This window comes from Planococcus sp. 11815, from assembly GCF_051096385.1.
GTDB classification, from domain to species: domain Bacteria; phylum Bacillota; class Bacilli; order Bacillales_A; family Planococcaceae; genus Planococcus; species Planococcus citreus.
In genome coordinates, this window is record NZ_CP096991.1 from 371477 (window position 1) to 428970 (window position 57494).

Here is a 57494-nt window from a genome sequence, read left to right on the forward strand (position 1 = left end):
AGCAAGCGGAAGCCCAGCACAGCACGCAAGAAAAACGTTCTGCGCATGAATCGGCACAAGCGGTTCTGGAAAGTAAGCTGACATCGATTCCCGAAGCGCTACGTGATCTTGGGTCGCTTCGAACAGAGACCGCAAAAGCGCAGGAAACGAAAGACCGCTTGGAAGCGGCTTGGCAAAAAGCGCAGGATGCCCTCCAAAAAGCCGAACGGCAAGTGTCGGAAGCGGCTGTATCGCTTCGGCATAGCAAGCAGTCCGTGCAAGAACTGCAAGAAAAGCTTGAACATGCCGAAAGCCGTTTTGAGGAAGCGCTCGTGAAATCCGCGTTCGCTACGAAGGAAGCTTATCAACAGGCCAAACTGGAAGCATCCCGCTACGAAGAATTGAAAACGCAAATTGAGCGGTACAAACAAGACCGCCACACGACAGAGCGGCAAACGGCGGAACTTGAGAGCACGCTCGATGGCCGCGCCCGTATTGACGTGTCGGATGCGGAGCAAGCACTTGCCGAATTGAAATCGGATTACGAGCGGGCGCTTGCCGAGTTGAATACATCCAACGATTATAAGAAAAAAGCGCAAGCGTTCTTTGATGAAGTCTCCGATGCGTCTGCCAAAGAAGCGGCGGCCGAAGCGGAGTTCGCGCGCATCGTCGACCTCTACGATACGATCCGCGGCCAGAACGATGTGAAGCTATCCTTCGAACGGTATTTACAGATTGAGTATTTGGAACAGATTTTGGAAGCGGCAAATGAACGCCTGAAACATTTGTCGAATGGGCAATTTCATTTGACGAGAAGCGACCGGCAGGAAGCGCGCGGGAAACAAAGCGGCCTCGGCTTAGACGTTTACGACGCCTATACCGGCCAGACGCGCGACGTCAAAACGATGTCCGGCGGTGAGAAATTCAATGCCTCCTTGTGCCTGGCGCTCGGAATGGCCGATGTCATCCAAAGCTTCGAAGGCAATGTATCGATTGAAACGATGTTCATCGATGAAGGCTTCGGCTCGCTTGATGAAGAATCTTTGAACAAAGCGATCGAGACTTTGGTGGACTTGCAGAAATCGGGACGGATGATCGGCGTCATTTCCCATGTCCAGGAATTGAAAGCGGCGATTCCCGCGATTTTGGAAGTGGAAAAGACGAAAGAAGGCATCAGCCAGACACGTTTTCAATTGAAATGACGAGCAACGTTTACAATGATAGAAGAACGTGAATGATAATAGCAAAGCTTGCTTTCGGAACATGCCTTTTTAAAAAGGCAAGCGGAGCAGATCGGCAAAGGGGTTGTGACGATGAAGAATTTCAGTTTCAATGCCAGACTGATTTATTTCGGGGCGATTGTCCTTTTCAGCCTTGGCTTCTTTCTCCTGCAGCTTTCATCAGTCATGGACGGCGGCACAGGCATCGGCTCGATCATCTTGCTTATTTTATGGGGTGTGATGGCCGCATTTGGCATTGGCGGCATCATCGCGAGCTTCGCCGTAAAAAAGCGCAACAATAAATAGGGCGAGAGCCGCCGCAGAACCCACGATGGTTTTGCGGCGGCTCTTTTGACTGAAAAGGCAGAATAGCGATGAAAGTTTGGCAACTCAATCAAGCGCAAATTCTATGATAAAGTGGAAACAATATGAGAAATCAGGAGTGAATGCAGATGTCCAAACAACTTAGCCCGCAGCAAGTGGTCGATTTGATCGAATCGCAAGCAGATATTATCGTGCCGATCGCGAACGGGGAGCCGATCCAGCTGCTCGATATTCTGGAACAACATGCCCAGGAACTGGACGGGGTCAAGATTCACCAAATGCTCGCCTTGCGCGACCGTTCCTATATCCGCGGGGAACTCGAGCAGCTTCGCCATGTGTCTTATTTCCTGAGCGGCGCGACCCGCAAAGTGTACCAGCAAGCGAAGATGGACCTGGTGCCGAATAATTTCCACGAGATGCCGCGCCTATTGCAAAAAGCGACGAAGATGTCGATGATCGTGACAGTCGCTTCGCCGATGGACGAACACGGTTATTTCACATTCGGCACACAAGCCGACTACGTCGCTGAGTTCGTCGGCAAAGTGCCGTTCATTTTGGAAGTGAATGAACACATGCCGCGCACTTTCGGACGCAACCAAATCCACATCAGCCAAATCGCAGGCTATGTAGAGCATCACGCGCCGCTTGCAGAAGAACAAGTCGGTGAAATCAGCGATATGGATATGAAGATTGCCTCGTCGATCATTGGCGATATCGAAAATGGCGATACGCTCCAGATTGGCATCGGTTCTGTGCCGAATGCGGTCATTAGCATGCTGAAAGACCATCGCCACTTGGGAATCCATACGGAAATGCTTCCGGACGGTGTGGCGGACCTGGTCAATTCGGGGGCGATCGACGGTACGCGCAAATTTACGAATCCTGGCAAGATCGTCGCGACATTCGCCTACGGATCGAAGAAATTATATGATTTCATTGATGGAAACCCGGCAGTGGAGATGCTTCCGGTAAGTGTCGTCAACGATCCACGAGAAATCGCCAAAGAGAAGAATATCGTTTCGATCAATGCAACGACAGAAGTCGATTTATATGGCCAATGCGCTTCTGAAACGGTCGGCGGAAAATATTATTCGTCAAGCGGCGGCCAAGTCGATTTCGCGCGGGGCGTTCGCTTCGCTGAAAACGGCAAAGGCTATATCTGCATGCCGTCCACTGCAAAAGGCGGGAGCTTATCGCGCATCAAGCTGAACTTGGCGCCTCAATCGGTCGTGACGACAGGCAAAAACGATGTCGACAACATCGTTACGGAATACGGCATGGCGCGCTTACACGGCGTATCCCTTGCGGAGCGGGCGAAGCGCCTCATCAATATCGCCCATCCGAAGTTCCGCGAAGAGCTGATGTACGATGCGAAAAAGAACGGCTTCTTGCTGTAAATGAACATGGTGTTTTAGTTGAATATCAAAATCCCCAGCTGCAAAAGCAGCCGGGGATTTTTTAATGGACGGTCAGTTCGACACTGCCAATGCCTTCATATTTCGCTTCGTAACGCCCTTTTTGGAGCGGCTTCGGCAAGATGAACGTGCCGGATGAGACAGTCAGGCCGCGCTTTAGCTTCAAGCCATGCGCTTCAAGTTCTGCTGCCAGCCATTTGATGGCGTTTACCGGATGCCCCAACACTTCAGACGAGCTTCCAGAAGCAATCGGTTCGCCGTCGAGGAATAATTCGCCGTGGACTTGATCGAGTTGATCGTAGGAATGGCTCTTTGCAGGTTCGCCGACCACAATGCGGCCAGCCACTGCGCTGTCTGCGATGACTTGCCCGAGTGTGATGTTCGGGAACCACTCGGTGAATCGCGAGTCGGGAACTTCGATGCCTGGGGCCACCAAGGTTTTTTCAAGAATCGCCGCTGTTGAATCGGCGGCATCGATGTCTTCCTGGATGAGGAAGATCAATTCGATTTCGATCAATGGCGAAAGCAAGGTTGAGAGCTCAATGGTGTTGCCGGAAATCGCGGGAGCGGTCAATGCGCCGTACAGCGGTTTTTCGGAGCTGAACAATTGCTGCGTTTCAGGGCTCGTCAAGCTGATTTTATAACCTGCGAGCGGTTCGCCGTTCTGTGCTTTTTTGTCTGTCACCGCCTGCTGCACCTCATAGGCTAGGCGGGGGTTAATCGATTCAGGAAGCTGGTCTTTCCCGAAAGCTTGCCGGTTTTCATATGCGCTGTAAAGGCGTTCTGCGTATTCCTGTTTCTCTAAGTCTAATGGTCCCATTATTCAGTCTCCTTTCCTTGGCTTCATCTTATCACTTTAAACCTGAGGCTTGCATCCGGAGAAGGTTAATTTGCTTTTCGATTGGCTTATCTTATAAGATGATAGGGACAAGTTAGAAAAAGGAGCGGCATACATTATGGGAGAAATTAGCAGAGAGCTACATGATTTTATTCTAAAAAATAAAAACTCCATGGTTGAAGAATGGCTTGCCACACGCGGCAATCATTCAAATACGGTATACTCCGCAACTGCGTCTGATGATACGGTAGAGAAACTGAGAAAGGAATCGCTTGGCTTTATCGAGGCGGTTACGGCAATCTTTATCCACGACAAGGAAGAATCGCTTGCCTACGTTGAAGATTGGTCATCGACAATTGCAAAAGAACGCGCCCAACAATCCGTGCCTCTTTATGAAGTCATGGAGCATCTGGGGCAATTGCGTAAAATCTATTGGACGTGTGTCCGCCATTTCTTTGAAGAAGTCGATAGAGCGAATAGCCAGGATGCGTTGCGCTGGAGCGAAATGCTGAATGATATTTTCGACTTTATCATCGAAAGCTTTGCGCGCCATCATCATGAAGCCCACCAGCGATTGCTGGCGAGCCAGCAAGAAGTGATCGACGAGTTAAGCAGCCCGGTCATTCCGATCCGTAAAGGTGTCGGTATCTTGCCGTTGGTCGGCGGAATCGATACATATCGCGCCAAAGTGATTTTGGAGACGGCTCTTGAAGAAAGTGCAAAGCAGCAATTGACGACGCTCTACATCGACCTGTCGGCGGTGCCGATCGTCGATACGATGGTAGCGCATCAATTATTCCAGTTGATGGATTCTCTGAGAATTATCGGCGTGGAATCTGTCCTCTCCGGCATTCGCCCTGAAATCGCACAGACCGCCGTGACACTCGGCATTGATTTCAAAAATATCAAGGTCTACGCCAACTTGATGCAGGCGCTGGATGCACTCGAACATTAAGAAAGAGCCGTTCTCTTTGAGAGCGGCTCTTTTTGCGTTATAACACGTATAAATAGACGGCCAGGAAGTGGCATGTGCTTCCGAGCAAGATGAAAATATGGAAAATCTCGTGGAATCCGAGGTAACGAGAAGATAGGAAGTCTGGCTTGAGCCAGTAGATGACACCGCCGACTGTGTACAGAAGACCACCGGCAACGAGCAGCCATAACCCGGCAGCGGGCAGGCTGGAGGCGAGCGGGCCCACTGCAAAAATAATGATCCAGCCCATCAAGATATAGATGGCGGTCGATAGCCAACGAGGGGAGTGGAACCAAATCATCTTGAAAAGGATGCCGCTGATGCCAAGTGCGGCCACAACAGCGAAAATCGACCAGCCGAGCGTGCCTTCAAGCGCGATCAAGCAAAACGGCGCATAGGAACCGGCAATCAGCAAGAAAATCATGGAATGGTCCAGTTTGCGGAAAAAGACGATGACTCCTGGGCGCGCTTTGACGGAATGATAAACCGTTGAAGCCGTATACAGCAGGATCAAACTGATGCCGAAAATGACAACCGCTGTAACGTGTGACGCAGGCGCTTGCGTGTAGGCAGCTTTGATGGCCATGGCAAGCAAGGCAGTAAAGGACAAAAGTGCTCCGGCCAAATGGGACAAAGCATTGAAAGGCTCTCGGATAAATGCAGTCATGGATCTGTACCTCCTGATACGTAGTTATTGAAACTACATATAATAATATACGCATTGATTTCCTCGGTCAAGTTTGTCGACTTTTCCATCATAGGGTAAAATGGGGGAATAGAAGTTGAGGTGAAGCGAATGGAAAGCATCGATCGGCTCATTGGCCAATTGGCTCTCGACAGCCAAATCCGCACAAGCGATATTCCGAAAATCGATTTATACGTAGATCAGGTCATTCAATTATTCGAAACGGCCTTCCGCGATACGAAAAGGCAGCCAGACGATAAAATATTGACGAAAACGATGATCAATAATTATGCCAAAGGAAAATTATTCTACCCGGTGCAGCATAAAAAATATACGCCTGACCATATTATGCTCATCAGCTTGATTTACCAAATGAAAAGTACGCTATCGATCAACGACGTTAAAAAGGTGCTGGAGAAAGTGAACGAAAAAGCGCAGGAGCGGGAACTGGATCTATCCGAATTCTATGAAACCTACCTAGCGCTTCAACAGGACAATCACGCTGCGTTCAAAGAAGAGCTTGAGCGGCAGGCAGAGGCTGTCGCCAATACGCAAAGCGAACAGGAGGGGGAACTTGCTAAGGTGCTGTTCATTGCATCGCTGGTCCATAAAAGTAATTTGTACAGAAGGGCCGCTGAAAAACTGGCCGATGAATTGGTAAGGGAGGAAGCCGATGGCAAAAATTCTTATTGACGCAGATGGCTGTCCCGTGGTCGATTTGACGATTGGGCTGGCCAAGCGGTTCAATTGGCCGGTGCTGCTCATTTGCGATACGTCCCATGAAATGTATCGCGAAGGAGCGGAGACGCTGACGGTATCGAAAGGGGCGGACGCCGTCGATTTTGTGTTGGTAAACCGTGTGCAACCTGGCGATATCGTCGTTACGCAGGACTATGGGCTCGCAGCGATGGTGCTAGCGAAACGCGGCGTGCCGATCGACCAAAACGGGCGCGTTTATAATGAAGGCAATATCGAACAATTACTCTACGGCCGCCACGTCGCGAAAAAAATCCGCCAAAGTGGCGGGCGCATGAAAGGGCCGAAAAAACGCCAGCAAGCCGACAATGACAAGTTTCGCGACAGCTTGACGCGTATATTGGAAGCCTGAAAGGTCCGCCGTAGTGCGGGCCTTTTTCTGTAGGCAAGCACATCCTCCGCTCCGTGGCGCGAGTAATTTTCAGGCGATAGGGAATAGAGAGGGATATGAATGGATGGGGAGGAATATGCCATGAAGAAAATAGCGGTTATCGTGACGAACCATAAAGATTTAGGGCATCGCGGCAAAAAGACCGGCTTGTGGCTGCGTGAACTGACGGATTTCTACCACGAAGTGAAAGATGACTTCAGAATCGATATCATCAGCCCGAAAGCCGAAAAAGTGCCGATCGATCCAAGAAGCCTTCCGGCGGCCGTAATTAATGGCCGGACGCGGCATTATTATTTGGACAAAAACATCCAGAAGCAATTGGACCGGCCGCTGACGCCAGGCGAAGCGAAAGCCAACGAATATGCCGGCATTTACTTTACCGGCGGGCATGGGACCATGTGGGATTTCCCGGACAATAAGGAATTACAGCGGATGACAGCAAGCATTTACGAAAAAGGCGGCATCGTGGCAGCCGTCTGCCACGGGCCAAGCGGGTTATTGAATGTCCGCCTGTCTGATGGCAGCCCGTTATTATCAGGACATCTCGCTACCGGCTTTTCGGATTTGGAAGAAAAGTTGCTCGGCCTTTATAAAGACATTCCATTTTCCTTGCAGCATGAACTGAAAGAGAGTGGCGCACTTGTTCAAATCGCCCAACTGCCGCTCGAAGCATGCGTCATTGAGTCAGGACGCCTAATCACTGGGCAAAATCCAGCCTCTGCTTCAGGCGTCGGGGAAAAGATGCGCGAGCAATTGAAAGACATGGAGCGCTATTCGTAACGAGCGAGCGTCAAGGGGCCAAGGCGATCTTGACTGAAAAACTCGGGGTGGCTTAAAAATCGAGATTCAGGGTATACAGAAGAGAAGTGATAGAAAGACGCAATATTTTGGAGGGATTCTGATGAAGAGATCAACCATGAATACAGTAGTAGGCAGCGCGCTTGCAGCAGCTGCAGGGGTTTTCGTCTACAAAGCCTATCAAGAAAAAAATACAGTCCGTGTACACGAAGACATCGACATGCATAACAGCAAAGAGATCGATGAGCGCGAAAGTGTCTACGCCATCGAAGATTCAAGTGAACAGGGACTCTCGCAATTGGATTCAGCTTACCGTGAAGAATGGCAAGCGAACGCTTTCCCGCAAACTCAGAAAGAATTGCGTGAACTGGAAGAAGACAAATAAATTATACGAGCGAGCGAAGGCAGAAAAACATCTGTCTTCGCTTTTTCTTCGTGTATGATTTGAATGTGGAACTAAATTTGAAAGGAGTGTCAGCAAGTGTGGATCCGAAAGCCATTTTTCGAATACACAGCGGGAATATTATTACTCGCCCTTACATTATACGTACTCAGCAAGTTGGACTATATTTGGGAACCGATCCGCATCATCATCACGACGCTATTTGCGCCGATCGTCATCGCCGGGATTCTATACTATCTGCTCCGGCCATTGGTCCGCATGCTCGCACGCCGCATGCCGAAGATCGCCGGCATCGGAATTGTTTTCACGGTAATTGCGCTGGCGTTTGCGAGCCTCGTCTATTTCTTCGGACCGACTTTGATCGAACAGGGGGAAAGCCTGCTGGATTTGGCGCCCGAGAAAATGGAAGAAATGAGTTCGGAATCTAACAATCTCTTGAAAGGATTTGAATTCGGGGGAATTTCCGGACAGGAAATCAGCGACCGCATCTACGGCTATGCCGAAAGCCTCTCGAGTAATTTGTTTGAAAATGTCATTAGCATCCTCAGCATGTTGGTCAACGCAGCGATTGTTTTGATCGTGGTGCCGTTCATCCTGTTCTTCCTGTTGAAAGACGATGATAAATTCATTCCATATTCTGTGAAGCGGCTCCCGGAAAACCACAAGCCGGAAGGGAAGAAACTTCTGAAAGATCTAGATGAAACTTTATCCACTTTCGTGATCGGCCAGGCAACAGTCGCGGCGGTGATCGGTGTCTTGATGTACATCGGCTATTTGATCATCGGCCTTGAATACGCTTTGACGCTTGCCGTGTTCGCGATGTTCTTGGTAATCGTTCCGTTTCTCGGGCCGATCATCGGGATCATCCCTGCGATTTTCGTTGCCCTTTTGAACGATGGATTGTTCATGGCATTCAAAGTCGTTCTTGTGCTATTGGTGGTCCAGCAGCTCGAAGGCAATCTCGTCACACCGAATGTCATGGGCAACCGGCTTCATGTCCATCCCTTAACGATCATTTTATTGTTGATGGTGGCAGGTTCCTTATACGGGTTTATCGGGATTTTGATTGCGATTCCGACCTATGCCGTCTTGAAGACGCTGACGCATAATTTCCGTTTGTTTTACCGGCTTCATAAAAAACGTGCCGTCAGCCATTAAGGCTAGTCATTTAGGCGCAAGCATCCATCCTACTTCCTAGTAAATTTCATTCGAAAGGTTCTGAATTTGCAAATATTGTGATATATTAGTCAGTAGAATGACCAATACAGAACAGAGGGGGATGTTTATTAATGAAGAAATGGACCTTATTAGCATTATTGCTAGCAGTTCTTACAGTGCTTGCCGCATGCGGCGGTTCGGAAGAAGAATCCGGCGGCGGTGAATCTGGCGGAGGCGAAGGGGAAGCATATCGCGTCGGCATCGATACCACTTATCCACCGTTTGAGTTTGAAGAAGACGGCGAATACACAGGAATCGATATCGATTTGATTAATGCGATTGCAGAGAACCAAGGCTTTGAAATCGAATTCAACCCGATGGATTTCGGGGGCATCATCCCGGCTCTTCAGGCTGGGCAATTGGATGTAGCGATTGCGGGCATGAGTATTACGGATGAGCGCAAGGAAATCGTGGATTTCTCGGATCCGTACTTTGATGCCGGCCTTTCATTGGTTGTAGCAGAAGATAATAACGACATCACATCACTCGAAGATTTAGAAGGCAAAACGGTTGCGGTGAAGAGCGGAACGACTGGCGCTCAATTCGCGCGCGACAACGAAGCTGAATACGGCTATGAAATTTCCCAGTTCGAAGACAGCCCATCGATGTTCCAGGAAGTATCAAACGGCAATGCCGATGTACTTCTTGAAGATTACCCTGTCATCGCTTATGCCATCGCAGAAAGCGAATTGGCTTTGAAAACTGTCGGCGAACGCTTGACGGGCGACCAATACGGCATCGCTGTGTTGAAAGGCGAGAATGCGGAATTGCTTGAACAAATCAATGCAGGCCTGCAGGAATTGCGCGACAGCGGCGAATATGACGAAATCTTAAACAAATACATCGCAGAATAAAATCATGTAGCGCGCATTCGCGCGCTGCATTTTTTTATGCAAGGGGGAACTAAGGGTGCAGACAATTATCAATGCTTTTCCATACTTAATGGAAGGCTTGCAAGTTACGTTATATATTTTCGGCATTGCCATCGTCCTCGGCTTCTTGATTGGGCTGGTTGTCGCTTTAATGCGCTTGGCACCGTTCAAAATCTTGAACTGGATCGCCAAAATCTTCGTCGATGCAATCCGGGGGACGCCGTTCATCGTCCAGCTGTTCTTCATTTACTTCGGCTTGAACTCGCTCGGGTTCTTTTCGCTCGATAATACGACAGCCGGGATCGTGACCGTTGCGATCAACGCCGGTGCTTACTTCTCGGAAATCATCCGGGCAGGGATCCAGTCGATCGATAAAGGGCAAACAGAAGCGGCGCGTTCACTTGGACTCAACTCGACACAGACCATGCGCCACATCATTTTGCCTCAGGCATTCCGCCGCATGCTCCCGACGATTACCAACCAGGCGATCATTTCCTTGAAGGATACTTCGCTCCTTTCGGTTATCGGCGTAGCGGATTTGACACAGGAAGGGCGCATACAGGCCAGTGCCACGTTCGATGCGTTTAACGTGTACTTAATCCTCGGCATCATTTACTTTATCGTCATTTACTTGCTCTCGATGCTCGCGAGCTTTGTGGAAAGGAAGTTTGTATTGCGATGAGTATGATCAGAGTAGAAAACCTCAAAAAATCATTCGGAGATTTGGAAGTCATCAAAGACATGAGCACGGTTGTCGAAGAGAAGGAAGTCATTTGTGTCATCGGTCCTTCCGGTTCCGGTAAAAGTACGTTTCTTCGTTGCTTGAATCGCCTGGAAGACATCAGCGGAGGCCATGTTTATATTGAAGGGACGGACATCACCGACCCGAAAGTCGACATCAACAAAGTGCGTCAAAATGTCGGAATGGTCTTCCAGCAATTTAACTTGTTTCCGCATAAAACAGTGCTCCAGAACGTGACGCTGGCGCCGATCAAATTGAAAAAAGGCGACCAGAAAGCCGCCGAGAAGAAAGCTTACGAATTGCTGGATAAGGTCGGCTTGCGCGAAAAGGCGAAAGCCTATCCGGGCGAATTGTCGGGCGGGCAGAAACAGCGTGTCGCGATTGCGCGGGCGCTTGCGATGGACCCGAAAATCATGCTGTTCGATGAGCCGACTTCAGCGCTCGACCCGGAGATGGTCGGGGACGTGCTGGACGTTATGAAGCAACTCGCAAGGGAAGGGATGACCATGGTCGTCGTGACCCACGAGATGGGCTTCGCGGCGGAAATGGGCGACCGCGTGCTGTTTATCGACGGCGGCTATATCGTCGAGGAAAACGTGCCGAAGGAATTGTTCGGCAATCCGCAACACGAACGGACGAAAGCATTCTTGAGTAAAGTGTTGTAAAGATGAGTGGAAAGCGTGCCTATTGGGCGCGCTTTTTTGTTTGACCGAGAGCGGGAATTAAATAGCGAAAGTCTATATGTGGAAATGTTCTTGGGGTTGGCTGGAGCTTCATATTGCCAATCGCCGCCGTGCTTTGGGTTGGCCTCCTGCAATAAGCCAGAAAGAGCATCTGTCTTATTGCATCGGCTCACCCTTGACACTCAGCGGCTTGGGGATTTCATTGTTTCCTGCTTGATCAAATCGATCTGCTTCTATATATAGTTGCCGGCTAGTGGGGGAATCGCTTCCCGGATTGAGTGTAGATGAAGAAAGCGAGGGTTTGCTTGCGGAAGTGTTTCGGCTTTCTAGTTGAGCTTCATATTGGCAATCGCCGCCGTGCTTTGGGTTGGCCTCCTGCAATAAGCCAGAAAGAGCATCTGTCTTATTGCATCGGCTCACCCTTAGCGCTTGGCGGCTTGGAGATTTCATTGTATATACACTGTTTAAATCGCTCTACTTCTATAGTTAGTTCCCGGCTAGTGGGGGAATCGCTTCCCTGTATGCGACATCCGACTAGTAAATATTTGAACCGAATATCTTGATAGAGAAAGAGGACTGAAAATCGCATTCTCTTTGATCCAAATGATACGAGCTACAAAATACGACGCATTTTGACATTTTCTATCAAGTGGAAAGAAGAAGTTTTTTCCCTTCTAAAACTAGAGGCGGAGTGGAGGGGGCCGACTCCGGGAGGATTAGCGAGACAATTGAGACCCTGCAAGCGAATCTGCGAAAGGTATTGAGCATATTCGTTTGCGAAGCTCGAACATCGTGAGAGTTGAGCAGGCGGGTTTTTGCGTAGCGACGAAGCGGCTCAATGCGAGCCCTCCGGAAAGCGTGCCCCTGAAACGCAGTCGAAAAGTGGAAGCTTTTCTAATCTCTTAATTATTAATTTTTACAGTCAACTCCCTAAATTCCAGCAAAACAAAAAAACGTGCCGCAGGGGCACGTTTTTTATAATGGATTATTCAGCGTCAAAGACGTGGACTTTCTCCATTTTGTCGCCGTTTTTCATGGCTTTTGCAGTTTCAAGGCCTTTTGTTACCTGGCCGAAGACTGTGTGTACGCCGTCAAGATGCGGTTGTGAATCATGGACGATAAAGAACTGGCTAGATCCAGTGTCTTTGCCGGCATGTGCCATAGAGAGGCTGCCTGGCTGGTGTTTATGCGGGTTGCCTTCTGTTTCACATTTGATCGTTTTGCCGCTGCCGCCCATGCCAGTTCCGGTTGGGTCGCCGCCTTGGGAAACGAAACCTGGGATAACGCGGTGGAAAACAACGCCGTTATAGAATCCAGAGTTTGCAAGTTCCTCAAAGTTTGCTACTGTGTTCGGTGCTTCGTTCGGGAAAAGGTCGAATTCGATTACTTCGCCGTTTTCCATGTGCATGTGGCCTTTTTTCGCCATAACTAACATCTCCTTTTCAATTGGTTCATCCCTTAGTATATCGGCTTTTGGTTCGACTGCCTACTGATAAGGGGCTTACAGCGCTTTCAGGAATCCGCCGTCGACGACGATGGATTGCCCAGTAACATACGAATTGGCAGCAGAAGCTAAAAAGACGACTGTGCGGGCGAATTCAGCGGGTTCGCCCAGGCGACCGCTTGGAATCTGCGCTTCTGTATTCTTCAATACTTCGTCTGCTGTAATGCCCTGTCTTTTGGCTGCGGCTTCGTTGAGTTCTGTGATGCGGCCAGTGGAAATCTTGCCGGGTCCGACAGTGTTGACCATGATATTATCGCCAGCCACTTCCCGGGCCAGTGTCTTCGCGAAGCCGACCATGCCCGCGCGCATCGTATTGGACAAGATCAATCCATCGATCACTTCTTTTGTCGAAGACGAAGAGATATTGATGATGCGGCCGAATTGCTGTTCTTTCATATAAGGAAGCACTTCTCGGCATGTACGGATATAGCTCAATAAGTTTTGGTCGAATGCCGCGTACCAATCGTCATCGTTCATATTATCGAATCCGCCTGCTTTCGGGCCTCCTGTGTTGTTGACGAGCACATCGATACGCCCAAATTGTTCGTTGACTTTGTGGAATAATTGCTTGATGTCTTCAGCTTTTGACATATCGCACGCAAATGCGTGGACGTGTTCGTTTCCGCTTTCGCTGCGCAGTTCTTCCGCAGCTGCGTCGACCGATTCCTGGCGTCGGCTCGAGATGACGACGATCGCTCCTTCTTTGGCGAATTCTAAGGCGGATGCTTTGCCGAGCCCTTTACTGGAAGCCATGACGACAACTACTTTTTCTTTTAATCCAAGATCCACATTTATCATCCTTTCCATTTGGTTCCTTGTTTCAGTTTACGATAGAATAGAGGGGATGGAAATGCTTGTTTCGGATTTCCGCCATAAGTCCAATGGCGGAGACCCTATATAGATGTGGTAGGATGGATATATTGATCAGATTAGGAGTGTTGGAAATGGAAGAACGTGAAATCTTCGATATTACAATCATCGGCGGCGGCCCGACCGGCTTGTTCGCTTCGTTTTACGGCGGCATGCGCAAAATGAAAGTTAAAGTGCTGGACAGCCTTCCGCAGCTCGGCGGGCAATTGATGGAATTGTATCCGGATAAATTCATTTATGATATCGGCGGCTTCCCGAAAGTGCTGGCAAAAGACTTGGTGGATAATTTGGTCGAGCAGGCCAAATACGGCGATCCGGAGATTTGCCTGGAAGAGACCGTGGCATCTGTCGAACGTGAAGACGAGCATTTTGTTATCACGACAGACAAAGGCACGCATTACTCGAAAGCGATTCTTTTAACGGCTGGCGTCGGGGCTTTCCACCCGCGCAAACTGGCAGTCGATGGCGCTGAACAATTCGAAGGCAAGACTTTGCATTACGGCGTGAAAGATTTGACTTTGTTCAGCGATAAAAAAGTCGTAGTCCTCGGTGGAGGCGACTCTGCGGTTGACTGGGCGATGATGCTTGAGAACGTGGCTTCGCAAGTGACTTTGAGCCATCGCCGCGAGAAAATGACGGCGCATGAAGCGAATATCGATACGATGATGCAGTCGACAGTGGAAGTGAAGAAGCCTTTCAACGTCAAGGAACTTGTCGGCGAGAACGGCGAAATCCGTGAACTTGTGCTGGAAGACAAAGAAGGCAACGAAGAGCGCCTGGAAGTCGACCACGTCGTCGTCAACTATGGCAATATTACATCACTCGGCCCGATCAAGGAATGGGGCCTCGAGATGGAGAAGAACTCGGTCATCGTCAACTCCAAAATGGAAACGAACGTACCGGGCATCTATGCAGCTGGCGACATTGCCACCTACGAAGGAAAAGTGAAATTGATCGCTGTCGGCTTCGGTGAAGCACCGACCGCCATCAATAATGCGAAATCTTACTTGGATCCGAAATCCAGAGTACAGCCTTTGCATAGCACGAGTGTATTTAAATAACCAACGAAAAATGCCCGGCAAGCTGATTCAGCTTGCCGGGCATTTTTGTGTTCCATCACAAGGGATGTTTTTTCTGCTTCACTGCTACGGGGTCTTGGCTGGCCGCTTTCAGGAACGCGGCCCCCATCAGCAGGACGACGACCGAGAACGGCAAGGCAGCGATGATCAATGAATTCTGTAAGCCTTGTGTTCCGCCGCTGTAGACGACGATGGCAGCAACAGCTGACTGAATCAATCCCCAAGAGATTTTCACCAAGTTGGGCGGATTCAATAAGCCGCCGGTTGTCTGCATGCCGAGCACGAATGTCGCGGAGTCGGCAGAAGTGATGAAGAAGATAGCGACCACGAACAAAGTCAGAATCGACATGACAGTACCGAGCGGGTAATGTTGCAGGACGCCGAATGTGGCGGTTTCCAAACTGTATTCGGAAATCTTGTCAACGCCTTTTTGTTCCAAGTCCAAAGCAGAAGCCCCGAACACTGAGAAGAAAATAAAGCAAACGAGTGACGGAACGACAAGGACGCCAAGCATGAATTCCCGGACCGTACGTCCTCTTGAGATACGGGCGATGAAAATGCCGACAAATGGTGCCCAGGACACCCACCATGCCCAGTAAAAGACTGTCCAGCCATCCACCCAGGCGCGGCGGTCTGTGTTCAACGGCTCCAAATTAAAGCTCATCGACAGGAAATTGGCAAAATAGCCGCCGAGTGCATCCGTAAACATGTTCAAGATATAGAGCGTCGGGCCGACGATCAGCAGCATGCCGAGCAGGATGAATGCCAGCACCATATTGATGTTACTCAAATACTTGATACCCCGCCCGATGCCGGACCATGCGGAAATGATGAACAATATGGTGGCGACGGCAAGGATCAATAATTGAAAGGCAAAGGTATTCGGTGTGCCGAACAAAAATGACAACCCTTCGTTTATTTGCGCGGAGCCGAAGCCAAGCGTAGAAGCGACGCCGATGACCGTCGCGAAGACGGCGAGCGTATCGATCAGTTTGCCTAACCAGCCGCTCATGCGCTTTTTGCCGAACAGCGGAATGAGTGTCGCGCTGATCAGGCCGGGTGAACCGTTATGGAATTTGGCGTAAGCGAGCGATAAAGCCACAAGCCCATAAATTGCCCAAGCGTGAATGCCCCAATGGAAAAACGAAAACTGCATCGCTTCCTTGACGGCTTCATCAGAACCCAGGTCAGAACGCGGTGCGCTGATAAAGGCATGTGAAATGGGCTCGGCAGTCGTCCAAAAAACGAGCCCCATGCCCATTCCGGCAGAAAACAACATCGCAAACCAGGAAATCAGGCTGAATTCCGGCTCGTCGCCGGCTTTTCCGAGCTTGATATTGGAAAATCTCGAAAAAATCAAATAAAGACAAAAGATGAGGATAACAAAAACGGAAGCTAGATAATACCAGCCGAAAGTGGATGAAATCCAGGAAGTGAGCGCACCTGTCTGCGCTTGGAAGTTTTCAGGCACGAAAAATCCCCAGGCGACCATGGCCAGGCAGATGGCGATCGAAATCCAAAAGACGATCGTGACATTTTTCAAATGAGTTCCTCCTAAACTGAAAGCTATGCTTCCCCAGATGAATAAAGCTGTAATTAGTTATTCCCCAACAAAGGGAGGCTAATCCATCCTATCGTTATTAATAGAAGAAAAAAAGAGGAGAGGGGCAAAAAAGGCCTTATATCAACTTAAAAGAAAGAATGTTCTGATTTATTACAGCCTGTCATAATTATAAGGATGCCGTAATGTAATTGTTAAGTTGGAACTGTCGTCCTGTCATGTTCTTGAAATGCGCACGTGTTAAGCTGTGTCTTGTGTTAGTGAAAAGGAGGAATTTCAATTATGAAAAAGCAAATCGTTACACTAACGGCCATCGCAGCATTAAGTGTAGGCGCAGCAACTACAGCAAGCGCTAATTCATCGTATACAGTCCAATCAGGTGACACTCTTTGGGGAATCTCACAAGAAAAGAACGTTTCAGTGCAAAACCTTAAAAACTGGAATGACTTGTCTTCTGACTTGATCTTCCCGAACGAAACGCTTTCGGTTGAAGGAAAAGAACAGGCATCTAAGAAATCATCGAACTCATCATCTACCTATACAGTTAAAAGCGGCGACACTTTGTTCAAGATCGCTTCCGCTCACGGAATCTCATTGGATCAATTGATGAGCTGGAACAACATCTCCGGCCACATGATCTACCCTGGACAAGAATTCGCAGTTAAAGGCGCCGCAGCAAAAGCGGCAGCACCTGCACCAGCAGCACCGGCAGCAAAAGCTCCGGCTAAAGAAGCACCAAAATCAACTCAAGCAGCACCAACACCTGCAAGTGCACCAGCAGCAGCTAAACCAGCAGCAGCTTCTACACAATCAGGTAAAGAAATGACAGTATCCGCAACAGCTTACACAGCTTATTGCGCGGGCTGCTCAGGAGTTACACGTACAGGAATCGACTTGCGTTCGAACCCGAACCAAAAAGTCATCGCAGTTGACCCATCCGTTATCCCACTCGGTTCAAAAGTATGGGTTGAAGGATACGGAACAGCAATCGCTGGCGACACTGGCGGAGCAATCAAAGGCAACAAGATCGACGTCTTCATCCCAACTCAAGGCGAAGCTTTGAACTGGGGACGTAAAAACGTAACAATTAAAATTCTAGACTAATATTTATATAAGCTACAAAGCCGAGGTGACCATTCCCTCGGCCTTTTTTTATGTCTGCCTTTGCACCTATGCAAAGGCTTTTTTTTGTTAACTATGACTTTTTTTAATGAATAGTCAGAAATCTATTGAAATCAAAGTTAGGAGGCATATAATGTGGGGTATAGTTATTAAGTGTTTATAATTTTTATACCTATTAAAGGAGGCGCATGAGATGGCAGAGAAGAAGAATGTTTCCAGACGCGATTTCCTGAAGACGTCAGGGATCGCGGCAGGCGCTCTCGTCGGTGGAGGAATCATAGGTGGAGTGATTGGGGCAAATACACGTCAGGATACAGCAGCTCCAAGCGGCGGTGAAGCTGGCCAAAGCGGCGGGGCAGAAACGACCGAAGCGGTACGTGGTTTGCAATTTTTCAAGAACCAACAGGAGTTTGCGGTATTGCAGCAAGCGACCGAACGTATTTTCCCGGAAGATGATTTGGGGCCAGGCGCAATCGGTCTTGGTGTTCCATTTTTTATCGATCACCAGCTTGCAGGCAGCTACGGCGAGAATTCGAGGGAGTATATGCAGCCGCCATTTGAAGAAGGTGAAACGACTCAGGGCTATCAAAGCCGCCTGAAGCGCAATGAGTTGTTCAGACAAGGCTTGCAGAAAATGCAGCAGGAAGCGCAAAGCCGCTTCGAAGCGAATTTCGTCGATTTAGAAGGCGAGCAGATGGATGAAATTTTGACAGCTTTCCAGGATGACGAAGTGGAAATGCAGGGGACTAGCGCCCAATTCTTTTTCCGCCTTCTGCGGCAGGCGACATTGAACGGCGCATACGCCGATCCGATTTACGGAGGCAACCAAAACATGGAAGCGTGGCGCATGAAAGGGTTCCCTGGCCACCGTCCGTCTTATATCAATGAAATCGAAAGCGAAGACTTTGTGGAAATGGATCCGCATTCAGTAGGAGACATGCTGAGCTAAATTAAGAAGGGGGATTACGTATGGCGACGACGTTAGATAAAGTAGATGTAGTGACAGTAGGGGTCGGTTGGACCGGCGGAATTATCGCTGCTGAATGTGCTAAAGAAGGCTTGAAAGTTATGGGGCTCGAACGCGGGCAAGAGCGTTCGACTGCTGATTACTCGATGGTTCATGATGAATACCGCTATGCTATCCGTTATGAATTGATGCAGGATTTGTCGAAAGAAACGATTACATTCCGCAACTCCAGAAACCAGAAAGCATTGCCGATGCGTCAATTAGGTTCTTTCCTTCTAGGAGAAGGTCTTGGAGGCGCAGGGACTCACTGGAACGGGCAAACTTGGCGATTTTTGCCGTATGATTTTGAAATCAAGTCCATGACGGATGCGAAATATGGTGCCAATAAGCTGCCTCCAGAATACACTTTGCAGGATTGGGGCATCACGTATGATGAACTGGAGCCTTATTTCGATAAATTCGAAAAAACAGCAGGTATTTCGGGTGAAGACAAAAACCCATTCTGGGGCAAACGCTCTTCAGATTATCCAACGCCGCCAATGAAGAAAACGCCTTTACTGTCGAAGTTTGAGACTGCCACTAGCAATCTCGGCTATACGCCGTTCATGATGCCTTCTGCAAACTTATCGGAAGCGTATGAAAACCCTGACGGCCAGCAAATCGCTGCTTGCCAGTATTGTGGATTCTGTGAACGTTTCGGTTGTGAGTACGGCGCAAAGACATCACCTGAAATTACGGTCGTTCCGGCGGCTCGTGCCACTGGCAACTACGACATCCGCTTCGGGGCCAACGTAGTGGAAGTATTGAAAGAAGGCGATCGTGTAACGGGCGTCCGCTTCATCGATACAGTAACTTTTGAAGAATTTATTCAGCCGGCGGAAGTCGTCGTATTGACAAGCTATGTTATGAACAACGCCAAGCTTTTGATGGTTTCGGAAATTGGCGAAATGTACGATCCCGAAACAGGTCAAGGTTCACTCGGGAAAAACTATGCATACCAAATCCTTCCAGGTGCTTCAGGCTTTTTCGAGGATCAGATGAATGTCTTTATGGGAGCGGGAGCGCTTGGCATGACCATAGATGATTTCAATGGCGATGCTTTCGACCATAGCGATCTCGACTTTATTCACGGAGGCAGTATTTCCATGACTCAAACCGGTTCACGTCCGATCGCTTCAAACCCGCTGCCTCCCGATACGCCAGCTTGGGGGGCGGATTTCAAGAAAGCATCCATCGAGAACTATACCCGGACATTGTCAGTTGGCTCACAGGGCGCATCAATACCGCACCGCGACAATTACTTGACGCTTGATGGCACGTACAAGGATATTTATGGAATGCCGCTCTTGCAATTGACTTACAACTTTACAGACCAGGACCGTGCATTGCATAAATACATCACGGAAAGAACTTCTGAAATCATGCAGGAAATGGGCGCGAAAACGGTCGTCGGCAGATCACCGATTTCCGATTACGACATTGTCCCGTATCAAACGACACATAATACAGGCGGTACCATTATGGGGGGAGACCCCGCAACAAGTGTTGTGAACAATTACCTACAGCATTGGGATATGGAAAACCTATTTGTTGTAGGTGCCGGAAACTTCGCGCACAACGGCGGCTATAACCCTAACGGTACAGTAGGAGCACTTGCATATCGCTGTGCAGAAGGCGTCATCAAGTACAGCCAAGAAGGCGGTTCTTTAGTTTAATTCGTGAGGAGGAAAAGATATGGGTGGAATAGCTTCAATCGGTGTACCAGGCTTGATCATCATTTTGGTCATCGTGTTGATTATTTTCGGTCCGAAGAAACTGCCGGAAATCGGTGGGGCTGTCGGCAAGACTTTCGCAGAATTTAAACGTTCGACGAAAGGGCTAATGGACGATGATGATGAAGACGATAAAGATAAAAAAGACAAAAAAGAAACAGCAGAAACGAATAAAACCGAAAGTTTATGAAGGTGGTTAAATGGATCCGTACGGAGAAAACAATCTGATCAGTCCCTTGCATAAGAAAAAGGCGAGCGAAGATCCGGCGGGACAGGCAAAGCAGAAAGCTGACTCCGGAACGGAACATGAGACCGGAGGCGCGCCGAAAGAGCCGAATCCGGGAGGGGGCCAAAAACCCCCTGAAGAGCCGGAAGACAGAGTGGAGACCTTAGTCGACCATCTGGGGGACTTGCGGAAGCAATTAATTAAAAGTGCCATAGTCTTCCTATTCTTCCTATTGCTCGTCTTTTCCACGCTGAATTTCTGGTTTCCTTATGTGGTGAAAGGCAATGAGCTGGTGATTCTCGGCCCGCTCGAAGTCGTGAAATTCTATACGTCGATTTCCGCCACGATGGCGCTCGGCTTGTCGCTGCCGTTTTTGATCCATTTCATCTGGCAGTTCGTCAAACCGGGACTTGAAGAAACCGAAGCGAGATTTCTCGGCTTGTATTCACCGGTTATGCTGTTATTGTTTGTATTCGGTGTCGCTTTCGGCTATTTTATTGTCAACCCGTTGAGCTATCAATTCCTGATCGGCCTAGGGGCAGCGAATTTTGATGTAATGATTTCGGCAAACGAGTATGTTCATTTCTTGATCATGACCACGATTCCACTTGGCTTACTATTCGAAATGCCTATCTTGGCATTGTTCTTGTCATCGATCGGTGTCTTGACGTCTGGATCGATGAAGAAAGTCCGGAAATGGTCGTATCTTGGCTTAGCGATTGTTTCCGCCCTGATCACGCCTCCGGACTTTCTTAGCCAGCTGCTGGTTTTAGTTCCGATGGCAGGGCTTTATGAAGCCAGTATTTATGTGGTGAAGAAAATGGAAGCACGGAACGAACGCATGGAAGATACGACTGTATAATGGAAGAAAAAAGGGCTGCCCAAAACATCATGATATGATTTGGGCCAGCCCTTTTCCTGTAGTGCTTACTAAAAAGGAGGACATGAAAATGCCGATGGAAATCAGAGAAATCGAAGACTTGCGCGAAGTGGATGCCATGGATCTTGTGGAGGAAAGTGAATCTGAAGGATACCGTTTCCTGAGGAGGCTTGTCGATCAGTACGAGGACGGAAGCAATCGCTTCGACCAACAAGGCGAAGTGTTGTATGGCATGTTCGATCCGCATGGTAAATTGGTGGCAATCGGCGGGCTGAATAGGGATCCTTATTCCACGAAAGAAGGCATAGGCAGGCTGCGGCGCCTTTACATTGCGGAAGCTGTGAGAAGAGAAGGGATCGGGACGAAATTGCTGCAAGCGATCATCGATTTTGCCAAGGGGCAGTTCAGTGAACTCGTGGTGCGGACGGATTCCGCTTCAGCAGATGCCTTTTACCGTGCTAACGGATTCTCGGGCGACGTCGGTTTGCCGGACGTTACGCATCGGCTCGTTTTGGAACAGCACGCCGCAAAAAAATAGGGTGAATTTCCTCATTACCTGTTTTTGAAATCATTCTTTAAATTTAACGAATGGGTAAATTCCCGTTTGCTGTATCACCTTTTCTTGTACAATGGGAGTCGAAGGGCTGCCATTTGGGGAAAGGTGATTTTTTGAGTTGCATCGGAGGTGAAAGAGAATGCGCAAAGTGACCGTAATTGCATATGACGAGGGGTGGCCGGCTGAGTTTGAAAATGCCGCAGCAGAACTCCATGGAATGCTTGAATCCGACTGCCTGGATGTGCAGCACATTGGCAGTACCGCGGTACCAGGCCTTGCTGCCAAGCCGGTGATTGATTTGCTCGTGATCGTTTCCGATATAGAAGCCTTAGACCGCTTTGAAGAGGATTTCCGACACCTTGGTTATCAGTCAAAAGGTGAAAACGGGCTGCAGGGGAGGCGTTATTATGAACGTGGCGGCAATGAACGTACGCACCACGTCCATTGTTATGGACAGGGGAATCCTGAAGTTTTTCGCCATCTGGCATTCCGTGATTTTTTGAAAGCGAATCCGCAAGTGGCAGCAGCGTATGGTGAATTAAAGATAAAGTTAGCGCAACAATATCCTTTGGACATCGAACAATACATAAATGGAAAACAGGCGATGGTCCAGGGAATTGAAAAAAAGGCGATTGGAGAGATTTGATGGAAATGGCAAACTGGAAAGGCGCTGCTGGCGTCTGTGTAAATGAACGGGACGAAATTTTATTGGTGCTCATGAAAGCACCCGAAGAAGATAGCAAATGGTCGGTTCCTGCAAGCGGCATGGAAGCGGGCGAAACACTTGAGCAATGCTGTGAGCGTGAATTCGAGGAAGTGACGGGATTGACGGTCAAAGCAGGAGAAATCTTAAAAACGCGGGACGGTAATTATGAAAATGCTGCCGTGTCATTTGATTTGCATTATTTTCGTGTTGAAGTGACAGGCGGCGAACTAACCATCCCGAAAGATGATTTTTTGATTGAAGATATCGCTTGGAAATCTATCGATGAAATTGAAAAGATCGATCTTGCCTACCCGGATGATTTGGAGCTTTTCAAATCGCTTGTTACAGCTTGAGTTCAGAAGGATTTAAAAAATGAGGCTGGGGTAAAGAACAACAAACAAAGTTATCGGGAGGGCGATCGCATGGATAAGGAACGGAAATACAAAGAGGGCGAGAAACTGCTGCCGGATGTGGAACCGGGCCGCCATCAGCCGCCGGATAAAGAATTGAATCCCATGCCGGACAGGGAGTTGGAATACGAAGAAAACTCCAACGAAAAATACCGGGACCAGACACCGGATGACAAGCAGAATGACTAGATCAACCGGCCGCTTACAATAGAGCGGCATTTTTTTCATGTGATTTAGATAAGGTAGGTTTCGAAACCTGTTCATCAGGAAGAAAGGGGGAGGCCTATGCCGCGGCATCAATTTGCGAATGCAGTGTGGCAAGAAGAGAATGCGATGGAAGCAGCGGACTTTCGCCAATTGCTGACAGATAATCCGAAATTGCAGCAATGGATCGATCAATCGAAAAGCTTAACCGTCAATATTCTTCATGCCGACACTTCCCAAAACGGCGAGGAGGTCTTATGGGGTTCATTGATTTATAAACAAAGTCGCCATGCGCGAGATGCGCAGGATGTCTTTCACTTTTATGTGTCACCAGAACTATTGGTGACCAGTACGCTCGACTTCGAGGAAGACTTGGATATGCCAAGGCATTTGATGATTCAACAAATGGAAGTTGCAGAATCGCCGATCGAAGTGATGATGATCCTACTCTGGGGCATGGTCGGTTCGGTGTTGCATAAAATCGACGGGTTTGAAGAGCGTCTTCATCACTTGCTATGGAATATCAAAGAGCATAATAACCGCAAAACGCTAGAAAGCATCGAGGAAGTACGGCACGAAATCTTGTTATGGAAGCATTTGATCATGGGGTTCCGGGAAATTAGCATGGCAATTGAAGAGACCTTCGGTGGCGATATCCATGAAGGTAGAGAGTATAAGCGGACCGCTAAGCGGATTGATCGCTGTGTCATGCTCGTTGAATCTTATGAAGATGAAATCAGGAACATGGTCGATATGGAAAATGTCGTCGCCAATTACCGAGGCAATGAAATCGTTAAAACCTTGACTGTCCTGACGACTTTATTTACTCCAGTTATGGCGTGGGGCGCTTTATGGGGCATGAATTTCCGTATAATGCCGGAGCTTGATTTAAGATACGGCTATGTAATGTCGATTGCTGTCATCTTGATTTCTACATTTATGCTTTATTTGTACTTCAAGCAAAAAGGCTGGACGGGCGATATTCTCCGTTCGATTGACAATAAAGGCAAACCGAAACAAAGGCAGGACTGATTTCAGTCCTGCCTTTGTCATTTCGGTTTGTCTTTTTTCAGTTCCTCGAGCAGTTCGGTGTAGCGATGCAAGTCACGGTCGTCGTATTTGCCAATATAATTGATCAGCATTTCCTCGACATCCCGCCGTTGACGTTCGGCTGCGATGAGTTTTTCTTTCATCGACTTCTGCTTCCAAAGGATCGTATCTTCCACATCTTCCATTTTGTTGAGCATATCGATTTCTGCGAGCAGTACCAATGCGGCGTTCTTTTTCTCTTCGTACTTCTTTAATGCCTTGTCAATTTTCCGCGTGTCGTTCTCATAGGTCATATTGGAATACATCGACATACGCATACGCCTCCTCCGCCATTTATACTTTTACATTAACAGATATTAGAATATTCTGTCTATGGCAATGGGCAAAAAGATAGCGGAAATCCTCCTCCTCATGGAGTACTTTCCGCCGTCTCTGCAGGCTCTATCCAATTTTGTGACCAGCGCTCGATTTCCTTCATGACCGGCTGCAGCGAGGCGCCTTTTTCAGTCAACGAATATTCGATCCTAACGGGGGTCTCGGGGTGAACGGTGCGTTCGACCAAGCCGTCTCCTTCTAGGTTTTTTAGCCGTTCTGACAGGAGGCGGCCGCTAATTCCGATTTCTTCCGTTAATTGGCCGAAGCGTTTGGGCTCGTCCATCAATTGATGGATGATCAAGCCTGTCCAGCGCTGTCCCAATAAGGAGATAGCTGCTTCAAACCGTGGGCAAATTTCCTGGCTTTTCATGTTCACCGCTCCTTTTTCTTCATAATAGCATATCTGTATAGGAATGAAAAAACAGATGACTTGACGTAACTGGGTTATTAAAATATAATCAGTTACAAATAGTAAGTAGATGGAGGAGTTATAATGAATTTTCATCAAAAGCCTGTAAGCTATGTAGAAAGCTTGACCTTGAAAGTATTGGATTTGCCGGAAATGAGCCGTTTCTATACGGAAGTGTTGGGGTTTGAAACCATCGAAGAAAAGGAAAACGAGACGGTTCTCGGGGTAGGCGGGGAAGAGATCCTGACGCTCCAATCCGCGCCCGAGTTCAAGGCGAAAGCCGGTCGCTTTGCCGGATTGTATCACTTCGCGGTACTATTGCCGGACCGGAAAGAACTCGGCAAAATATTGCTCCATCTTCATGAGCAACGGATTCCGATCGGTTCTTCCGATCATCAAGTAAGCGAAGCGTTGTACCTATCGGATCCAGAGGGCAATGGCATTGAAATTTACCGCGACCGTGAACCCGGTGAATGGGAATGGCGCGGAGATCAGGTTCACATGACGGTCGATCCGCTCGATGTCCAGGAAGTTGCACAAGCATCAAATGGCGAAAAATGGAGCGGCATGCCGGCGGGCACGGTGCTCGGGCACATCCATCTCCACGTGTCGGATCTCCAGGCAGCGCACGACTTCTATACCGGTGCGATCGGCTTCGGCTTGGTCGCAAACCTCGGCAATCAAGCGCTATTTGTCTCGGATGGAAACTATCACCATCATATCGGATTGAATATCTGGAATGGCACAGGCATTCCGGTCCTGCCGGATCAGACGGCAGGTCTTGGGCATTATGTCATCCGTGTCGCAGATGAACAAGCACAACAGGCCATGCGTGACCGCTTGCAGGCATACGGCGCTGAGGTTCGCATGGAAGGGGCAACGCTCGAAACCGCTGACCCATCCGGCAACCGAATCCGCATTTTAACCGCATAAGAAAATCCCTGGGACTTGGTGTCTCGGGGATTTTTTTGCATTAAGGTGCAGGGCATGAAGCGGATGCATCCGCGTATAATAAGGTTTGTGTAGAACGTCCAGGCGCAACGGCTTGTTGGACGTTGCCCGTTTGTTCGGGCATTACGTGATCTCTTGTTTCCGTATAAGCCTGGAGCCGCTCCTGGTTTTGCCAGTCTTCAAAAGGTTCATTGTAAAAGCCCAAAAGGATCAATCCGCAAAATGCGGCAATCAACGTGATGCCAAGTAACGAAAGGAAGCCTTTCATGATTCAATCCCGCCTTCTCATAGATGCTGATATTTAGAACGCAGACCGTTCGGAAAAGGTTCCCGGTTGAAGAAATCCCAAAGACTGGGATACTGATAGGTAAGACTGTGAAAGGGAGGGGTAAGCATGATTTCATTGAATACAGACATTTGCCGATTGCTCGGGATTGAGTATCCGATCATTCAGGCAGGAATGGCAGGGGGGCCGACCACCGCCGAACTAGTGGCGGAAGTTTCGGATGCAGGCGGCTTGGGAACGCTCGGTGCTGCCTATTTGACACCTGAAAAGCTGCGGGAGGATATTTCGGAAATACGCAAACGGACTAACAAGCCATTTGCCGTCAATTTGTTTGCACCTGTGCCAAAAGATGATTTCTCACGCATCGATGAAGTGAAACAAGCGCTGCAGCCAATCTACAAGGAACTTGCGATTGAAGAGCAAAACGCTGAATACCGCTCTTCAGATCATGGGCAAGAATTGTTTCGCATTTGTCTGGAAATGAACGTACCAATCATTAGCACGGCGTTCGGTTCGCTGCCGCCTGAACATATGGCTTCTGCCAAAGCACAAGGCGTTACCGTCATCACCATGGCGACGACTGTCGGCGAAGCGATGGAAGCGCAAGACAAAGGAGCCGACGCTATCGTAGCACAAGGCAGTGAAGCAGGAGGGCATCGGGGCAGCTTTTCATTTGACCAGCATCCGATGGGCGCACAAGTCGGCTTGATGGCATTGCTTCCACAAGTCGCAGATGCTGTGGACGTGCCGGTGATTGCGGCTGGCGGCATCGCAGACGGGCGCGGGCTGGTAGCGGCGCTCGCGCTCGGCGCACAAGCCGTTCAGGTCGGAACGCGCTTTGTTGGAGCGAAGGAATCGGGTGCGCATAAGGCGTATAAACAAGCGATCTTTGACAGCGATGAGGAAAGCACTGTCGTGACCAAAAGTTTCTCGGGGCGACCAGCGCGCGGAATTAAAAATCGTTTCATCGAACAATTCGAATCCACGGGAACCCAGCCGCTGCCATTTCCGTCCCATAATACAGTGACGAAAGAAATTCGGGGGGCTGCGGCAAAAGCCGACAATCCGGAATTTATGTCGTTATGGGCAGGCCAGGCAACAGGGGCAATGACGCAGGAAGAAGGCGCGGCGGAAATCGTCTCTTCCATGATGGATCAGGCACGTGCGCTCTTGCGGTAATTCGGCTCGAGTTTCCTGTTTCTGCGTGCTATACTGTTAAAAGTGATTTTGAAACGAGGAGATTGAACGAATGGAATGGAAAAATATATACCGCGGTATTTTGATGGGCATCAGCGATTTGATTCCGGGAGTCAGCGGCGGAACGATTGCCTTTATTCTTGGGATTTATGATCGCCTGCTTGAATCAATCAGCGGCTTTTTCAGCCGCGAATGGAAAAAACAGCTAGGCTTTCTCGTGCCTCTTGGCATAGGGATTGTCATCACCTTATTATTGTTCAGCCGATTTATCGAATTTTTGCTGGAAAACCATTACGAAGCGACGCAATTTTTCTTCATGGGGTTAATCCTCGGGGTCTTGCCTTATATCATGAAGCAAGCGGAAGTGAAAAAGAATTTTACGGCACGCCATTTGGTCATCTTGCTGGTCATCGGTGCAGCGCTTGCTTCCATGGCATTTATCCAGACCGATGATAATGTAGCGCCGATTACGGAACTGAGCCTGCCAACGTTCTTCCTGCTATTTTTCTCTGGCTGGATCGCGAGCATGGCGATGCTATTGCCTGGCATCAGTGGCTCGTTCATCTTGTTGTTGATCGGTGTTTATTCGACGGCCATCAACGCTTTGTCGACATTGAATTTGCCGATCGTCTTGGCAATCGGTGCCGGCGTCATGGTCGGGTTTGTCGTCTCAAGTAAAGCGATCAGCTATTTGCTGGAGCATTTTACGTATGTGACGTATGCGGCCATCATCGGCTTGATCCTTGGCTCGCTATTTGTCGTATTCCCTGGCTTTGCGGCCGATCCGATGACTTTAGTGACTAGCCTGATCACATTTACGATTGGCTTATTGTTTACGCTTTGGTTCAGTTCACCGAAGAAAACCGATATTACGAGCGAACACAATGTGGAAGCTTAACAAATGAAAATGGCAAAGCGGACAGTGAAAAGCACTCCTTTTCCTGTCCGCTTTTGGTATTTATTTAAGGGAAAAAGTAAAAAAGGCTTTTTGCTTTCCGGATTACGCTTTTGCGATTACACTGAAATGAAGAGAAAGAGGTGATGCGTGTGCGGAAATTGTTTGGCATCCTGTTGCTCATAGTCTTGTTGTTTTTCACCCGCCCGGTATGGGAGGCGTCTGTCGAAGAATATGTCGACCTGGGCTTTTTGGACTCGGTGGATGAAGTGATCGGAAATGTAACAGCTGACACGGATGTTTCCAAAGCGCTCGATGAAGCCAAATATTTCACGACGCGCATCAGCCATCAACTGCAGGCAATGGTAACAGAAAGCTCAGCCGCCTTGCCTGAAGCTGTCGCAAAACCAGAGCTATCCGATACGGATTCCATGGTGGCGGTCCATAATGTCACGCTTGGCATGAGCAAGGAGCAAGCCCAGCAAAAGCTCGGCTTGCCGTTGCGTCTAATGGAAAATGAATACGGAACCGATTGGCATAGCTACCATCAGGATTACCAGAATTATGTGTTGTTGTCTTACGATGAGAACGGAGAGGTCAACGGCATGTTTACCAACCAGGATCTCATCTCTTCGACAGAAGGCTTCTCGATGGATTCGACCAAAGCACAAGTACGTGAGTTGTTCGGGACACCGCTGACGAGCCTGCAAAAAGGGCGTGTGCAATATATTCTGGATTCGCGCGATGAGTACGATTTGTTTGAAACAGCGGATTCCTATACAACGGTTTTTTATGACGTTCACGAAGGGGATACGGTCACGGCGGTCCAAGTCATCGACAAGGATTTGGAAGAGCAGCGTGGCGAGATTTATGCGGAGCCGTCAGCGGAAGTGAAGGAAGGCTATGAATTTTTATTGTTCGAGCTAACCAATTCAGCGAGAATCCAGCGTGAGTTGCCGCTCTTGAAATGGGATGGTGAAACGATGGAGACGGCGCGTGACCATAGCCAGGAAATGGCTGAAGAGCGTTATTTCAGCCATACCAACCCAGATGGCCAATCACCTTTTGACCGCATGAAAGAAGATGGCATCACTTTCTTTATCGCCGGCGAAAACTTGGCATATGGGCAGTATAGCGCCGTCTTCGCCCACGAAGGGCTTATGAACTCGATGGGCCACCGGGAAAACATCGTCAAGCCCGACTTCGGCTATCTTGGTGTCGGCGTCGCCTTCAACTCAGACAAGCAGCCGTATTTCACGGCAAACTTCTTTAATCGCTAAGCAAAAATCCCTCTATTGCATTTGCGCAATAGAGGGATTTTTTTAATTAGTTCAACAAGAACCAAGCGAGCACGACGAGCGGCCCGACGATAAAGCAGTAGATCGCAAAATACTTCAGCTGGCCTTTTGCCATGATGTTCATGAACCATTTCAGCGAGAAGTACGAAGCGACGAGAGAGCCGATAAATGCCATGATATACGGCACCGCCATCGTCGACAAATTATCATCATTAATGATGTCGGTGATGCTAAGCACAGCCCCGCCCAAGCTGACTGGGATGAACAGCAGGAAGGAGAAGCGCAATGCTGTCTCTTGGTTAATGCCCCGTGCCATAGCGGCAACAATCGTGGCACCGCTGCGGCTGATGCCCGGGATCAAAGCGACAGCCTGTGCGCCGCCGATGATCCAGGCATCTTTCATTGTCATATTGCCGTCTTTGCGTTGGCCGCGCATATTGCGGATCAGCCAAAGGGCAAGACCGGTGATGACCAAGGTGACGCCGACCGTGACGATCGTCGAGAGGTAGGAGTCAATCGTATCCTGGAATAAGACGCCGATGATGCCTGCCGGGATGGTCGCGACGACCAAATAAACGATGAACATGAAATCGCGCCGCGTTTCCGGCGTTTTTTCTTTGAAGAATTTCAAGCCGTTAATGACCAGCCGTTTAATGTCTTCGCGGTAAATGATCAAGACGGCAATCAGGGAGGCGCTATTGACGAGCAAAGCAAAAGTCGAATTGCTTCCCTCGATTTCCACATCGAGAAAATACTGTGCAATCAGCAAGTGGCCGCTCGAAGAAATCGGGATCGGTTCCGTAAGCCCTTGGAATAGTCCGAGCAGCAAAAATTTAATGGTAAGCCATAATTGTTCCATCTGTATGTATCCTCCAAATTCTATTCATTCTCATATCTACAGTCATAAGACGCGCAGTGCTTAAAAAAGTTCACACTACACAAAAACATATAATACCATATAATCGTGATAAACTGGGTATACACATGGAAGAAAGGAAGTGTAATAGGTGACAAATAAATTATGGTTTCAAGCAGGCGTCGGAATCATCCTGACACTGGTCATCATTCGTTTATTCATCGAAGTCCAAGGGATTTTCGACCCGTTATTTATCATTGCGGGAACGATTTTCGTGCCGCTGCTTCTCGGGGGCGTCTTGTTTTATTTAACGCGTCCGTTGCTGTACTTTTTGGAGAACCGCAAATTCCCGAAATGGGCCGCCATCTTAACTATCGTCCTCTTGATTGTTTTGGTCTTTTATCTATTATTTGCAATGGTTGGGCCGATGGTAACCAAGCAAGTCAACTCGCTTGTTGACAACGCGCCGGGCATTATCAATGACGTTGAAGATTATACGCAGTATCTGCTGGCCCAGCGCGACCGCTTGCCGGATTCACTAGAAGAGCAGATTAATGATCTGAGCGGCCAAATCGGCGACCGCATCGGTGATATCGGAAGTTGGATTGTGTCGTTCCTCACGAGCTTTATTTCGGGGCTGTTTACACTGATTCTTGTGCCGTTCTTCCTGATTTATCTATTGATTGACCACCGGAAGTTCATCCCGTTCATTTCTGGATTCTTCAGCGGGCAGCGCAAGCTATGGGTCATCAAGACACTCAAGGACATCGATCACACATTGCAGTCCTATATCCAAGGCCAGCTGTTCGTCAGCTTTTTGGTCGGTATCATGCTACTGATCGGCTATTTTATTATCGACCTAGACTATGCACTGTTATTGGCAATCATCGGCATGGCAACGAACGTCATCCCGTTTCTTGGGCCGTATATCGCCGTTGTGCCGGCCATCATTATCGCGCTCGTACAAGAGCCAATTATGGCAGTTTATGTCGCCATCATCATGTTGGTCGCCCAGCAGATCGAAAGCAATTTCATCACCCCGAACGTCATGGGCAATGCACTCGACGTCCACCCGCTGACAGTCATCACATTGATTCTTGCAGCTGGGAACATCGCGGGCATTTGGGGCATTATCTTGGCGATCCCGTTTTACGCGGTCGTGAAAACGATCATCAAAAACATTTACGCAAGGCGCCAGGAAATCCGCTCGACCGCCACAAGAGAAGTATAAGGGAAAACCCGCAGCCCAGGCTGCGGGTTTTTCTTATGGCGAATTGCTTGACGGTAAATGGTTTACCCCCTAAACTACTATTAGTTGAGGGGGTAAACCATTTATGGATATGCGCATTAAAGAAGCGGTCGAATTGTTTCAGGAAGTATTATTTTACGGAACGGAGCGCGTCATCCGTTCGGTGGACAATCCGTTATGGGAAGAGTTTTCCCCTGAGCAGATGCAGTCGCTGAAATTGATTGGCAAAGAAGGCCAAATCACATCGGCAAGACTTGCGGTGCTGCAGGGTGTACATAAAAGCGCCGTCTCGAACCGCACGAAAAAACTATTGCAAAAAGAATTGATTCAAGTCGTCCAAACCGCAGACCGGCGGGAAAAGCTGCTTGAATTGACCGATGCCGGAAAATCGGTCCTCGAGGAGTCAGATAAAGTTCTGGCGGAGTACTTGGAAAAACTGATGTCGGAACAAGTGGACGACCAGGAAATCGATCAATTCTTGGTGATTTTCAGAAAGCTCAGCGCAATCATGAAAACGGATGGAGTGTAAGGGATGCAAACGATACTGAAATTAAAATGGCCGATCATGATCGGGCTCATCGTATTGACGGCGGCATTGTTTTTAGTGGCGCCAAACTTAACGGAACAAGCGGAAGAAGCAGGTTCGTTCCAATTGTCCGAACAAGCGGACTCGCAGCGTGGGGCTGCCATTTTGGAATCGGCTGATGTATCGGGGCAGACCATTTCATTGGTGATCGAATTGGAGTCGGAACTCGATGAAACAAGCGAACAGCAGATCGCGGACATGAGAGCGGAAATCGAAGCGTTCGGCGATCCGGTGACGACCGTATTGGATCCATTTGAAAATGAAGAACTGGAAGCGCAATTGGTTGCGGAAGATCGCCAGACGGTCTTGCTTCCGGTATCAATTGAAGGAACGGACGAAGAAGCGGCGGCACTCGCGGATGAAATCCGTGAAACGATTGTGCCGGACGATTTAACTGTCTACTTGACGGGTGAGGCGATCATCAACCAAGACGTCAATACTAGCGCGCAGGAAGGCCTGAAGAAAACAGAAATCATTACCGTGATTTTGATTTTCGGCTTGCTGCTGGCGGTATTCCGTTCGTTTATCACGCCAATCATCCCGCTTGTGGCGGTCGGTCTCAGCTATTTGCTCAGCCAATCGCTCGTGGCATTTTTCATCGATTGGTTCGGCTTCCCGGTATCGAATTACACGCAGATTTTCCTGGTGGCGATTCTGTTCGGTCTCGGGACCGATTACTGCATCTTGCTGCTCAGCCGTTATAAAGAAGAACTGACAGAAGGAAAAGATGTGCAAGAAGCGATTCTGAATACGTACCGGACGGCAGGGAAGACTTTGTTCATCAGTGGATTCTCCGGTTTTATCGCATTTGCGGCTATCGGTTTTGCGGAATTCCCGATTTTCAAATCGGCCGTTGCTGTCGCAGTCGGCATCGCCGTCCTCCTTGTCGTGCTGTTTACCGTCATGCCGTTTTTTATGGCGGTGCTAAAAGACAAGCTGTTCTGGCCAAGCAAGGGCTCAGCTTCACATAAAGACAGCAAATTGTGGATTTGGATCGGTAAATTGTCCGTTAACCGTCCACTTTGGTCGATGCTGCTGGTGGCGGCCATTACGGTTCCTTTGTTGTTCTCCTATAATAATGACCTTTCATTTAATACAGTAGACGAAATCAGTTCGGATTATGAATCGGTGAAAGGCCTCGATGCCATTGAATCGGCATTCGGCGCAGGCAATACGATGCCGGTGCAAGTCGTCATCAAAGGTGAAGAGAGCTTAACGGCAGAAGAAACGATTCCGTATCTGGATGCCTTGGCGCAGGATATGGAAAAAGTTGAAGGTGTCGACATGGTTCGTGCCATTACGCGCCCTACCGGTTCGGTGATTGATGAATTTTTCGTCGATCATCAGCTGGGCCTTATTGCAGAAGGGCTTGAAGAAGCGAATGCCGGAATTGGCGAAGTCCAGTCCGGCCTTGGTGAAATTGAAACGAACCTGGAAACGATCAGTGGACAGGCAGGAGGCGCTGGCCTTCGCGAGGCAGCTGCAGGCTTGTCGCAAGTGAACGGGCAGCTTGAACAGATTTCGGGCGGCCTCCAGCAGACCGGCAATATTGAACAGACAGTCGGTGCACTTGCTCAAGTGAATGCGGGACTTTCAGAGATCGAACAAGGCCTAAACGGCGGAGCTGGCCAATATGATGAATTGGCTGCTGGCATCGGGGAACTTGCGCAAGGCGTCGGCGCTTCATCAGACGGCCTTACGGAAATCAGCGACGGCTTGACTGAAATCGCCGACACGCTCGCAGGCATCAGCGATAGCGAAGCGGTGCGCGGCACAGGCATTTATCTGCCTGAAGGCACTTTGGAACAAGAAGAGTTCGAATCGCTGCTTGATCAGTATGCATTTGCCGATGGCGAAGGCATGTTGATGGAAGTCGTGCTCGAAGAAGATCCCTATTCCCCGGAAGCGATTGACATCGTCACGAATTTGAAAGAAGCGGCTGAGAGAAGCATTAACGGCACGCCTCTTGAAGATGTGGACATCGCATACGGCGGGGTGCCAAGCATCAATAGCGACTTGAAGGACATCTCCGAGAGTGACTTTACGCGTACGGTCAGTATTATGCTCATCAGTTTGTTCGTGGTATTGGCAGTGCTGTTGCGTTCTTTCATCATGCCGCTGTTCATGATCGGCTCTCTCTTATTGACCTATTACAGTTCGATTGCGATCACCGAGTTGATTTTCGTCGGATGGCTCGGTTATGACGGCATCACATGGGCCGTTCCGTTCTTTGGCTTCGTCATGCTCGTCTCGCTCGGCATCGATTACTCGATCTTCCTGCTCGATCGCTACCGTGAAGAAGCCTTAACGGCGGCAGACTTCTCGAAAGCGATGCACCGGTCGATGGCGAAAATGGGAACGGTCATCATCACGGCCGCCATTTTGCTCGCCGGAACGTTCGGCGCGATGCTGCCATCTGGAGTACTCAGCCTGATGCAGATCGCAGCAATCGTCATCACGGGCTTGCTGCTTTATGGCTTGATCGTCTTGCCGCTGCTCGTGCCGGCAATTACCGTTTCATTTGCGGGCGGCGCTTGGTGGCCATTCGGATTGAAAAAGAAAAAATAAGTTTTAAGGGCTGCCTTATAATTACCTTGAAATGTCCGGAGAAAAAGAAGTCCTTTTTCTTCGGATATTTTATTTGTATGTTCGTGTTCGTCCACTCTCTTCAATTCAGAACATGGGATGGGAATGGAGACGGCGAATAAATGAACGAAGTGGAACTGAGTTCATTTATTTGCGATGCTTGAACATAGCGAAAGTTGAGCAACGACATTACGCGCCAGCTGCATGATCCAACATCCTGTGAGCTAGAGCGCGTCCGTCGAAATGGACACCACTCATTTCTTATGGGCAATCCTTTTTCTATTATTTCGCAAACGGCGAAGCATGCCGTATGCATGTTATACTGAAGTCAGAAATCCAAAGAAGAAATGGGGATGTCCAGTGCTGACATTTGAGCAAAAACTAGAAGTGATCGAAGCGTTTCCGGAACTGACACGAAAAGAAGTATCGATGAAACGAGTTAACTTCCAATTTGAAGAAAGCCTCTATGATAAGAAAAACGTGGTCTATCATCTTCACCCGAACGGCAACGGTTTTGTCTTCGTCGGTGATTTGCCGCAATACGAAGCGGACAACCGCGGCTTGGTCAACATCCGTGATTTTTCAGCGAGCCAGTTGCGCAGCATCATCGCCGATTCGATCGATTATTTGGGCCAGGAACCAGAACCCCCTTATGACAAGCGGTGGACCAATAGAGAAGGTGAAAAACTCGACCTTGTCTACGAAGAGCCTTTCTGGAATATCTACACTGGTAAAAACCTCGAAGAAAGTTTCGGCACTTTCGATGACGCTGAAGATTATCTGCTCGACCAAGGATTCAGCGAGCGAAAATAATGAACATCCGAAAACTGGGAATGCACGAGGAATTGCCGATGGGGCTGTTGCTGGAAGCGGATCCGTCTGAGCAGCTAGTCCGCAGCTATTGTACTGGCGGCCATTGCTTTATCGCCGAACAGCAGGAAACCGTCATGGGTGTGTTCGTCTTGACTGCGCTGGATTCGGATGCCGCTGAAATCAAAAACATTGCCCTCGCTGAGTCTGAGCGCGGCAAAGGTCTTGGCAAGCGCTTAGTGTTTTTGGCGCTCGAAGAAGCGAAAAAGCTCGGTTTCTCGGCTGTCGAGATCGGCACCGGAAATTCGAGTTTGGCGCAATTGGCGCTCTACCAGAAATGCGGCTTCCGCATGAAATCGGTTGACCGGGACTTTTTCACCCGCCATTATGAAGAGCCGATTTTTGAAAATGGCTTGCAATGCCGGGATATGGTCCGGCTCGATTATCGGTGGTAACAGGCGAATGCAGCAGATGCATTCGCTTTTTTTGTCTTTAAATGTCAAAAGGCCGGCTTGGATGCGACGAAAAAGAGGAAAATTCTGACCATTTTCGGTATGCTGAGAGAAGAGGTGAGGACATGTTCAAGAAAGTGATACTGTACACAAACCGTTTGGATGAAATGAAAGGATTTTATGAATACCAGTTGGGCTTCCGGATTGTTGAAGAAGACGACACGAGCTTTGCGCTTTCAATCGGCACGTCCGTTTTGGAATTCCGCCAGTCGGACAGTGCGTCTTTTTACCATTATGCGATCAATATTCCAGGCAACCAGTTCAGTTTGGCCAAATTCTGGGCGCGTGCGCGCGTTGAGCTGAACCGCCAGGAAGGGATGGACGAAATCTATTATTCGAATTTCAATTCCGATGCCTTCTATTTTCAGGATCCTGCCGGCAATATCGTTGAGTTTATCGGACGGCGCCACGTCGACATCATGGATGATTTCACAATCGATTCCTTACTCGACATCAGTGAAGTCGGCATCGTTTCGCCATATGTCAAGGAAGTGGGCGAGTCATTGGAACGGATGGAAATTCCCGTACGCGGCAATAAAGGGATCGATCCGACAACGCTGAATTTCCTCGGCAAAGATCCCCATTTTCTGGTGCTCGTACCGCCAAAACGTACGTGGTTCTTCTCTAAACTGAAAAGCGAAACGCATCCGTTGGCAATCGAACTTGCGGACGGGCGGATGATCGAGATCGATGCGGAAGGGCATATGGTGCAAAAGCAAGCAGATAATCCGGTTTCCGACTTAATGGAATCGGCCTCATTTTCAGGGACTGCACATATGGCCGGCAATGAAAATTGGTCGCTTGCCAAAGGATTCGCGAACCGTGCGGACGAACGGCCGATTGCTGTCGACAGCCGCTTCGGCATCGCGTCCGGCAGCAAGATCTTTACAGCCGTCGCTGTGTTGCAATTGGTGGAGCAAAGCAAGCTCGAACTTTCAGCGAAGCTGTCAGAGCTATTGCCGAAGACCTTCCCGAATTTCAACGCTACGGTTCACCAACTGTTGTGCCATACATCAGGCCTTCCTGATTACTTCGACGAAGAGGCGATGGATGACTTCGAACAATTATGGCAAGAGATTCCGATGTACCGGATGGAGACGCCAGCTGATTTTGTTCCATTATTCCGCGACTTGCCGCCTGTCGAAGAACCGGGGGCGCGTTTCCGATATAATAATGCGGGCTATATCGCACTCGGCCTGATCATCGAGCAAGTGACTGGCGAAGAATTCGCCGATTACGTCGAGCGGGAAGTGTTGGCGAAAGCGGATATGTCGGACTCGGGTTATTTCCGTCTGGATCGTTTGCCGAAAAATACGGCGTATGGATATATTGAGGAAGACGGCTCCTGGCGCACGAACCAATACGCGATTCCAGTTCGCGGTGGAGCGGACGGAGGCGCCTTCGTCACGGCAGGGGACATGGCGAAATTCTGGAACCGGCTGATGGACGGGTCTTTATTGTCTGAAGAGATGAAAAACCACCTGCTGACGGTCCAGGCACAAGAAGGCGAACAGGCTTACGGCTACGGTGTGTGGATCGATAAGCAAGAAGCGGAGATGGTGAAGTATCATGTAATGGGGTACGACCCTGGCGTGAATTTCCGCTCGGGCTATTATCCACAGCAAAAATCCATCGTTACTGTATTGTCAAATACCGGGGAAGGCGCGTATGATATAGTGAAAGCCATTGAACGCGAGAAAAAACTGAGAGGGTGAGTCGATGGACGGAAAAAAACTGGCCATGAGCGTAGTGGTCGGAACGCTCCTGTTGGTCGCGATCATTTTCCTGGTCTTCCAATTGTATTTCATCATGAATTAAAAAAAGCTGCCATTGGGCAGCTTTTTTCTTTGTGACTGATGAAATACGGGAGGGAAGTGAGTGGAGAAAGTTTGTACTATTCGACTGCGTTGCAGGAAGCTCGCAGGGTGCGGGTCATGCAGCTGATGCGACAGGAACTGTTAGTTAGAAAGAAGAGATTTGAAAAGCTTCCGCTTTTCGACTGCGTTGCAGGGGAGCTGCTTGCCGTGGGGCGGGTGTTGAGCCAACGTGCCAAAAGCGCGGCACGTTTGTCTCGCCAGCCCGCGCGGTCCCACAGGCGTCAGCCTCCCTTCCACTCCGTCTCTAGTTTTAGAAGGAAGAGTATTTCTTCTATCCGCTCGACTGAAAATGTGGAAATGCTTCATACTTTGTAGCTCATATCATTTGGAACAAGAGAAGGCGATAGTGAGTACTAGTTTCACCACAAGCTTCTTGACTCAAATGCTATAGGACTAGATGCTTCATCGCAGGAAGCGATTTCCCCGCTAGCCGGCAACAAGTTACAGAAGCAGAACTGACTAAACGTACCCGAATCAATGGAATTTCACAGCCGCCAAGCGTAAAGGGGTGAGCCGACGCAATAAGACAGGTGCTTTTCCTGGCTTATTGCAAGAGGCCAACCCAAAGCAGGGCGGCGAATACTAAAGCGACGCTTACATCAACATGCCGGAACATTTCCATACACAAAAACTCGCTATCTCACCTAAAGAATGCGCTCCATTGCATGCATATATTTTTAGACAATAAAAAATGGACTCTTCCGAAGAAGAGCCCATTGAAAGTTTAAGGGTTAATTAAGCTTTTGATACGTTAGTAGCTTGAAGACCGCGTTGGCCTTGCTCGATGTCAAAAGTAACTTCTTGACCTTCGTCAAGAGTTTTGAATCCTTCGCTTTGGATAGCTGAGAAGTGTACGAATACGTCGTCTCCGCCTTCGCGCTCGATGAAGCCGAATCCTTTTTCTGAGTTAAACCATTTTACTTTACCTTGTTCCATGTGTGTTTCCTCCTCGTATGCTAATGCATACATTGTATTACTATCCTTGCTCAAATCCTTCAGATAAAATCTGATACTTAATGAAAAGCCATCGAACAAAAATAATTCTTCCTTAGAATAGCACGGTACTCTTTGGAATGCAAGGGTTAAGTTCGGTTGCTTCTTTTTCCCGCCATTCGTTATAGTTGAATGAAGAGCGATAGGAGGGGGATCGATGCAGCGGATTATGGTGATTGGTGTGTCAGCTGGAGCCGGCAAATCAACGTTTGCAAGACGTTTAGGAAAAGTGGCCAATCTGCCGGTACATCATTTGGATGCGTATTATTGGAAGCCGGGCTGGGTTGAAGCAGAGGAAAAAGAATTTCAGCACAAGCAGCAGGAGCTGGTGAACGAACCGCACTGGATCATTGAAGGGAATTATAATAGCACGGCCGCTATCCGCTTGGCAGCTTGCGATGCACTTATCCAATTGCAGCTTCCGCTGTGGCGCTGTTTATGGCGTGTATTGAAAAGGCGTATCCAATACCGTAAACAAGCTAGACTGGATATGGCTCCGGACTGTCCTGAAAAGCTGGATTACGAGTTCTTGAAGTTTATTGTGACGACCTATCACGGGCGGCAAAAATCGCAACACCATTTAATAGAAGAATTTATTAGAAAGTATCCTGAAAAACAGGTGTATATCCTCCGTACACAAAAGGAAATTGAGGCTTTTTTGGAACAGGTCGGTAAATAGTTTCAATTTTACAGTCAATTGAAAAAACTTGAAGACGATGGATAGGGAACATGGTATTCTGATAGTACGAAAGAAACGAGGGGGAATGGGCTTTGAAAGACCGCCTATATGAAGGTACACTGACCAATGTGCGCATGCACAAACAGGTGCCAATGTATATGAAGCGCCTGTACCTAGAGGATTTGGCTGAAATCGAACGGGTTCAGCAAACGGTTATCGACTCGCTGCCAGAGAAAAATACGTTGCAGCCGCTGTCGACTGAAGAATTTCTGTTTATTTTGCAGCATAACGGGCTGATTGTCGGGGCTTTTGTAGAAGGAGAGCTAGTGGCTTTTCGGGCACTGCTCGTCCCCGAAATTGACGAGGAGCATCTTGGGCGCGATATCGGGCTTTCTGAAGAAGAGCTTGGCAACATGATTTATCAGGAAATTTCGGCTGTCGCTCCCGATTACCGTGGAAACCGCCTTCAGCAGAAATTGGCCGAAGTAGTGATGAAGGAATTGAAGAAGCTGGAGAAAAAATTCCGCTACGTGGCTTGCACAGTGGCGCCGATGAATATCCCGAGCCTGAAAGATAAATTTACGCAGCACATGCACATCGCTGCGTTAAAAAAGAAGTACGATGGCCTGGAACGCTATATCCTTGTAAAAGATCTCGAGCAGCCGAATGCAGATTACGGCAATCAAGTCACAGCACCGCTCGACGATCTGCAAAAACAGCAAGAATTACTAAATGAAGGATATGTTGGAATAGGCTTCCAGATGGTCAAAGGCTTTCATGCGCTGCAATTTGCCAAACCTCTTAGTTGATCGGTAATTTTTTTAAAAAAGCGACTCGAATTGTGGAACACTCCAGCGCTTTCCTGTAAAATTATCAGAAATTCACATAAATTTATCTTCAAGAGGAGTTACGATATGAAGTTGCAATTTGCACAAATCCCCGGGGTACGCATATTAAAATCATTCGGGCCAGAGTCAGCGGACATCCAAGCGATTGTCTATAACTCTTCGGCTGCACGGAATGGTTCTGCATTTTTTTGCGTCATCGGGGAAATTACAGACGGACATCTATACATAGAGCCTGCCATCGGAAACGGTGCACAGGCGATTATCGGCTCCAATGAGGAAATTCTGTCGCAGCAAGCCAAGCGCTATCCTTCTGTCAGCTTTGTGCTGGTGGCGGATGTGCGCAATGCGCTCGCCCATACGGCAGATTTCTTTTTCGACTCGCCTCAGCAAGAGCTGTTTAAAATTGGTGTGACGGGAACGAACGGCAAGACCACGACGGCTACCTATGCCCGAAATTTATTCAACCTGTTGGGAATGCCTTGTGGATTTATTGGCACAACTGGCGTCGAAACAGCTGAAGGCAAAGTCCCGTTTGAGAAAAGCACGCCCACCACACCGATTGCGTCTGACATCCACCAGATTTTCTCCATGCTGGTCGATGCTGACACAAAGGCAGTAGCGATGGAAGTGTCTTCGACTGCGCTGGATCAGCAGCGGGTGGAAGGGATCATTTTCGATGTAGCTATCCACACGAATTTATCCGAGGAGCACCTTGAATATCATAAAACTTTTGAACATTACCGGGAGTCTAAGTTGAAGTTGTTCGAGCGTGCGAAAGCAGCTGTCGTCAATCTCGACGATCCCGGTTTAAGCGGTGGCATTTTAGCAGTGGCGGATTACCCGGTGTTGAGCTATAGCCAAGATCCGTCGAGCGGTGCTGACCTGATTTGGGGAAATTACAGCGCATCTGCACAAGGCATGCGTTTTGAGTTGAATTATAGAGGCGATATCCGGGTGATCGAAGCTCCATTATTCGGGGATTACAATGCCGCGAATTTGACGGCGGCGATTGCGACAGCCTTACACGCTGGGCATTCAATCGACCAAATCATTGCAGTCTTGCCGGATATGCCTCAAGTAGAAGGGCGTTTTCAAGTGATCAGAGGCCCTGAAGAGCGGACCATCATTTTGGATTATGCCCATACGCCAGTCGCGATCGATGCGGTCTTGACGGAAGCCCGCAAATTACCCCATCGCCGTTTGATCGCGCTTATTGCCGGAATCGGTATCCGGGATTTTGCCAAGATGCCGAAAATGGCAAAAGCGTCTGAAGGGAAAGCGGATGTCTTGGTCGTTACAGTTGACCATCCGGGTTACAGCGATCCGGAAGAAGTTGTTTCGGAAGTGATCAAAGGCTTCAGTGTGCCGTACATGCAAAAAGTGCTGAAAGCGCCAACGCGCAAACAGGCAGTGGAAAAAGCGCTTGCAGAAAGCGGACCGGAAGACATCATCTTGCTGTCGAGCGGCTGCATCAACGGCGCCCAGATCATCAAAGGGGAACATATCCCGCATTCAGATGAAGCGATAATCGAAGCGTTTTTCTCGAGCAAAACCGGGGGATTTTAGCGGCGAGGGTCGCTTTTTTCGGGTGGAATGTGTTTAATAGAAGAGAAGCAAGTTAAAGACTAAGAATTGGAGTGAATGGAATGCAGTATCGTACAGAAAAAGACACGATCGGTGAAATTCAAGTTGAAGCTGACAAAATGTGGGGCGCGCAAACTCAGCGCAGCGTCCAAAACTTTGCCATCGGAACAGAACGTATGCCCCATGAAGTGGTTATGGCATTTGCTCAATTGAAAAAAGCGACAGCTAAAGCGAATCACAAGCTTGGCAAGATGTCCGACGCAAAAATGCGCGCCATCGAAACAGCTGCGAACGAAGTGATCGAAGGCAAATGGAACGATCATTTCCCGCTCGTCGTTTGGCAGACAGGAAGCGGCACGCAGTCCAATATGAACATGAACGAAGTATTGGCGCGCCGCGGAAACGAAATCTTGACGGAACAAGGATCGGATGAAAAACTTCACCCGAACGATGACGTCAATATGTCCCAAAGCTCGAACGATACATACCCGACGGCGATGCACGTTGCCGGCGTTCTAGCGGTTACGGAGCAATTGATTCCAGCGGTCCAGAAATTGAAAGCGACTTTGGATGAAAAAGCGAAGAAATTCGACGATGTCATCAAAATCGGCCGCACGCACTTGCAAGATGCCACACCGCTTACACTGGGCCAGGAAATCAGCGGCTGGCGCCATATGTTGGAGAAAAGCGAGCGCATGATCAAAGAAAGCGTCGAGCATATGCGTGAACTTGCGATCGGCGGAACAGCTGTCGGAACGGGCATCAACGCAGACCCGAAATTCGGCGGCTATGTTGCGGAATTCATCGCAGAAGCGGTGGGCACGGAGTTCACTTCAGCGGAAAACAAATTCCACGCACTGACAAGTCACGATGAAATGGTTTACGTGCACGGTGCGGTCAAAGCACTTGCAGCGGATGCGATGAAGATTGCCAACGACGTACGCTGGCTCGCAAGTGGCCCACGCAGCGGCATCGGCGAAATCACGATTCCGGCAAATGAGCCGGGCAGCTCGATTATGCCAGGGAAAGTCAACCCGACACAAAGCGAAGCCTTGACGATGGTATCGGCCCAGGTCATGGGCAACGACGCTGCGATCGGTTTTGCGGCAAGCCAAGGGAACTTCGAACTCAATGTCTTCAAACCGGTCATTGCATACAATTTCCTGCAATCAGTCCGCCTGTTGACGGATTCACTTGTTTCTTTCAACGATAATTGTGCAATCGGCATTGAAGCGAACTTGGACGTCATCGAGAACCATGTGAAGAATTCCTTGATGCTTGTCACTTCACTCAACCCGCATATCGGCTACGAAAAAGCGGCAGCGATTGCTAAGCAAGCACATAACGAAGGCACGACGCTGAAAGAATCAGCAGTCAAGAGCGGCCATTTAACTGCGGAGCAATTCGACGAATGGGTGCGCCCAGAGAATATGGTAGGAAAATAATGCAAACAGCCGGGAGTTTCCCGGCTGTTTTTTTGTGGAACAAGGAGTTTCAGGGCAGGAAATAGAAGTAGAGGGAACGAGGAAACGAAAAAGCAAGACACAAGAAATTACAGAAGAGGTGCAGTATGCAAAAACCATTTATTACATCATGGAGCGGCGGCAAAGACTCCGCATTAGCATTTTACCGGGCGGTTCAGCAAGGGCATGTGCCGATTGCGTTGTTCACCATGTTTGAGGAAGACGGAGAACACTCAAAATCCCACGGGCTGAAAAAGCAGATCTTGGAAGCACAAGCGGAACGGATGAGCTTGCCTTTAGTGATTGGCGAAGCCGACTGGGCAGGATATGAAGAGGAATTTATTCGCCACTTGCAGAATTTCAAAGAACAAGGCATCGAAATGGGTGTGTACGGGGATATTGACCTGCAGGATCATCTTGATTGGGTTGAAAAAGTCAGCAAACAGGCAGAACTCGATGTCTTGCATCCCTTATGGCAAGAAGCCCGCCGGTCACTGTTGGAAGAACTGGTCGAAGAAGAGTTTAAAGCCGTCATTACAGTGGTGGATACTGCGCGTGTCGGAGAGGAGTTTCTCGGGCGCATTTTCACCCGCGGGCTGATCGAAGAGCTCGAGGCACTCGGCATCGATGCTTGCGGAGAGGAAGGGGAATTCCATACCACATTAGTAGACGGCCCGATTTTTGTTGAACCGTTGCCAGTGGAGTTCGGGAACATCGTGCGCAACGGCCAATACGCGATGCTTGAAGTGAAACTTCAAACAGGGGAGTGATGGAATGTGATCCAGATCATCAGTGTAGAAGAAAAGCATATCCGCCAAATGTCTGCATTGCTTTCAAAACGCCAGGCGCGGGAGCGGAAGATTTTCCCGTATCTGCCGGATAAGTTCGAGGAAATCGATGAAGCGGAGATTGTCATCCGCAAATTGCTCGAGCGCCCATATGTCAGCGGAGTGGTCGCTGTCCGTGGCATTGATGTGATCGGATACCTGGTTTATGAATTCAAGGAAGAAGCGCATCGCGGACGCTATGTGTGGATGGATTATGAATCAATTGCCATCAGTGAGCATGAACATCCGCGCCTGTTGCGCTTATTATATGCGGATGCTGGAGCGGAATGGGTGAAGCATGGCTATTTCCACCACGTGTTGATGGCGCCGCTTGGAGATGAAATGGTGTTCGAGCAATGGCTAGATCAAGGATTCGCCTTCGAGCAAAAATATGCGATTCTGTCGCTGGATGATTACGAACCGAAAAACGGAACGCTGCCTGAACTCGAATTTCGGCGCGGCACGAAAGCGGATGCGCCGCTTTTGAAAAAAATGGCGGTGTGGAACAGCATCCACCAGGCAGCCGCACCTTCTTGGCATCCAATCACGAGAGAAACGATGGAAAACGTCCAGAAAAGCTATGTCGCACTGACGGAAGACGAAGAAGCCTATCTATGGCTCGTTAACCAAGGTGAACAAGCTGCCGGCTTCCATGTTTATTTCCGCAAGGAGGACCCTTTCAGTTTGGTGACGCCCGAGAATTGCGTGGAGCTGCCAGCTGCTTCGACCAACCCCGATATGCGAAGCCGCGGCATCGGCAGAGCACTGGCAAACTATTGCTTCGGCGAATTGAAGAAAGAGGGCTATGATTATATTTTTGCCGACTGGCATACGCCAAACCAAATGGCTTCCTATTTCTGGCCGCGTATGGGTTTCCAGCCCGTCATGGTCCGGATGTCGCGCCAAATCGATCCACGCATTTCATGGGCGCACGGCCACGACTGAACAGAGAGCATCGCTTTGCTTGCTCAAGGAAATTAGCTTCGTTATACTCGTAGGCGTGTTGGAAATGATGATATTTCCCAAGCCTTTCCTGAAAAAACTACATTTCTTTGTAGTTTTTTCTTTTTTTTTGGTTATAACAAGCAAGTCAAAGGGAAGGGAAAAAGGGATTAAATAATTGAGGGGGATTCGATGAAAAAGAAAGGCTTGATCGATTACCGGATTTTTCTTCCGGCTTTGATCATCATCATCGCAATCAGCGTTCCACTCGCGCTTTATGAAAGCCGTTCATTGGAATTGCTGAATGGGATTTTTACGACGATTGTTGAAGTATTCAGCTGGGGTTATCTCTGGTATGGCATTATTTTGGTAGGAGCGGCATTGTATTTTTCGTATTCCAAATATGGCGATATCGTTCTCGGCGATCCAGCAGAAAAGCCGCGCTTGACTTTGTTCGAGTATGCATCCATCTTGATCGCCATGGGGCTCGGTTCCACAATCATGCGTACCGGCATGTTGCAATGGACATCCGTGGCGAACAACCCGCCGGCCGGCATGGAGGCGGGTTCACCGGAATCGATTTTAATGGGCAATGCTTACAGCATGTTCTTATGGGGCTTCCAGGTATTCGCGATCTTTGTCATGATCGCCCCGGCGATGGCTTATACGCTGCACGTTAAGAAAAAGCCGATGATGCGCATGTCAGAAGCAGCACGTCCGGTGTTTGGCGATAAATTGGCAGACGGCTGGGCAGGGCGCCTGCTCGATGTCTTGTTCTTGCTCAGCATCATGACAGGGGCTGCGGTTACGCTCGGTCTGGGCGCACCGATCATCACGTATAATATTTCTGCGTTAATGAACATTGATGTAACGTTCGGGTTAACACTCGTCGTCACGATTGTCTGGGTAGCGCTGTTTTCCGTCAGTGCTTACCTTGGCGTGGAAAAGGGTATCAAGCGGCTCAGTACGTTCAATATTTATTTGGCGGGAGCCTTTACTGTCTTCATTCTCTTGGCAGGGCCAGGAGTCTTTATCCTGAATTATTTCTCGGACAGCGTTGCGTCGCTGTTTACGAATTACTTGAGTTTTTCACTCAATACGGACTCAGTTTACCAAGGCGCGGCGTCGCATGTGCAAAGCAATACGGTGTTTTGGTTTGCTTATAGTGCCACATGGGCGATGCTGCATTCGGTGTTTGCGGCCCGTATTTCAAGAGGGCGCACCATCCGCGAGATGATCATGACCTATCTATTGGCGCCTACGCTGTTGTCGTGGATTGCCACAGGTGTTCTTGGCGGGCTCGGCGTCCACCGTTATTTGACGGGTGAACTGCCGATTTTGGATATGGTGAAAGAAGACCGGATGGCAGTCATTCCTGAAATTCTTTCGACCTTGCCGCTTGGCGGATTGGCGATTGTGATTTTCATCATCGTCGCGCTCATCTTCCTGACGACCACACTCGACTCGACGACTTACACGATTGCTGCTTATACGAGTACGCTTGATATGAGCAAAAATGAACCGCCGAAAATTTTGCGCATCCTGGTTGCCGGCATCATCACCGTCATTTCACTGGTGCTCATGAGAATCGGCGGCTTGGCACCGCTCGAAGTGGTGTCTGGCTTGATGGGCTTGCCGATCATTTTCATCACCTTCCTGATGATATATTCGGCGAAAAAAATGATGGACCAGGACCGTGCATGGCTCAACAATGTGCGAGATAAGGAAACGCCGTTGAAGCGGTCAAAACAGAAAACGAAAAGTGAATAACTAATTGAATTATTAGATAGACCTGGCTTTCATCTTCACATGGAAGCTGGGTCTTTTTAATGCAAGAACTTGGATAGGACAAGGAAATTCTGGACAAATTCGATTTTAACGTGGAAGATAAAGGTATCGCTATCGATTTCACAGCTGGCTATCTCTGTGTTAACGCACGAGCACGCCAAATGACTGACTCATTAAAGGGGAGTGTTGAGAAGTGTACGAGAAAATCCTACTCGCTGTGGATGGTTCCGACCATTCAGTCCGTGCAGCTAAAGAAGCCGTGAAAATAGCAAAAGGATCGGATGATTCACAGATTACGATCGTTTTCGTCGCGGATCACGACAACGCGAAAAACGAAGTACTTCACAGCGGCAGTTCCGCGGAGCTGGATTTCCAGCGCCGCAAGAAATTACAGCCGGTCGAAGAAGCGATCGCATCGGAGAACATCAAATACCGCGTCGAGATCCTTCATGGGACGCCGGGCCCGACGATTGTCGATTTCGCCAATAAGGAAGCGTTCGACATGCTCGTGATCGGCAGCCGAGGCTTGAACTCCTTGCAGGAGATGGTGCTCGGCAGCGTCAGCCATAAAGTGGTCAAGCGCGCGAACTGCCCGGTACTGATCGTAAAATAAGAAAAAGGGCTCCCAGGCGGAGCCCTTTTTGCTGTAGCAGGCAGAAGGGAGAACTAGGTGAAACAGACTGCGCCAATACATACGCCGTTTTATTACGGCTGGGTCATCGTCGCGATTTCGGCGTTGTCGTATTTCTTTTCGGGACCCGGCCAAACCTTTTCCAATGCCATTTTCATCGATTATTATATTGAAGAGTTCGGATGGAGCCGCTCGACGGTGTCAGGGATCTATTCTGCGGCCACTTTGCTTGCTGGTTTCCTGATCTTTATGGTCGGCAGGCTGGTCGATAGCCAGGGAGCACGCAAGATGGCGGTCATCATTTCCAGCTTGCTGGGGCTCGCCTGTTTGTTTAACGGATTGATCGCCAATACTTTCATGCTGTTTATCGGCTTCTTTTTGATTCGCCTGCTTGGGCAAGGCTCGATGTCACTCACGCCGAAGTCGCTCGTGCCGCAATGGTTCATCGCCAAAAGAGGGCGGGCTCTCAGCCTCGCAGCACTCGGGGCGATGGTCGGTTCTGCCGTCTTTCCATTGCTCAATGTGTGGTTGATCGAAACTTTCGATTGGCGCATTGCGTGGATGCTGCTCGGCGCGTCCGTGTTGGTTATTTTTACGCCGCTCGCGTTTTTGCTGATCCGCAACAAGCCGGAAGATATCGGCTTGCGTCCTGACGGGGAAGTGATTCCTGAAGGGGAAACCGCAGAGAAGAGTTTGTCGGCAGATATTAGCTGGACCGTGAAAGAAGCGCAGAAAACCCGCGCCTTTTGGCTGCTGCTGTTTTGCGTCGCAACGCCAGCCTTGGTGAACACGGGAATCACGTTCCATTTAGTATCGATTTTTTCACAGCAATCACTGACGCCTGAAGCTGCAGCGACCGTGCTGAGCTTGATGGCGGTCGTCGGATTCCCGGTAACGTTTTTGGCCGGCTATTTGTTGGATAAAATTGAAGTGCGCTGGATGCTGGTCGCCTTGTTTGCCGGAGAGATCATTTTCATTTTGCTGCTCCAGCAAGCGACCGTTCTGTCATTAGCGATCTTGTTCGGCGTCGTATGGGGAGTCGTATCAGGGATTGAGCGGGTCACGTTGAGCATTGTCTGGCCCAATTACTACGGCCGCCAGTATATCGGCAGCATCAGCGGCATCGCCATGGCGATCATGGTCATCGGCTCTGCCTTAGGGCCCTTGCCGTTCGGCTTGTTTTACGATTTCCTTGGCGGCTACGATGAAGCATTAAGCTTCCTGCTCATCATCCCGGCTTTAGCAATCGTCGCTTCCATCCTGGCAAAACCACCCGTGAAAGAAGAGTTGAAAACCGGGCAATAGAAAAAGAGGGTTGAAGAAGTCTATAATCCGCTATGAATGAAAAAGGAAATCACCATTTCTACATTCAAAAATCAATGACTTAGCTAAGTATTTGGAGAAGCGTTGGCTCGACTCCTGTGGGACTAGCGGGTTTGAGAGACCCCGCAGGAACGAAGTGACGAGGAGGCTCGATTCCCGCCCCACGGAAAGCGAGCGATAAGCTTCGGAAAATACGACTTCTTACCTTTTCGACAGCCTGAAAAAAAGAGCGCCGAGGCGCTCTTTTTTTAATTCTCCAAATAACGATACAGAGTGGATTTGCTGATGCCGGTCTGTTCTTTGATCTCGGCCAAGCTATAGGACTTGCTTTTATACATTTCAATCGCTTTTTTGACATTGGCATCCGGCTTGCGCGGGCGCCCGGCGTGCATGCCTTTTTGCTTGGCTTCCGACAATCCGGCTTTGGTCTTCGCGCTGATGGAGTCGCTCTGGAATTCGGCAATGGATTTTGCGATTTCCAAAAAAGAAAACGACGTTCCTTTCGCAGTATCGATATTTTCTTTAACGGCATGAAGGAAAGCAGTTTTCTCTTCGAGCGCCTCAACCAAGTCCACCAATTGGCGGGTTGAATCTGCCAGGACGTGGAGTTTCATCACGATGATGCGGTCTCCAGGGCCGACAGCTTCGAGCATGCGTTCCAGCTCGGTCCGCTGTTTCGGGGAACTGTGGGATTCTATATGGATCACATCGCAGCCGAATTCTTCAAACAGGGCACGCTGCTTTTGACAATCTAAATCTTCTTCAATGGCTCTTGCGTAACCGATTCGCACGTAAAAAACTCCTCGCTGTACAAAGTGAATATATTATAACATATTAATTTTTTTGTAAAAACGGACCCAAAAAGGTTCCATTAATGGAGCGTCGGTGCTAAACTATTTTCATTGTGAAAAAATAAGGTTTCCAGTACATGAAGAAACTTTTAAATAAAGAATAGAGGAGCACGAACACGTGAAACAAAGTCTTAAAACCCAATGGTTCGGGAATATCCGCGGCGATATATTGTCAGGGATTCTCGTCGCTATTGCGCTTATTCCGGAAGCCATTGCCTTCTCCATCATTGCAGGGGTCGATCCGATGGTCGGCTTATACGCTTCCTTCAGCATTGCGGTCATCATCGCTTTCGTCGGCGGGCGTCCCGGCATGATTTCGGCCGCTACCGGCGCGATGGCGCTATTGATGGTGCCGCTTGTCCGTGACCACGGGCTGGAATACTTGCTCGCTGCGACGATTTTGACAGGGGTCATCCAAATCCTGTTCGGCGTTTTTAAAGTGGCAAGAGTGATGAAATTCATCCCACGCGCTGTCATGATCGGCTTCGTCAACGCGCTGGCCATCTTGATTTTCATGGCTCAAGTGCCGCATTTCATCGGCATCAACAATATGACCTATCTCTTCGTGGCCATCACACTGGCCATTATCTACATCGTGCCGCGCTTTTTCAAAGCCATCCCGGCCCCGCTCATTGCGCTGGTCGTATTGACGGCAGTGGCCATCTATACTGGCTTCGATTTGCGGACCGTGGGCGACCTCGGCACGATCAATCAGACGCTCCCGAGCTTCCTATTGCCGGATGTGCCATTCAATTTGGAAACCTTGTCGATCATCTTCCCGTACTCACTTGCGCTGGCGATTGTCGGCTTGCTTGAATCGCTCTTGACGGCGAATATCGTCGACGACATGACCGATACGACAAGCGACAAGAACAAAGAAGCCAGAGGGCAAGGAATCGCCAACTTCGTCACCGGTTTCTTCGGCGGAATGGCGGGCTGTGCGATGATCGGGCAATCGGTCATCAACGTCAAGTCGGGCGGCCGCGGCCGATTGTCGGCACTCGTTGCCGGTACGTTCCTGATGTTTTTGATCATCGTGCTCGGCAATGTCGTCGTACAGATCCCGATGCCGGTGCTTGTCGGCATCATGATCATGGTATCGATCGGCACATTCGACTGGGCTTCGTTCACTTACTTGAAGAAAGCACCGAAAACCGATTCGATCGTTATGGTGGCAACTGTCGCCATCGTCGTCTATACGCACGATTTATCGATCGGCGTACTGGCGGGCGTCTTGCTAAGTGCCATCTTCTTCGTCTCGAAGATTTCCAAGATCAAAGTGGAAAAACGTTTGCTTGATGCAACACAATACCGCGTCGAAGGCCAATTGTTCTTCGCTTCGGTTGAAGATTTCTTGGAGAAATTCGACTTCGATATCGAACGTGAGAAAGTGATTATCGATTTCACGGATGCCCATATTTGGGACGATTCCGGCGTCGGCGCCGTCGACAGGGTCGTACTGAAGTTCCGCGAAAATGCCAATGAAGTGGAAGTGACCGGCCTGGATGCCGGTAGCCAGAAACTGATCGATCAATTGGCGATCTTCAAAAGCTCGAATGCCAAACTACCCACCCATTGATGAAATTCTATAGAAGCCCGTCCTTTCAAAAGGGACGGGCTTTTTTGCGTCTGGACACATCAGCGGAATCAAATAATAAAAAAATGTAAAGCGTTCACCTTTTAGAAATATTTTCTATTTAAAAAATTTTTTATACTATATAATAACCGTAAATGGGTTTTACAGGAAAAGAGGAATCATTTTGAAAAAGACATTCATCGGGGCAGCAATCGTCTTGCTGTTATTGCTATCACCATTCATTATCTGGCTGTTTCAAGGAAGCGAGTCTTTGAACGTGGCGATTGTCGATAAAACCGTCCCATCGGAAAATTACCGCGAACATAAAGGGCTGACTTGGATCTTGAACCATAACCGTTTTGTCAAAGAGGATGAGTCGGACTACCGCGCAGATACGGATTATTTCGGTTTTATGCCGGATGAAACCGACAAGGATTATGAAATTCGCGGTATCGAGGAAATCGGATCGGGCCATGATTTGATTTATTTGGCCGATGCATACGGGGTATACGAAGACGATCTTCCTTGGCAAGAGGCCAAAGGAGAACGCTCCGAACTTATCTATGGCGGCTTGGAGATGGCTGAATGGCAAGCGATCAAGCAGCAAGTAATCAATACGGGCAGTGATTTAGTCATTGAATTCAATACATTCGCTTCCCCGACAGATGCTGATGTCAGCGCAGATATGGAAGAGTTTCTTGGCATTAAGTGGAGTGGCTGGAGTGGGCGCTATTTTCCTGATTTAGCAGGTGCCGAGGTGCCTGCATGGATTGTCCGGAATTATGAACAGGAGGCAGAAGATTGGCAGTTTACGGGCGGAGGGTTCGTGCTTGTTGAAGATGCCAGTGGCGAGATTGTTGTGTTGTCTGAAGAGCGGGGCGATATCGAAAATGTCGGACTGCACGTGAAATTCACAGAGCCTGGGCAAACGGCTTTCGGTCTTCAGGAAAGCCCGACATTCGATTATTGGTTTGATATCAATGAAGTACAAGGACAGACCGAAGTGCTTGCCGAATACGAATGGTCTCTCGGCGAACAAGGCCAAGCGGCGCTTACTGAACGCGGGATTCCGGAGAATTTTCCGGCCGTCATGTACACGACTGTAAATGATGCGGACGTCTATTATTTTGCTGGCGACTTTGTTGACGTCGAGGATGTGCCGTCATTCTACCAATACGGGGGGCTGGCTAAGATGCGGGATTGGATGTCATTTGGCGGCAACGATAGTTTTTATTGGAAAACGTATGTGCCAATGATGGAATCGATTCTTGCGGACAGTTCGGGAAAAGAGCGGGAAACGTCGTCACAAGTGTCGTCGGCAGCTGAAAAAGGCGGGATTTCCTATCCATCGCGTGTAAACGGCGAGCAGTTTGAAGTGTTCGAAGACGGTGAGTGGAAAGAATTCACCGTCAAAGGCGTCAATATGGGCATGGCAAAACCCGGCACCTTCCCTGGCGAAGCAGCGATCACTCGCGAGGAATATGACAGCTGGTTCAAGGCAATCGGGGAAATGAACGCCAATGCGATTCGCGTCTATACGCTCCACCCGCCTGCTTTCTATGAAGCCTTGGCCAAGTACAATGAATCAGCCGAAACGCCACTCTATGTCTACCACGGTGTATGGATTGATGAAGGGCCGCTAGAAGAAACCTTGGATGCGTTCACGCCTGAAATTACGGAACGTTTCCAGCAAGAGATGAAAAAAGTGGCGGATGCCGTTCATGGTGATGCTGAAGTTGATGAAGAGCCGGGGCATGCTTCCGGAACTTACACGGCAGACATTTCCGATTACGTCATCGGCTGGATGATTGGTATTGAATGGTATCCGTTTACAGTCGACGAGATGAACCGTAAATATCCGGATCTTGGCGAGTTTTCGGGCACATATATCGAAACCGAAGATGCCAATCCGATGGAGTACTGGATTGCGGAGCAGCTGGAAGTTTTAGCTGCCTATGAATACGAAACCTATGACAGCATGCGCCCGCTCAGCTTCACGAATTGGGTGACGACCGATAATATCGACCAACCGGCAGAGCCGAGTGAACAAGAAGACTTGGCGACGGTGGATCCCAACCATATCCGTACGATCGGTGAATTGGCCGAAGTAGGCATGTTTGCTTCGTATCATGTCTATCCATACTATCCGGATTTCCTGAACTTAGAAGAGAAATACACGGAATTTATCGACCACCGCGGCGAGCGCAATAATTACGCGGGGTATTTACGTGATTTGAACGAATCGCATGATATGCCATTGTTGATTGCGGAATTCGGTGTGCCGGCTTCAAGGGGCATGACCCATAAAAACCCATTCGGCTGGAACCAAGGCTTTATTTCCGAGAGTGAGCAAGGGGAAATCGCCAGCCGTTTGTATGAAGATATCCTCGAAGAAGGAATGCTTGGCGGTTTGGTATTCACTTGGCAGGATGAATGGTTCAAGCGCACATGGAACACGATGGATTATGACAATCCCGATGAGCGCCCGTTCTGGTCCAATGCCCAAACAAACGAGCAGCAATTCGGCTTGTTGAGCTTCGACCGCCATAAAGTTAAAGTCGACGGCAAAGACGATTGGCAGGATGGATCGCTGCTATATGAAAAAGAGCAAGGCGCCTTGCGCTCGTTATCGATGGATTCCGACGAGCGTTACGTGTACGTCAAAGCGGAGTTCGATCCACAAGAGGAGTGGTGGAATGAAGACCGCTTGCGCTTGTACTTCAGTGTGCGGGATGATCAGGGAATTCAAGTAGCAGAGGACTTCCTTGCTGATTTCGAGCTTTCCATCGATGGGGAAAAAGCGGCGCTTAAAGTGGCCGGCGATTACGACACCTTCTATTACGATTACTACGAGCGGCTGGAGATGATTCCAAAAGAGCCGGATATTGAAAACAACTTCCATCCGATGCGCCTGGCATTGAACAAGGAATTCACGCGCCCGGATACGGGGGAAGTCTACCCTTTCGAGTATTATGAGACAGGGAAGCTGCGCTTTGGCATAGCCGATCCTAAAGACGATCAATACGATTCATTGAATGACTATTACTATTCAGAAGAGGACGGGATTTTGGAAATCCGGATTCCGTGGATGCTGTTGAATGCGAAAGACCCGGCGAAAAAGGAATTCACGGGCGATTTGCAAAAAGACGGCATAGCGGCAAGCATGACTGTGGAAGGTATAAAAGCTGCAGCGCTTCTTGAGAATTCGGACGGAAAAGAACTGGAATCGATGGGACTGGACAGCAGCAAGCTTTATTCATGGGAAGCATGGGAATTGCCGCAAACACGGGAACGCTTGAAAGAGTCCTATTACATTTTGCAAGAAACGTTCAAAAATACTGAGTGAAGAAAAGACCCGATATCGGGCTGCCCGGAACCGTTAGGAACAACTAACGGCCTTGAGGCAGTTCGTACTGGGTCTTTTTTTATTGTGAACAGCTGAAGCAGGAGCAGAGCCTCGGCTATTTCATTTATGAAAAAACAATTGAAAATAATTCTCATTTAGTTCTTGAAAGTGTTTTTTATTCTGCTATACTAATAAATGTGGTTAAGTGATAATGATTATCAGTATCATCTGATCGTTGAAGGGAGCGATTTTTCAAGAGTCACCGACGAAAGATTACATAATGCACAACGGATGTCCACCATCCAATAATTTCAATAGAAGAGGAGACGGAAAAAATGAAGAAATGGATAACAGCAATTTTGGTATTGATGATGTTTGCAGTTCTCGCAGCTTGCGGGGCAGAAGAAGAGGCGACAGACAGCCAAACGGCGGATGCACAAACAACGGAAACGGTGAAAGTGACGCATGAACTGGGCGAGACGGAAGTTCCGAAAAACCCTGAGAAAGTCGTCGTGTTCGATTTCGGGATCCTGGATACACTCGATCAATTGGGAGTAGAATCTGTTGCAGGTGTTGCACAAGGAAATATTCCTACATATTTGGAGCAATACGAAGACACTGAGAAATACGAAAACATCGGCACATTGAAAGAAGCGGATTTTGAAGCGATCCACGCCATGGATCCGGACTTGATCATCATCTCCGGCCGCCAAGCGGAAATGTATAACGAGTTCAGCGACATCGCACCGACTATTCACTTAGGCGTAGACACAACGGATTATATGAACTCGTTCACAACGAACATGGAAACGGTCGGGGAAATTTTTGGCAAAGAAGCGGAAATTGAAGAAGAGCTTGCAGCTATCAACGAGCAAATCGAAGGCATTAAAGAGAAAACAGCGACTTCTGATGAAAAAGGCTTGATCGTTCTGGCCAATGAAGGAAAAGTCAGCGCATACGGAGCAGCATCACGCTTCGGCATCATCCATGACGTGTTTGGCGTCAAACAAGCGGACGAAGGCATCGAAGCGTCTACGCATGGCCAAAGCATCACGTATGAATACATCCTCGATACGAACCCGGACATGATGTTCGTCGTCGACCGCAATGCAGCAGTCGGCAATGACGCAAGTGCGAAAGATTCATTGGAGAATGAATTGGTCCAGAAAACGAACGCTTATCAAAACGATAAGATCATTTACTTGGATCCGGATTATTGGTACCTGTCCGGCGGCGGACTGCAGTCTGTCAGCGAAATGGTCAACGCTATCGAATCTGCATTTTAAGTATCAAAGCCCCGGCATCGCCGGGGCTTTTCTCAATCATAAGGAGGAATGAGGATATGGAGGAAATCAATTCTTATATCAATAAAGTGTTTGTCGAGCAAGACAAGGTGCTGGAAGGGGTGCTTGCCGCCATCAACGCAAACGGCATGCGGCCGATTTCGGTATCGCCAGCGTCCGGAAAACTGCTGACGATGCTCGTGGCAATGACGGAAGCGGAACGGGTATTGGAAATCGGCGCACTCGGCGGCTATAGCGGGATTTGCCTGGCGCGGGGCTTTGGCGAAAAAGGCCATTTGACTTCACTGGAATTGGAACAGGACTATGCCGAACTGGCAAATGCCCATCTGGCAAAAGCGGGATTCGGCAGCCAAGTCGATTATCTGACGGGCCCTGCCTTGGACAGCTTGGCGCAATTGAAAGGCCAGGGGCGGACATTCGATTTCTTTTTCATCGATGCTGACAAGGAGAATTACGAAAACTATTTAGCCGCTTGCTTGGAACTTGCAGAAAACGGGGCATTGATTGTCGCCGATAATGTACTGGCTGGGGGAAGTGTGGCAGATGCGGGTAAAGAGCGCCAGCACACCGAAGCGATGAAGAAGTTCAACGGAACGGCTTCAAGACATCCACAATTGGAGTCGATCCTGCTGCCGGTCGGCGATGGATTGCTCGTGGCAAGAGTGAAAAAATGATAAAAGGACGGAAGGCGTGAGAGCCTTCCGTCCTTTACTCTATTTATAGAGCAGAATTTATTCGTATTTGCGGAAAAAGGCAAGCGTGCCGTCGATGATCCGCTGCTGGTCGTGATCAAGCGTCGCGACATGGTAGCTGTCCGGCATTTCGATAAGGTCTTTTTCCTCAGATGAAATATGGTCGAAAATGAATGTTGAATTAACCGGCGGAACGACATGGTCTTCCGGCGAGACGAACAGCAGTGTGGGGCAATGGATGGCCGAAAGGTTTTTACGGACCAAATCCATGAAGGGCAGGATCTCCTTAACGGAAGCGACCGGTGTTTTGTCGTAGGCAAGCTCAGTGATTCCCGGTTTTTTGATATCGGATCCGATGGCGTCCAAAAAGCGCACATCCTGCAACTCCTTAACGCCCTCCATGTCCGGAACTTCAACGGCAGCGTTGATCAAGGAAATGGCAACGATCTCCGGATGGTTTTCCGCCATATAAAGCGCGAGCGTGCCGCCCATCGACAAGCCAGCCACGAAAATCTTATCACAGCGCTCCGACAGCCAAGCGTAGGCCTCCTCGACA

The 57494-nt window shown here is 49.0% G+C and carries 58 protein-coding genes (2 of these 58 running past the window's edge); 46 read left to right on the forward strand and 12 right to left on the reverse strand.

The genetic code is table 11. The annotated features are described in order from the left end of the window. The 3 genes from M1Q06_RS02000 to M1Q06_RS02010 form a co-directional block, all read left to right on the forward strand. A protein-coding gene (locus M1Q06_RS02000) for an SbcC/MukB-like Walker B domain-containing protein (RefSeq protein WP_434401264.1) crosses the window boundary here: on the forward strand, window positions 1-1181 show its end. The gene continues 1909 nt to the left of window position 1, outside the view; the window shows 1181 of its 3090 coding nt (coding positions 1910-3090); the start codon falls outside the window, past its left edge; its stop codon occupies window positions 1179-1181. Between the two features lie 111 nt (window positions 1182-1292). Further along, the gene (locus M1Q06_RS02005; RefSeq protein ID WP_101805502.1) at window positions 1293-1505 is read left to right on the forward strand and encodes a hypothetical protein; all 213 of its coding nucleotides are present in this window, start codon (window positions 1293-1295) and stop codon (window positions 1503-1505) included. Between the two features lie 146 nt (window positions 1506-1651). Beyond that, window positions 1652-2920 (forward strand): acetyl-CoA hydrolase/transferase family protein, encoded by a 1269-nt coding sequence (locus M1Q06_RS02010; protein WP_434401266.1) that lies wholly within the window; start codon window positions 1652-1654, stop codon window positions 2918-2920. Between the two features lie 61 nt (window positions 2921-2981). Here the strand turns inward: M1Q06_RS02010 and M1Q06_RS02015 are convergent, their stop codons facing one another. After that, complete coding sequence (locus M1Q06_RS02015; RefSeq protein ID WP_434401268.1) at window positions 2982-3758, reverse strand: 2-keto-4-pentenoate hydratase; 777 nt, start codon at window positions 3756-3758, stop codon at window positions 2982-2984. Between the two features lie 190 nt (window positions 3759-3948). On the opposite strand from M1Q06_RS02015, the gene M1Q06_RS02020 reads away from it, so the two are divergent. Beyond that, complete coding sequence (locus M1Q06_RS02020) at window positions 3949-4731, forward strand: STAS domain-containing protein (RefSeq protein WP_158290776.1); 783 nt, start codon at window positions 3949-3951, stop codon at window positions 4729-4731. Between the two features lie 37 nt (window positions 4732-4768). Here M1Q06_RS02020 and trhA read toward each other — a convergent pair whose 3' ends face one another. Further along, the gene (trhA, locus tag M1Q06_RS02025; RefSeq protein ID WP_434401270.1) at window positions 4769-5416 is read right to left on the reverse strand and encodes a PAQR family membrane homeostasis protein TrhA; all 648 of its coding nucleotides are present in this window, start codon (window positions 5414-5416) and stop codon (window positions 4769-4771) included. A gap of 129 nt (window positions 5417-5545) precedes the next feature. Between trhA and M1Q06_RS02030 the strand changes: the two genes are divergently transcribed. The 8 genes from M1Q06_RS02030 to M1Q06_RS02065 all read left to right on the forward strand — a co-directional run bounded on the left by M1Q06_RS02030 (window position 5546) and on the right by M1Q06_RS02065 (window position 11279). Continuing rightward, window positions 5546-6127 carry a DUF1836 domain-containing protein gene (locus M1Q06_RS02030; protein ID WP_121300834.1) on the forward strand — a complete coding sequence of 194 codons (582 nt, stop codon included), beginning with the start codon at window positions 5546-5548 and terminating at the stop codon, window positions 6125-6127. Further along, window positions 6108-6542: a YaiI/YqxD family protein gene (locus M1Q06_RS02035; RefSeq protein ID WP_121300835.1), complete on the forward strand. Its 435-nt coding sequence runs from the start codon at window positions 6108-6110 to the stop codon at window positions 6540-6542. The genes M1Q06_RS02030 and M1Q06_RS02035 overlap by 20 nt, the downstream gene beginning before the upstream one ends. 120 nt (window positions 6543-6662) lie before the next feature. Further along, window positions 6663-7361, forward strand: a complete 699-nt coding sequence (locus M1Q06_RS02040; RefSeq protein WP_434401273.1) for a type 1 glutamine amidotransferase domain-containing protein — start codon at window positions 6663-6665, stop codon at window positions 7359-7361. Between the two features lie 121 nt (window positions 7362-7482). Next, on the forward strand, window positions 7483-7764 hold the full coding sequence (locus tag M1Q06_RS02045; RefSeq protein ID WP_101189377.1) for a hypothetical protein: 282 nt from the start codon (window positions 7483-7485) through the stop codon (window positions 7762-7764). 96 nt (window positions 7765-7860) lie between these two features. Then, complete coding sequence (locus tag M1Q06_RS02050) at window positions 7861-8940, forward strand: AI-2E family transporter (RefSeq protein ID WP_434401276.1); 1080 nt, start codon at window positions 7861-7863, stop codon at window positions 8938-8940. Between the two features lie 131 nt (window positions 8941-9071). After that, a complete protein-coding gene (locus tag M1Q06_RS02055) occupies window positions 9072-9854 on the forward strand; it encodes a transporter substrate-binding domain-containing protein (RefSeq protein WP_434401278.1) in 783 nt (260 codons plus the stop codon). A 55-nt stretch (window positions 9855-9909) separates the two neighbouring features. Further along, on the forward strand, window positions 9910-10554 hold the full coding sequence (locus M1Q06_RS02060; RefSeq protein WP_058381933.1) for an amino acid ABC transporter permease: 645 nt from the start codon (window positions 9910-9912) through the stop codon (window positions 10552-10554). Next, window positions 10551-11279: an amino acid ABC transporter ATP-binding protein gene (locus tag M1Q06_RS02065; RefSeq protein WP_434401280.1), complete on the forward strand. Its 729-nt coding sequence runs from the start codon at window positions 10551-10553 to the stop codon at window positions 11277-11279. Before M1Q06_RS02060 ends, M1Q06_RS02065 begins: the two co-directional genes overlap by 4 nt. A gap of 1003 nt (window positions 11280-12282) precedes the next feature. Here the strand turns inward: M1Q06_RS02065 and M1Q06_RS02070 are convergent. Both M1Q06_RS02070 and M1Q06_RS02075 read right to left on the reverse strand, forming a co-directional pair. Then, window positions 12283-12723, reverse strand: coding sequence for a peptidylprolyl isomerase (locus M1Q06_RS02070; protein WP_058381931.1), 441 nt, complete (start codon window positions 12721-12723; stop codon window positions 12283-12285). Window positions 12724-12798: 75 nt separating this feature from the next. Next, window positions 12799-13590, reverse strand: a complete 792-nt coding sequence (locus tag M1Q06_RS02075) for an SDR family oxidoreductase (RefSeq protein ID WP_101189381.1) — start codon at window positions 13588-13590, stop codon at window positions 12799-12801. A gap of 155 nt (window positions 13591-13745) precedes the next feature. On the opposite strand from M1Q06_RS02075, the gene M1Q06_RS02080 reads away from it, so the two are divergent. After that, on the forward strand, window positions 13746-14732 hold the full coding sequence (locus M1Q06_RS02080) for an NAD(P)/FAD-dependent oxidoreductase (RefSeq protein WP_101189382.1): 987 nt from the start codon (window positions 13746-13748) through the stop codon (window positions 14730-14732). Between the two features lie 55 nt (window positions 14733-14787). Here M1Q06_RS02080 and M1Q06_RS02085 read toward each other — a convergent pair whose 3' ends face one another. Continuing rightward, window positions 14788-16293 carry a BCCT family transporter gene (locus M1Q06_RS02085; protein ID WP_101189383.1) on the reverse strand — a complete coding sequence of 502 codons (1506 nt, stop codon included), beginning with the start codon at window positions 16291-16293 and terminating at the stop codon, window positions 14788-14790. Window positions 16294-16593: 300 nt separating this feature from the next. Here M1Q06_RS02085 and M1Q06_RS02090 point away from each other — a divergent pair, with 300 nt between their 5' ends. The 10 genes from M1Q06_RS02090 to M1Q06_RS02135 all read left to right on the forward strand — a co-directional run bounded on the left by M1Q06_RS02090 (window position 16594) and on the right by M1Q06_RS02135 (window position 24186). Further along, window positions 16594-17415 (forward strand): LysM peptidoglycan-binding domain-containing protein, encoded by an 822-nt coding sequence (locus M1Q06_RS02090; RefSeq protein WP_434401283.1) that lies wholly within the window; start codon window positions 16594-16596, stop codon window positions 17413-17415. Window positions 17416-17626: 211 nt separating this feature from the next. Continuing rightward, window positions 17627-18382, forward strand: a complete 756-nt coding sequence (locus M1Q06_RS02095) for a gluconate 2-dehydrogenase subunit 3 family protein (protein ID WP_434401285.1) — start codon at window positions 17627-17629, stop codon at window positions 18380-18382. A gap of 20 nt (window positions 18383-18402) precedes the next feature. Further along, window positions 18403-20115, forward strand: a complete 1713-nt coding sequence (locus M1Q06_RS02100; RefSeq protein ID WP_434401287.1) for a GMC family oxidoreductase — start codon at window positions 18403-18405, stop codon at window positions 20113-20115. Between the two features lie 19 nt (window positions 20116-20134). Further along, window positions 20135-20362 carry a twin-arginine translocase TatA/TatE family subunit gene (gene tatA, locus M1Q06_RS02105; RefSeq protein ID WP_112232934.1) on the forward strand — a complete coding sequence of 76 codons (228 nt, stop codon included), beginning with the start codon at window positions 20135-20137 and terminating at the stop codon, window positions 20360-20362. A 10-nt stretch (window positions 20363-20372) separates the two neighbouring features. Further along, complete coding sequence (tatC, locus tag M1Q06_RS02110; protein WP_121300846.1) at window positions 20373-21260, forward strand: twin-arginine translocase subunit TatC; 888 nt, start codon at window positions 20373-20375, stop codon at window positions 21258-21260. An 88-nt stretch (window positions 21261-21348) separates the two neighbouring features. Continuing rightward, window positions 21349-21816, forward strand: coding sequence for a GNAT family N-acetyltransferase (locus tag M1Q06_RS02115; RefSeq protein WP_434401290.1), 468 nt, complete (start codon window positions 21349-21351; stop codon window positions 21814-21816). A gap of 157 nt (window positions 21817-21973) precedes the next feature. Beyond that, the gene (locus tag M1Q06_RS02120; RefSeq protein WP_434401292.1) at window positions 21974-22480 is read left to right on the forward strand and encodes a GrpB family protein; all 507 of its coding nucleotides are present in this window, start codon (window positions 21974-21976) and stop codon (window positions 22478-22480) included. Further along, complete coding sequence (locus tag M1Q06_RS02125; RefSeq protein WP_372869909.1) at window positions 22480-22893, forward strand: NUDIX hydrolase; 414 nt, start codon at window positions 22480-22482, stop codon at window positions 22891-22893. Before M1Q06_RS02120 ends, M1Q06_RS02125 begins: the two co-directional genes overlap by 1 nt. A gap of 69 nt (window positions 22894-22962) precedes the next feature. Beyond that, window positions 22963-23139: a hypothetical protein gene (locus tag M1Q06_RS02130; protein ID WP_167456535.1), complete on the forward strand. Its 177-nt coding sequence runs from the start codon at window positions 22963-22965 to the stop codon at window positions 23137-23139. A 96-nt stretch (window positions 23140-23235) separates the two neighbouring features. Beyond that, window positions 23236-24186, forward strand: a complete 951-nt coding sequence (locus M1Q06_RS02135) for a magnesium transporter CorA family protein (protein ID WP_121300849.1) — start codon at window positions 23236-23238, stop codon at window positions 24184-24186. A gap of 17 nt (window positions 24187-24203) precedes the next feature. Here the strand turns inward: M1Q06_RS02135 and M1Q06_RS02140 are convergent, their stop codons facing one another. Together M1Q06_RS02140 and M1Q06_RS02145 are read right to left on the reverse strand one after the other, a co-directional pair. Next, the gene (locus M1Q06_RS02140; RefSeq protein WP_058381919.1) at window positions 24204-24515 is read right to left on the reverse strand and encodes a hypothetical protein; all 312 of its coding nucleotides are present in this window, start codon (window positions 24513-24515) and stop codon (window positions 24204-24206) included. Window positions 24516-24613: 98 nt separating this feature from the next. Next, window positions 24614-24949: a winged helix-turn-helix transcriptional regulator gene (locus tag M1Q06_RS02145; RefSeq protein WP_434401296.1), complete on the reverse strand. Its 336-nt coding sequence runs from the start codon at window positions 24947-24949 to the stop codon at window positions 24614-24616. 123 nt (window positions 24950-25072) lie between these two features. On the opposite strand from M1Q06_RS02145, the gene M1Q06_RS02150 reads away from it, so the two are divergent. Then, window positions 25073-25921 carry a VOC family protein gene (locus M1Q06_RS02150; protein ID WP_434401298.1) on the forward strand — a complete coding sequence of 283 codons (849 nt, stop codon included), beginning with the start codon at window positions 25073-25075 and terminating at the stop codon, window positions 25919-25921. A 40-nt stretch (window positions 25922-25961) separates the two neighbouring features. Here M1Q06_RS02150 and M1Q06_RS02155 read toward each other — a convergent pair whose 3' ends face one another. Continuing rightward, complete coding sequence (locus M1Q06_RS02155; RefSeq protein WP_112232941.1) at window positions 25962-26207, reverse strand: hypothetical protein; 246 nt, start codon at window positions 26205-26207, stop codon at window positions 25962-25964. 126 nt (window positions 26208-26333) lie between these two features. Here M1Q06_RS02155 and M1Q06_RS02160 point away from each other — a divergent pair, with 126 nt between their 5' ends. From M1Q06_RS02160 to M1Q06_RS02170, 3 genes are all read left to right on the forward strand, one after another. Beyond that, window positions 26334-27404, forward strand: a complete 1071-nt coding sequence (locus M1Q06_RS02160) for an NAD(P)H-dependent flavin oxidoreductase (RefSeq protein ID WP_434401300.1) — start codon at window positions 26334-26336, stop codon at window positions 27402-27404. A gap of 70 nt (window positions 27405-27474) precedes the next feature. Next, complete coding sequence (locus M1Q06_RS02165) at window positions 27475-28320, forward strand: DUF368 domain-containing protein (RefSeq protein ID WP_274624388.1); 846 nt, start codon at window positions 27475-27477, stop codon at window positions 28318-28320. A 143-nt stretch (window positions 28321-28463) separates the two neighbouring features. Next, entirely contained in the window at window positions 28464-29597 is a 1134-nt protein-coding gene (locus M1Q06_RS02170) for a CAP domain-containing protein (protein ID WP_434401303.1), read from the forward strand. A 46-nt stretch (window positions 29598-29643) separates the two neighbouring features. Here M1Q06_RS02170 and M1Q06_RS02175 read toward each other — a convergent pair whose 3' ends face one another. Further along, on the reverse strand, window positions 29644-30474 hold the full coding sequence (locus M1Q06_RS02175; protein WP_434401305.1) for an undecaprenyl-diphosphate phosphatase: 831 nt from the start codon (window positions 30472-30474) through the stop codon (window positions 29644-29646). Between the two features lie 148 nt (window positions 30475-30622). Here M1Q06_RS02175 and M1Q06_RS02180 point away from each other — a divergent pair, with 148 nt between their 5' ends. The 6 genes from M1Q06_RS02180 to M1Q06_RS02205 all read left to right on the forward strand — a co-directional run bounded on the left by M1Q06_RS02180 (window position 30623) and on the right by M1Q06_RS02205 (window position 37929). Further along, window positions 30623-31702, forward strand: coding sequence for an AI-2E family transporter (locus M1Q06_RS02180; protein ID WP_121300855.1), 1080 nt, complete (start codon window positions 30623-30625; stop codon window positions 31700-31702). Window positions 31703-31805: 103 nt separating this feature from the next. After that, window positions 31806-32249 (forward strand): MarR family winged helix-turn-helix transcriptional regulator, encoded by a 444-nt coding sequence (locus tag M1Q06_RS02185; RefSeq protein ID WP_274624390.1) that lies wholly within the window; start codon window positions 31806-31808, stop codon window positions 32247-32249. A 3-nt stretch (window positions 32250-32252) separates the two neighbouring features. Continuing rightward, window positions 32253-34874, forward strand: coding sequence for an MMPL family transporter (locus M1Q06_RS02190; RefSeq protein ID WP_434401307.1), 2622 nt, complete (start codon window positions 32253-32255; stop codon window positions 34872-34874). A 378-nt stretch (window positions 34875-35252) separates the two neighbouring features. Further along, on the forward strand, window positions 35253-35705 hold the full coding sequence (locus M1Q06_RS02195; RefSeq protein ID WP_058381909.1) for a hypothetical protein: 453 nt from the start codon (window positions 35253-35255) through the stop codon (window positions 35703-35705). Beyond that, the gene (locus M1Q06_RS02200; protein WP_434401309.1) at window positions 35705-36157 is read left to right on the forward strand and encodes a GNAT family N-acetyltransferase; all 453 of its coding nucleotides are present in this window, start codon (window positions 35705-35707) and stop codon (window positions 36155-36157) included. Before M1Q06_RS02195 ends, M1Q06_RS02200 begins: the two co-directional genes overlap by 1 nt. A 122-nt stretch (window positions 36158-36279) precedes the next feature. Beyond that, window positions 36280-37929 (forward strand): serine hydrolase, encoded by a 1650-nt coding sequence (locus M1Q06_RS02205; protein ID WP_121300859.1) that lies wholly within the window; start codon window positions 36280-36282, stop codon window positions 37927-37929. An 897-nt stretch (window positions 37930-38826) separates the two neighbouring features. Here M1Q06_RS02205 and M1Q06_RS02210 read toward each other — a convergent pair. Then, the gene (locus M1Q06_RS02210; protein WP_058381906.1) at window positions 38827-39027 is read right to left on the reverse strand and encodes a cold-shock protein; all 201 of its coding nucleotides are present in this window, start codon (window positions 39025-39027) and stop codon (window positions 38827-38829) included. A 214-nt stretch (window positions 39028-39241) separates the two neighbouring features. On the opposite strand from M1Q06_RS02210, the gene M1Q06_RS02215 reads away from it, so the two are divergent. The 9 genes from M1Q06_RS02215 (at window position 39242) to M1Q06_RS02255 (ending at window position 49151) form a co-directional block, all read left to right on the forward strand. After that, window positions 39242-39763: a topology modulation protein gene (locus M1Q06_RS02215; protein WP_434401312.1), complete on the forward strand. Its 522-nt coding sequence runs from the start codon at window positions 39242-39244 to the stop codon at window positions 39761-39763. A gap of 134 nt (window positions 39764-39897) precedes the next feature. Then, complete coding sequence (locus M1Q06_RS02220; RefSeq protein ID WP_121300996.1) at window positions 39898-40572, forward strand: hypothetical protein; 675 nt, start codon at window positions 39898-39900, stop codon at window positions 40570-40572. 105 nt (window positions 40573-40677) lie between these two features. Further along, window positions 40678-42177: a UDP-N-acetylmuramoyl-L-alanyl-D-glutamate--2,6-diaminopimelate ligase gene (locus M1Q06_RS02225; RefSeq protein ID WP_434401314.1), complete on the forward strand. Its 1500-nt coding sequence runs from the start codon at window positions 40678-40680 to the stop codon at window positions 42175-42177. An 80-nt stretch (window positions 42178-42257) separates the two neighbouring features. Further along, complete coding sequence (fumC, locus tag M1Q06_RS02230) at window positions 42258-43640, forward strand: class II fumarate hydratase (protein WP_121300862.1); 1383 nt, start codon at window positions 42258-42260, stop codon at window positions 43638-43640. Between the two features lie 125 nt (window positions 43641-43765). Further along, window positions 43766-44428, forward strand: coding sequence for a diphthine--ammonia ligase (locus M1Q06_RS02235; protein WP_434401316.1), 663 nt, complete (start codon window positions 43766-43768; stop codon window positions 44426-44428). Between the two features lie 6 nt (window positions 44429-44434). Then, window positions 44435-45430: a GNAT family N-acetyltransferase gene (locus M1Q06_RS02240; RefSeq protein ID WP_121300864.1), complete on the forward strand. Its 996-nt coding sequence runs from the start codon at window positions 44435-44437 to the stop codon at window positions 45428-45430. 189 nt (window positions 45431-45619) lie between these two features. Then, window positions 45620-47197 carry a BCCT family transporter gene (locus M1Q06_RS02245; protein ID WP_121300865.1) on the forward strand — a complete coding sequence of 526 codons (1578 nt, stop codon included), beginning with the start codon at window positions 45620-45622 and terminating at the stop codon, window positions 47195-47197. Between the two features lie 211 nt (window positions 47198-47408). Then, on the forward strand, window positions 47409-47828 hold the full coding sequence (locus M1Q06_RS02250) for a universal stress protein (RefSeq protein WP_434401319.1): 420 nt from the start codon (window positions 47409-47411) through the stop codon (window positions 47826-47828). 57 nt (window positions 47829-47885) lie between these two features. Then, the gene (locus M1Q06_RS02255) at window positions 47886-49151 is read left to right on the forward strand and encodes an MFS transporter (RefSeq protein WP_434401321.1); all 1266 of its coding nucleotides are present in this window, start codon (window positions 47886-47888) and stop codon (window positions 49149-49151) included. A 266-nt stretch (window positions 49152-49417) separates the two neighbouring features. On the opposite strand, the gene M1Q06_RS02260 is transcribed toward M1Q06_RS02255, so the two are convergent. Beyond that, complete coding sequence (locus M1Q06_RS02260; protein ID WP_434401323.1) at window positions 49418-49960, reverse strand: recombinase family protein; 543 nt, start codon at window positions 49958-49960, stop codon at window positions 49418-49420. Window positions 49961-50138: 178 nt separating this feature from the next. On the opposite strand from M1Q06_RS02260, the gene M1Q06_RS02265 reads away from it, so the two are divergent. The 4 genes from M1Q06_RS02265 to M1Q06_RS02280 all read left to right on the forward strand — a co-directional run bounded on the left by M1Q06_RS02265 (window position 50139) and on the right by M1Q06_RS02280 (window position 56920). Continuing rightward, window positions 50139-51599: a SulP family inorganic anion transporter gene (locus tag M1Q06_RS02265; RefSeq protein WP_434401325.1), complete on the forward strand. Its 1461-nt coding sequence runs from the start codon at window positions 50139-50141 to the stop codon at window positions 51597-51599. 181 nt (window positions 51600-51780) lie between these two features. Then, complete coding sequence (locus M1Q06_RS02270) at window positions 51781-54942, forward strand: hypothetical protein (RefSeq protein WP_434401327.1); 3162 nt, start codon at window positions 51781-51783, stop codon at window positions 54940-54942. 335 nt (window positions 54943-55277) lie between these two features. Beyond that, entirely contained in the window at window positions 55278-56228 is a 951-nt protein-coding gene (locus tag M1Q06_RS02275; protein ID WP_121300871.1) for a siderophore ABC transporter substrate-binding protein, read from the forward strand. 56 nt (window positions 56229-56284) lie between these two features. Beyond that, entirely contained in the window at window positions 56285-56920 is a 636-nt protein-coding gene (locus M1Q06_RS02280) for an O-methyltransferase (protein ID WP_434401329.1), read from the forward strand. 57 nt (window positions 56921-56977) lie between these two features. Here M1Q06_RS02280 and M1Q06_RS02285 read toward each other — a convergent pair whose 3' ends face one another. After that, window positions 56978-57494, reverse strand: the 3' portion of a protein-coding gene (locus M1Q06_RS02285; protein WP_434401331.1) for an alpha/beta hydrolase. 227 nt of this gene lie beyond the right edge of the window; 517 of the gene's 744 nt are visible here — the last part of the coding sequence; its start codon lies beyond the right edge, outside the window — the gene reads right to left on this strand; the stop codon is at window positions 56978-56980.

Excerpts from the sequence above, each read along its gene's own strand:
- M1Q06_RS02005 (WP_101805502.1), top strand. The coding sequence starts at position 1,293 with ATGAAGAATTTCAGTTTCAATGCCAGACTGATTTATTTCGGGGCGATT.
- M1Q06_RS02010 (WP_434401266.1), top strand. The coding sequence starts at position 1,652 with ATGTCCAAACAACTTAGCCCGCAGCAAGTGGTCGATTTGATCGAATCG.
- M1Q06_RS02015 (WP_434401268.1), bottom strand. The coding sequence starts at position 3,758 with ATGGGACCATTAGACTTAGAGAAACAGGAATACGCAGAACGCCTTTAC.
- M1Q06_RS02020 (WP_158290776.1), top strand. The coding sequence starts at position 3,949 with ATGGTTGAAGAATGGCTTGCCACACGCGGCAATCATTCAAATACGGTA.
- trhA (WP_434401270.1), bottom strand. The coding sequence starts at position 5,416 with ATGACTGCATTTATCCGAGAGCCTTTCAATGCTTTGTCCCATTTGGCC.
- M1Q06_RS02030 (WP_121300834.1), top strand. The coding sequence starts at position 5,546 with ATGGAAAGCATCGATCGGCTCATTGGCCAATTGGCTCTCGACAGCCAA.
- M1Q06_RS02035 (WP_121300835.1), top strand. The coding sequence starts at position 6,108 with ATGGCAAAAATTCTTATTGACGCAGATGGCTGTCCCGTGGTCGATTTG.
- M1Q06_RS02040 (WP_434401273.1), top strand. The coding sequence starts at position 6,663 with ATGAAGAAAATAGCGGTTATCGTGACGAACCATAAAGATTTAGGGCAT.
- M1Q06_RS02045 (WP_101189377.1), top strand. The coding sequence starts at position 7,483 with ATGAAGAGATCAACCATGAATACAGTAGTAGGCAGCGCGCTTGCAGCA.
- M1Q06_RS02055 (WP_434401278.1), top strand. The coding sequence starts at position 9,072 with ATGAAGAAATGGACCTTATTAGCATTATTGCTAGCAGTTCTTACAGTG.
- M1Q06_RS02065 (WP_434401280.1), top strand. The coding sequence starts at position 10,551 with ATGAGTATGATCAGAGTAGAAAACCTCAAAAAATCATTCGGAGATTTG.
- M1Q06_RS02070 (WP_058381931.1), bottom strand. The coding sequence starts at position 12,723 with ATGGCGAAAAAAGGCCACATGCACATGGAAAACGGCGAAGTAATCGAA.
- M1Q06_RS02080 (WP_101189382.1), top strand. The coding sequence starts at position 13,746 with ATGGAAGAACGTGAAATCTTCGATATTACAATCATCGGCGGCGGCCCG.
- M1Q06_RS02090 (WP_434401283.1), top strand. The coding sequence starts at position 16,594 with ATGAAAAAGCAAATCGTTACACTAACGGCCATCGCAGCATTAAGTGTA.
- M1Q06_RS02095 (WP_434401285.1), top strand. The coding sequence starts at position 17,627 with ATGGCAGAGAAGAAGAATGTTTCCAGACGCGATTTCCTGAAGACGTCA.
- M1Q06_RS02100 (WP_434401287.1), top strand. The coding sequence starts at position 18,403 with ATGGCGACGACGTTAGATAAAGTAGATGTAGTGACAGTAGGGGTCGGT.
- tatA (WP_112232934.1), top strand. The coding sequence starts at position 20,135 with ATGGGTGGAATAGCTTCAATCGGTGTACCAGGCTTGATCATCATTTTG.
- tatC (WP_121300846.1), top strand. The coding sequence starts at position 20,373 with ATGGATCCGTACGGAGAAAACAATCTGATCAGTCCCTTGCATAAGAAA.
- M1Q06_RS02115 (WP_434401290.1), top strand. The coding sequence starts at position 21,349 with ATGCCGATGGAAATCAGAGAAATCGAAGACTTGCGCGAAGTGGATGCC.
- M1Q06_RS02120 (WP_434401292.1), top strand. The coding sequence starts at position 21,974 with ATGCGCAAAGTGACCGTAATTGCATATGACGAGGGGTGGCCGGCTGAG.
- M1Q06_RS02125 (WP_372869909.1), top strand. The coding sequence starts at position 22,480 with ATGGAAATGGCAAACTGGAAAGGCGCTGCTGGCGTCTGTGTAAATGAA.
- M1Q06_RS02130 (WP_167456535.1), top strand. The coding sequence starts at position 22,963 with ATGGATAAGGAACGGAAATACAAAGAGGGCGAGAAACTGCTGCCGGAT.
- M1Q06_RS02135 (WP_121300849.1), top strand. The coding sequence starts at position 23,236 with ATGCCGCGGCATCAATTTGCGAATGCAGTGTGGCAAGAAGAGAATGCG.
- M1Q06_RS02140 (WP_058381919.1), bottom strand. The coding sequence starts at position 24,515 with ATGTCGATGTATTCCAATATGACCTATGAGAACGACACGCGGAAAATT.
- M1Q06_RS02145 (WP_434401296.1), bottom strand. The coding sequence starts at position 24,949 with ATGAAAAGCCAGGAAATTTGCCCACGGTTTGAAGCAGCTATCTCCTTA.
- M1Q06_RS02150 (WP_434401298.1), top strand. The coding sequence starts at position 25,073 with ATGAATTTTCATCAAAAGCCTGTAAGCTATGTAGAAAGCTTGACCTTG.
- M1Q06_RS02155 (WP_112232941.1), bottom strand. The coding sequence starts at position 26,207 with ATGAAAGGCTTCCTTTCGTTACTTGGCATCACGTTGATTGCCGCATTT.
- M1Q06_RS02160 (WP_434401300.1), top strand. The coding sequence starts at position 26,334 with ATGATTTCATTGAATACAGACATTTGCCGATTGCTCGGGATTGAGTAT.
- M1Q06_RS02165 (WP_274624388.1), top strand. The coding sequence starts at position 27,475 with ATGGAATGGAAAAATATATACCGCGGTATTTTGATGGGCATCAGCGAT.
- M1Q06_RS02170 (WP_434401303.1), top strand. The coding sequence starts at position 28,464 with ATGCGTGTGCGGAAATTGTTTGGCATCCTGTTGCTCATAGTCTTGTTG.
- M1Q06_RS02175 (WP_434401305.1), bottom strand. The coding sequence starts at position 30,474 with ATGGAACAATTATGGCTTACCATTAAATTTTTGCTGCTCGGACTATTC.
- M1Q06_RS02185 (WP_274624390.1), top strand. The coding sequence starts at position 31,806 with ATGGATATGCGCATTAAAGAAGCGGTCGAATTGTTTCAGGAAGTATTA.
- M1Q06_RS02190 (WP_434401307.1), top strand. The coding sequence starts at position 32,253 with ATGCAAACGATACTGAAATTAAAATGGCCGATCATGATCGGGCTCATC.
- M1Q06_RS02200 (WP_434401309.1), top strand. The coding sequence starts at position 35,705 with ATGAACATCCGAAAACTGGGAATGCACGAGGAATTGCCGATGGGGCTG.
- M1Q06_RS02205 (WP_121300859.1), top strand. The coding sequence starts at position 36,280 with ATGTTCAAGAAAGTGATACTGTACACAAACCGTTTGGATGAAATGAAA.
- M1Q06_RS02210 (WP_058381906.1), bottom strand. The coding sequence starts at position 39,027 with ATGGAACAAGGTAAAGTAAAATGGTTTAACTCAGAAAAAGGATTCGGC.
- M1Q06_RS02215 (WP_434401312.1), top strand. The coding sequence starts at position 39,242 with ATGCAGCGGATTATGGTGATTGGTGTGTCAGCTGGAGCCGGCAAATCA.
- M1Q06_RS02220 (WP_121300996.1), top strand. The coding sequence starts at position 39,898 with ATGCACAAACAGGTGCCAATGTATATGAAGCGCCTGTACCTAGAGGAT.
- M1Q06_RS02225 (WP_434401314.1), top strand. The coding sequence starts at position 40,678 with ATGAAGTTGCAATTTGCACAAATCCCCGGGGTACGCATATTAAAATCA.
- fumC (WP_121300862.1), top strand. The coding sequence starts at position 42,258 with ATGCAGTATCGTACAGAAAAAGACACGATCGGTGAAATTCAAGTTGAA.
- M1Q06_RS02235 (WP_434401316.1), top strand. The coding sequence starts at position 43,766 with ATGCAAAAACCATTTATTACATCATGGAGCGGCGGCAAAGACTCCGCA.
- M1Q06_RS02245 (WP_121300865.1), top strand. The coding sequence starts at position 45,620 with ATGAAAAAGAAAGGCTTGATCGATTACCGGATTTTTCTTCCGGCTTTG.
- M1Q06_RS02275 (WP_121300871.1), top strand. The coding sequence starts at position 55,278 with ATGAAGAAATGGATAACAGCAATTTTGGTATTGATGATGTTTGCAGTT.
- M1Q06_RS02280 (WP_434401329.1), top strand. The coding sequence starts at position 56,285 with ATGGAGGAAATCAATTCTTATATCAATAAAGTGTTTGTCGAGCAAGAC.